Origin of the sequence: Pseudooceanicola sp. HF7, from assembly GCF_011806405.1 — a bacterium.
In the GTDB taxonomy this organism is placed as follows: domain Bacteria; phylum Pseudomonadota; class Alphaproteobacteria; order Rhodobacterales; family Rhodobacteraceae; genus Pseudooceanicola.
In genome coordinates, this window is record NZ_JAATOW010000007.1 from 1 (window position 1) to 53526 (window position 53526).

Genomic DNA, 53526 nt, shown 5'->3' on the forward strand with positions numbered 1-53526 from the left:
GACCTAGAAAAAATCCAAAACGATACAAACAAACAAAAAAGCCCCGGTCAGTAATGACCGGGGCTTTCTTGCGTTCGAACACTGACAAAAGCAGGCCCGAAGGCACGCAGAGAGCGCAACAGGATGCGCCGCGGTTGAAACCCTGCTGAGCGTAGACGGGTCTCACGCTCCAGAGTTCAGCCCTAGTGACTTCCCAGGATCGCGGTGCCGTGCGCCATGTCGCTGTTCCAGTAGCGGTGGTCCTCCGTGTCATCAGCAAACTGCCAGCCCATCAGACCGCCGAAGCCCGCCCCATAGGCCTGGGCCAGCGGCTGCAGGATCTGGCTACGCACATCCTTCGGCGTCATATGCCCGCTGGAGGCATCTGCATGGTAGATCGGCTTGCCCACCACCAGTTTCTTCACCGGAATGGCATAGCCCCCCAGGCCCTGCACCAGCCCGGCGACGGAGCTGTCGCTAACCGTATCGCCCGTGCCCAGGATATGGCTGGCCACGGGCGCATCGAAGGCGGGGTTGTTGTAATACTGGATCGCCACCCAGTCGATCTCATCGCCCACCGCGCGCAGCACATCCAGGTAGGGCGCGCCGTGCCAGTTCCGGCTCAGGTAGGCGGATTCCGGGGCATGGCTGATCAGCGCGCCCTCGGGCAGGGCCTTGCGCAGGGCGCGGGTCAGGTCGATCAGCATCTTGCGCCCGTCAAAGGGCGGGCTCTTGCCGTGGAAGCTCTCCGAGATCTCGAAATCCAGCCCGACGCCCTGCAGGCCGTTTGTCTTGACGAAATCGGCGATCAGCCTGGCGGCTTCATCCTCGCGTCCTGCGACGCGGGCCCAGGCCTTTGCCGTCATGTCGCCGCCGCCGAAGGAGACCAGCACCAGCTTGCCGGCTTGTTTCAGCACCTCGACCGATGGCCACTGACCCTCCATGACATCAGGCGCCACCAGTGTCAGCGGGCCCGCGCCCCCCGTCTCCGGCACGGTGAGGAAGGACAGGTGGACATGGGTGAAGTCGGTCTGGGCGACATCGGCGAGCGGGCTGACCTTGGCGCCGTAATAGACGATGTAGCGCGGGGTGCGGTCGCGCAGCGGCGCGCTGTCCATGCCATGGGCCGCGTCGCCTGACGGCCCGTTTACGCCGCCGGTATCATCCTGGGAGGCCACCGTGCCCTTGGGGGCTGCTGCGCTGTCGCTATTCGACCCGGCCGGAGGGGCCGGCGCGACCGAGGCAGTAGCCTCTTGCGCGGCGGACAGACCCGGCAACAGCAGCAGCGCCGTGGCAAGGGCCGCACCGATCCCGCGGTAACGGGTCCGGCACATGAGCGGGGCAGGGCGCAGGCAATCGGTCATGGCACCAAGTAGACCCGAGAACCCTGAACAAAATCAAACGGCATTCGGCTTTCGCACCAAGGCAGAAGGGGAGTGGCCCTGCGCAAAGAGTCCAAGCGCCCGGCCCAGCCTTGCAACCTTGCGGCGCGGATGCCACCAGAAAGGCAGCAATGAAGCCAGCCTTTTGCCCCCGCGCGGGCAGGGGGCAAAGGGGGGAAGACAGGATGGCACGCTTGGGACGGCCCTTGGCCATGGACCTTGAGGAGCGGCGGGAAAAGATCTTTGCCGTGGCAGAGCGGCTTTTCTGTGCGGAAGGGTCCCGCGGCGTTTCCATGGCGCAGATCGCCGCCGGGGCGGGCATGTCTAAGCGCACGATCTATGACATGTTCGACTCCAAGGAAGCCTTGCTGGGAGAGCTCATCGTCGCCTCCTATGACTGGAGCGCGATCGAGGGTCCGCAGATCGCTGACCCGGTTGCCCGGCTTAGGCGCGACGTGCGGCGGGTGACGGAGCACGCGCTCTCACAGCGCCACATCAACCTGTGCCGGTTGGCGATCGCGGAATCCATCGATCAGCAGACCATGGCGCGCGGCTTCCTGGAAAACGGCATCGCGAAAAGCCGCGCGGCGATGATCGACACGCTCTCTGCAATCCCGTCAGCGCGTCGGCGGGTCGACCTGCCGGAACCTGTGCTGGCCTCCATGCTGTTCGGCGCCTCAAGCGCGGTCTGCCTGATGACGGCGATGATGGGGGGCGCCATGCCGGACCTAGAAGCCCAGTCGCGCATCGCGGAAAGCGCGGTAGATGCGCTGTTCGTGTCGTGAGTGGGGGAGGGGTTTGCAAAGCCACTTGCCCGGATTTTCAAAGCTTTACGGGATCTTAAGCCTTTCGGCTCGAAATCCCCGCGCGCTGCGTTAACCGGGGCAGATACCGACGCGGGCACCGACGTAATACCGACGTGATACCGACGCAAAACAGACGCGGCCAAAGCCGCCCAAAGGCCTGTTAACCCGCTTAAATCCCGCGATTCGCGTATATGTGGGTCGTTGGGCAGCGCGCGCAGCGGCAAGCTTCGCTTTACCTCTGCCGCGCTGCCCGGGGGATCAATTGTCCCGGATCAGTCTTTACGGATCAGTCTTCCAGGGCGTCGGCGCGCTTCTCTTCGATCAGCGTGCCTTCCTTGGCCTTACGCTCAAGGAACTTCTCTCCGAAGGCCTCGTTCTGCTCGGCACCGATCACCTCCTGGGCGCGGGTGAAGACCTCGTCTTCTTCCTCTTCCATGTGGTGTTCGTAATCATGCTTGAGCACACGGAAGCGCTGGATCCAGCCGGGAGAGCTCATGTCCGTCTCGCGCAATTCTTCCATGATTTCATCCATTTGCTCGTGCTCATGCACGGAATGGCGGGCGGCGTCCTGCCCCCAGGTCTTGCTCATCAGCTTGGAATAGAAGGTCTCTTCCTCGGCTGCGGAATGGCTTTTGACATCGGCATAGAAGGCCTCCCAGGCCTCCTTGCGCTCGGGGCTGTCGCCCTCTGTCCCGTCGATCTTCTCAAGCAGGGCGCGGTGGCGGGCGTGGTCTTCTTTGATGGCTTCATAGATGGAAGGCATGGTCCGTCCTCTCTGGAAAAATAGCTGTCCCTGACCAACCCGCGAGCGGGCCCGCGGTTCCATGCCTCGCGGGGCCTCTGGACCCATCCCGCCCCGCGATCTGGGCTTTGCGTGCCCGGGGGGCGGGGGCTGTCTTGACCGGGCTCACCTTGCATGAAGTGCAGTATTTTCAGGGGGGTATCCCATGTCCTCCCCGCGTCCCATCGGCCCTGTCGTACCGGGCTGGCGTGCCGCCTAAGCCCCTGAAAAGACGCTTGTACTGTCCGCCCCGGTTCTTGCCGCCCGTGACCCGGCCCTGTGACAGCGCGCGGCGCATATAAAAGGGAATACCCCCGGCTGTAAGGCCGGGGGAAAGGGTGCTGAAAAGGGCTTGGGGGGATTAATGTCCTGCCACGTCCCAAGGGGGAAGGTCGGGGCGTGGCCCTGTCTTCCCAATCAGGCTAGCCCCGGTTTGAATCCGGCCCGTGAAAGCCGGGACACGGTTTCATGACATCGCTCAGGGGGCGTGCGCATCCGCCAGCAGGGCCTCAAGATCCAGCGGGGCGTTGTACATCGCCAGCCGTCCGTCGGGCAGGCGCGGCCAGTCCTGCTTTGGGCGGTCACGGTAAAGCTCGATCCCGTTGTCGTCCGGGTCCCGCAGGTAGATCGCCTCGCTCACGCCGTGATCGGCTGCGCCGTCCAGCGGGATCCCGGCCGTTTGCACGCGGCGCAGGGCATCGCCCAGGGCCGCGCGATCGGGGTAAAGGAAGGCCACGTGATACAGTCCCGTGTGACCCGGCGGCGGCGGTGTAGCGCCCAGACTTTCCCATGTATTCAAACCGATATGGTGGTGATAGCCCCCGGCGGACAGGAAGGCCGCCTGGCGCCCGAAGCGCGCCTGAAGCTCGAACCCCAGCACGCCGATGTAGAAATCGAGAGCGCGGTCCAGGTCCGCCACCCGCAGGTGGATGTGACCGACGCGGGTCTCTGGATGGATGGGGGACTTGGGAAGCGGTGGCATGGGCTCTCTCCTCCGGCTGTGTCCCTTCAGAGATAGGGGCCGGCGGCCCTTCTGCATAGGCAGGGTGGTGCAGAGCCATTGTGCGGGAATGCATTGCGGCTCCCGAAGGGGCCGCGCATGTCCTGGTCCTGGTGGGGTGGATCAGCTTCTGATCATGCCCACGATGTCATAGGTTTTCGCCAGCACGGGGGCTGCGATTTCCCGCGCCTGGGCGGCACCCTTGCCGATGATCGCATCGATCTCTTCCGGGGCCTGCATGAGGCGCGCCATCTCTGTCGAGATCGGTGCAAGCTTGGCAACGGCCAGTTCGGCGAGCATCGGCTTGAACTCGGAAAACTGTTTGCCGCCAACGTCCTGCAGCACCTGCTCCATGGTCTGGTCGGACAGCGCGGCGTAGATGTTCACCAGGTTGCGCGCCTCTGCACGCTCCTTCAGGCCCTCGACTTCAGAGGGAAGGGCATCCGGGTCCGTGCGCGCCTTGCGGATCTTGCTGGCGATGGCATCGGCGTCATCGGTCATGTTGATCCGGGCCATGTCGGAGGGATCGGACTTCGACATCTTCTTGGAGCCGTCGCGCAGGGACATCACCCGCGTTGCCGCACCTTCGATCACCGGCTCGGTCATCGGGAAGAACTCCTGACCGTAGTCATGGTTGAACTTGGCGGCGATGTCGCGCGTGAGCTCGACGTGCTGTTTCTGGTCCTCGCCCACGGGCACATGGGTGGCGTGGTAGACCAGGATATCGGCGGCCATCAGGGCAGGGTAGGCGAAGAGGCCAAGAGAGGCGTTCTGCGTGTTCTTGCCCGCCTTGTCCTTCCACTGGGTCATCCGCTGCATCCAGCCCATGCGGGCGACGCAGTTGAAGATCCAGCCCAGCTGCGCATGTTCGGGCACCTGGCTCTGGTTGAAAAGAATGGACTTTTCCGGGTCGAGGCCAGAGGCGATGTAGCCTGCGGCCAGCTCACGCGTCTGACGGCGCAGCGCATCAGGGTCCTGCCAGACGGTCATGGCGTGCATGTCGACCATGCAGAAGATCGTCTCGAAGCCTTCCTTCAGCCCGCGATCTTGCCAGTCCACGAAACGACGCATGGCCCCCAGGTAGTTGCCCAGGGTCAATCCGCCCGAAGGCTGGATCCCCGAGAAGACACGGGGTTTGAACGCGGTTTGCTTGGCTTGGGAAGTGTCGGACATCTTCACCCTCCTAGGGTCGGGTCTCTGGCAATTCGGTCTGAGCTGGATTACCCATGGGCCGTGAGGGCGTCAACCGCTCCCGAAGGCGATCAGAGCAGAGGAAAGGCCTGAAAATGCAGGATCCCAACATGTCGCGGCCAGAGGGCCCGGTGAATGCCGTGCCGCCTGCCGTGGTGGTTCTGTTCATTGCCATCGTCGCGGTCGAGGGTCTGTTCTCTCTTGGCAAGGCCGGGTTCATCGGCGGGCCGGCATCCATCGGCTGGCGGCTGGGGGCCTTGCAGGACTACGGTTTCTTCCCGGCCTACCTTGATTTCATGCTGCAGTCCGGATCCTTCCCGCTGGACGGGGTGATGCGCTTTGTCACCTATCCCTTTGTCCACGGGGCCTTCACCCAGGCGGTGATTGCCGGGATCATGCTGCTGGCGCTTGGCAAGTTCGTCGGCGAGGCGATGAAGCCCGTCGCCATCCTGGTGCTGTTCTTCGGCACCTCCATCCTCGCCGCGCTGGTCTTTGGCCTGATCGCCCCCCCGCAAGAGGCGCTTTTCGGCGCCTTCCCGGCGGTTTACGGCTTTATCGGGGCCTATAGCTACATGCTGTGGATCTTCTACCGGGTGGCCGGAGAGCGCCAAATCATGGCCTTCCGGCTGATCGGCCTCTTGATGGGGATCCAGCTTCTGTTCGCGGTCTTCTTCGATGTCGGCCTGACCTGGGTGGCAGAGCTTGCAGGCTTCGTCACCGGATTCGCCCTGGCGCCGCTACTGCTGCCCGGCGGGCTGGCACGGCTGCGGGCCAAGGTTCAGCGGCGCTAGAACATTTCCGGCGGCAGGATGGGCAGGGGACGGGCGAAGCGGCGGTTGCGCTCTTCCGGCCAGGGCAGGATATAGGCCTTCCGGTCCTCCGGCTTCTTCTCGGACTCTACCTTTGCCAGCTTCATCCATTCCACCGCGCGGGTCGGATCCATCCGCTTTTCCGCGCCGCGCAGCCAGGTGGCCATGAGCCGGTCGCGCAATCCGCGTACGTGCTTTTCGCCGTAGAACTGCAGCGAGGCCTCGGTATCCCACCGCATCGACCGGCCATTCAGGTTGGCAGAGCCCACTATGCCGATCTGGTCGTCGACCAGTGTCACCTTGGAGTGCAGGTAGACGATGCCGGCCCCGTGAAGGGGCATGGGCGTGCCGTCCGGCGCCGGGCGCGGCTGGGCGGGTGACACGACAGCCAGCCGGTCCCCGAAGGCCTTGCGCAGGATCGTCAGGCACCGCAGCTGCAGGGCCTGGGCGTGGCGCGCATCCACCCCGTCATCGCCGCCGAAGATGATGCGCTCCGGTTCGGTCGGTATGACGAGGATAAGCTCAAGTCGGGGAGAGGATTCCGCCGCCCGTGCCAGCGACTTGGCCAGCGGGATGTGACGGAAGAACTGGGTCTCGATGTAGACCAGCCGCCCGGCGCTCTCAAAGGCCGCCTCATGGGCCTGTTCGTGCTCCATGATCAGGGGCGTGGGGCCGATCCGCCAGCGCCCGGTGCCCGCGTTGGACTGCGTGCGCAGAAGGCGGGGGCCGCTGTCGAGCCGGCGGCGGGTTTCGGTGGGTTCGTTCTCGGTCAGGGCGGTGGCCTCTTCGCCGAAGCTGGCGGCCCCGGCGCGAATGGCCCGCTCCCAGCAATCAGAGAAGTGCTGACGCAGGTCCTGCACCGCCAGGCCGCGGACCTTGAGGCTGACGTCATGCCAGGTCTCTTCGGGCTTGCCCTCGTGGTCTTCGTCGTCATAGCGGCGTTCGTTGACGTCGATCCCGCCGATCACCGCATCGGTGCCGTCCGAGATGGCGAACTTCTGGTGAATGGAGGCCGGGCGCATGGTCACGTCGCCCTGCAGCGCGCGGTATTGCAGCGGGGTCAGCTGTTCGGCGGTGTACCGCTTCAGCTCTTCGACCTTCTCGTGCAGCTTGGAGGCGAAGATGCGTTTCCATAGCGGCGCGGACTTGCCCTCATGCGGGGCACAAAGCACCTCTGTCCCCGGGGCCTGGCGCTGACCGAACTGGCGCGCACAGCGCCAAGCGTCCTGGTGCAGGTCGGCGGTGAAGATCGGATCGAAATCGGCGATCAGCAGGCGGATCTTCACGCCCTGGTCGGCCATGTGGGCGATCAGATCGGCCCAGGTGTTCAGCCCCAGCTCCGCGGCTTCCTCGCTGCGCAGGCGGGTCATCGGGTCCAGCACGCGGAAGGACATCAGCAATTCGTCGCGGGTCTTCAGACATAGACGTTCCAGGGCGGGAAACATCTCTGCCGCCGTGATCAGCGGTTCGAGTTGCGACTGGTAGTCCCGGCCCATAGCCATGATTATTGTTTACCCCGTGTTGAGTTTCAGTGCGGGGCAATCGTCTGACCCTGTACATCAAACGCCCCCCGATGCGGATGGGTTTCACCGGGATCCTGATTCATCTGCGTTTCACGGCCTGCCGGAAGTCCGATAGCGAGAAGGCGCCGAGCAATGAGCCGGAAGCGAAATAGACCAGCCCCCCCCAGGAAATCAGCAGCGCCAGGGTGGGATAGCGGATGTAATCCGCGCTGAGCCAGGGCCACAGGAAGGTCCAGGCGGGCCAGAGCGCCGCGCCCATGATCAGCGCCGCCAGGGTGATGCGCCAGGCGCGCCTGCGGAAGCGGTCATCGAAGCGCGCGACCTCTCCCATTTGGCGGGTGCCGCGCAGCAGCAGCACGACCATGGCCCAGCCCGCGCCTGTTGTGGCCAGGGCACAGGCGATCCAGCCGATGACAGGCGACAGGCCGATGGCAAGCAGGGCATTGGCGATCATGGCGACGACGGCGTAGTAGAACGGCCGCCGGGTGTCTTCGCGCGCAAAGTAGAGCGGTTGCAGCACCTTCTGAAGCACGAAGGCGGGCAGGCCCAGCCCGTAGACGGCCACGGCCATGGCGATGGCGCGGCTGTCCTCTGGCCGGGCAGCTCCGCGTTCGAACAGGACGGAAACCAGGGGCAGGGGGATGACCATCAGCGCCACCGCGCAGGGGACCGTCAGCGCCAGCGCCAGCTCCCCGGCGCGGGACAGCGCATTGCGCGACCCGTCGGTATCCCCGGCCTTCAGGCGGCGGGAGAGGTCAGGCAGCAGCACGATGCCGATGGCAATGCCCACCACGCCCAGGGGCAGCTGGTAAAGGCGGTCTGCGGTGAACAGCCAGCCCACGGCGCGGTCGAAGTAACTGGCAACCTGCTGGCCGACCAGCAGGTTGATCTGCACCACGCCGCCCGCCATGGCAGCGGGAATGGCGATGCGCACCAGCCGGCGCATGTCCGGGCTCCAGCGGGGCATGACGAAGCGGGCGGTGAAGCCCGCGCGCTTTGCGGCCACGTAAAGCAGCGCGAATTGCGCCAGGCCCGCGATCGGGATGGCCCAGATCAGCGTCTTGCCCACGTCCAGCCCCAGGGGCCCGGCCAGCGCCATCGCAGAGACCAACAGCACGTTCAGCAGCACCGGAGCGGCGGCGGCGGCTGCAAAGCGCCCGGCCGCGTTCAGCACGCCCGAAAGCAGCGCCGCGAGAGAGATGAACAGGATATAGGGAAAGGCGATCCGGCCGAATTCGACCGTCAGGGGGAATTGCTCCTGCCCCTTGAAGCCGGAGGCGATGCCCAGGATCAGCCACGGCATCGCCACCTGGGCCAGCACCGTCAGCGCGATCAGGATGGAGGCCAGCCCGGAGAAGGCCTCGTTCATGAAGTGGCCCGGGTCGTCCTTGGCTTCCAGCTTCTTGGAGAAGAGCGGCACGAAGGCCATGTTGAAGGCCCCTTCCGCGAAGAAGCGGCGGAACATGTTGGGCAGACGGAAGGCGACCACGAAGGCTTCGTAGACCGGGCCGGTGCCCAGGGTAGCAAGGATCATGATATCCCGTGCCAACCCCAGCACCCGGCTCAGCAGGGTCCAGAAACCAACGGTGAAGACGCCCGAGACGAGTCGGATTGGCGTCAAGATCTGGCCCTTTCCTGGCCTGCTTCGATGGCATCGCGCAGCCGGGCTTCCAGCGCCCTCTGCTTGCCCTCGGAGTATAGTTTCAGCCCGAACATGTCCTTCACGTAGAAGGTATCCACGACCTGTTCGCCGTAGGTGGCGATCACCGCGCTGGACAGCTGCACATGGGCGGCCGCCAGGGTGCGGGTCAGGTCATGCAGAAGGCCGGGCCGGTCGCGGGTGTCGACCTCGATGATGGTGAAGATCTCTGAGCCCTCGTTGTCGAAGGCGACAGAGGTGTTGACCTTGAAGGCGCGCTCGCGCTTCTTCATCTTGTCGCGGTCCTGCATGGCTTCGCGCGCGATCAGCTCGCCCTTCAGGGTCTTGTGGATCATCTGCGTCAGGCGCGGCAGGCGGGAGGGCTCATAGGGGTGGCCATCCGCATCCTGGATCCAGAAGGCCGCCGTGGCATAGCCGTCCTTGGTGGTATAGGTGCGCGCATCCACCACGTTGGCCCCCACCAGCGCCAGCGCGCCGGAGAGCCGGGCGAAGATGCCGGGGTGATCGGACATGGCAAAGAGCGCGCGGGTGGCATCGCGGTCCTCGTCCTCGTGCAGGTCGATGCGGATCTCGTCCACGGGCAGGTCGCGCAGCATCTCCGCAAAGACCACATGGGTGGTGACATGCAGCCCCTGCCAGTAGGTCGGATAGTGGCGGCGCATCTCGCGGTCGATCTCTGCCCGGGGCCAGCCTTCCAGTTCCTTGCGCAGGTTGGAGCGCGCCTCGCGGCCGCGGTGGGTCCGGTTGAGGTCTTCCAGCCCGTTTTCCATCGCGCGCCGGGTCTGGCGGTACAGCGCGCGCAGCAGCGCGGCCTTCCAGTTGTTCCAGGTGCCCGGGCCGACGCCGCGGATATCGCAGACCGTCAGCACCGTGAGCAGGTCCAGCCGTTCGCGCGTGCGCACCGCCTTGGCAAAGTCGCGCACGGTGCGGGGATCGGCGATATCGCGTTTCTGCGCCATGTCCGACATCAGCAGGTGATAGCGCACCAGCCATTCAACGGTATCACATTCCTCGGGCGTGAGCCCCAGGCGCGGGGCCACCTTGCGGGCGATCTTGGCGCCCAGGACCGAGTGGTCCTCTTCCCGGCCCTTGCCAATGTCGTGCAGCAGAAGTGCGACGTAAAGCACCCGGCGGTTCACCCCCTCCTTGAGGATAGTGGAGGCGACGGGCAGCTCTTCCTCAAGGTCGCCATGTTCGATCATGGCCAGGTTGCGCAGGCATTGGATGGTGTGCTCGTCCACCGTGTAGGCGTGATACATGTTGAATTGCATCATCGCCACGATGGGCTCGAACTCGGGGATGAAGGCCGCCAGCACGCCCAGCTCGTTCATCCGCCGCAGGGAGCGTTCCGGGTTGCCGTGCTTGAGCAGCGTGCCAAGGAAGATCTTGGCGGCCTGCGGGTTCTCGCGTGTCTTGTCGTTGATCAGCTTCAGGTTGGCGTGGATCTCCCGCATGGCGTCGGGGTGGATCAACATGCCGGTCCGCAGCGCCTCGTCGAAGATGCGCAGGATGTTGACCGGATCCGCGAAAAAGGCCCGCGCATCGGAGATATCCAGCCGGTTGTTGGCAATGCGGTAGAGGTTGCCGGCTTTCGGACGCCGCCGGATGCCGTTCACGATCTCAGGGGCGTTCTTGATATGGGCGGTTTCCATCTCCGTCAGGAAGATGCGGGTCAGGTCGCCCACCGCCGTGGCATGGCGGAAGTAGGTCTGCATGAAGACCTCTACCGCGCGCATGCCGCCGCGATCCTTGTAGCCCATGCGTTCGGCCACCTGGACCTGCATGTCGAAGGTCAACTGGTCCATCGGCCGCCCGGCCAGCAGGTGCAGGTGGCAGCGCACGGCCCAGAGGAATTCCTCGGCCTTTTCGAACAGCGCGTACTCCTCGGGGCGGAAGACCCCCAAGCGCACCAGTTCAGAGACCGATTGCACGCCGTGGACATACTTGCCGATCCAGTAAAGCGATTGCAGATCGCGCAGCCCGCCCTTGCCCTCTTTCACGTTGGGTTCCACCACGTAGCGCTGGCCGCCCTGCTTGCGGTGGCGTTCAAAGCGCTCCTCGAGCTTGGCTTCGATAAAGTCGTTCTCCGTCCCCTTGAAGAGGTCGGACCAGAGGCGGGAGTTCAGCTCTTTCGCAAGGGTCTCGTTCCCGGCAAGGAAGCGGTTTTCCATCAAGGCGGTGCGGATGGTGTAATCCTCTGCACCCAGCTTGAGGCATTCCTTGATCGTGCGGCTGGCATGGCCGACCTTCAGGTGCAGGTCCCAGAGCAGGTAGAGCATCGTCTCGATCAGCGCTTCCAGAGAGGCGGTGATCTTGCCCTTGCTCAGGAACAGCAGGTCGACATCGGAGTGGGGGGCCATCTCTCCGCGCCCGTAACCGCCCACGGCACAGACGGCGAAGTCGCCAAGCGACTTGCGCTTGTCCTCGGGAAGCTGCGCAAGCGCGATGTCCAGCACGGCGCGCAGCAGTTCATCTGTCAGGTAGGTATAGGCGCGGGTGGTGCGCCTGGCGTCGAAGGGGCTGTCCAGGAAGGCCTGGCCGATCCGCGCCGCCCCGGCTTCACGGGCCTCGCCCAGTCTTGAGACGATGGCGGCGCGCACCTCTGTCTCTGTTCCGGCCTTGCGGGCCTCTGCGATGTCCCGTTCCAGCTGGATCGGGTCGAGAATGTCTGCTGCCGGGCAGATAAGTGCACCCGGCAGCGTGAAGTTCTGGGTCATGTCATGCCCCGTGGGTCTTTGCGGGTCTCGGTCAGAATCCGAAGCCACCAAAGCTGGCCGGCGCCGGGTCGATCATCTGAACCTGATGGTTCTGGATCGTGGCAATGGCAAGGCCTCTCTCGTTGGAACCGTCCGGGAGCAGGCGGAAGACGCCGGTTGCGCCCTGGAACCCGGCGCCCTGGGTCAGCGAGCTGGCGCTCAGCGCATTGCTGCGCCCGGAAGAGACCAGCGCGCCGATGGCCGCGATCCCGTCAAAGCCAAGGCCGCCGATCGGATGCGGATCCTGGCCGTAGGCGGCGCTGTAGCGCGCCTTGAACTGGGACGAGGCATTGGGATCGGGCAGCGCGAACCAGCCGCCCTGGACACCCGGAAGATCAAGGGTCTGGGGCGGGATGTCCCAGCGGGTCAGGCCGATGTACTGGGTGACAGAGGGGTCAAGCCCGTTTTCCGGCAGCAGTTGCGCCAGCAGGGGCAGGGCGCCCGCCGCGTTGGCCGTCAGGAAGATCGCGTCGGCCTGGCCGCCGCTCGCCGCCGCGGTGACGGAGGGCATGGCATCCAGCACGCCCTGCTGGGAGAACTCATAAGGCACGCTGGCAGAGACCGTGGCGCCGGCCTGCGATGCCGCCGTGGCGATGGCCGCCGCGCCGGCCTGGCCTTCGGGCGTGTTGCCGTAGACCGTGACGATGCGCTGCTTGCCCTGGCGGGTGGCATAGGCGGTCAGCCGCTTGGCGGTGTTCAGGAACGTCGGGCCGAGGATGAAAACGTTGCCCCCCGCAATGTCGGCATTGTTGGAGAAGGCCAGGACGTTGACGCCATGGCGCTTGGCCACGTTGCCCGCCGCATTGGCGTTGCCCGCGTAGACCGGGCCCAGGATGATCTTGGCCCCTTCGCTGATCGCCTGTTCGGTCACCGCCGCGGTGGTGGCGGCATTGCCCGCCGTGTCATAGACACGCAGGTCGATCTTTGCGCCGTTGAGCTGGGTCATGGCCAGGCGGGCGGAGTTCTCAAGGCTGGCGGCAAGGATCGCATCCCCCGAGTTGCCCGTGCCCTTGGGCACCAGCAGCGCCACGGGCACGGCTTCGCCACGGCTGACGGAGGGGCCGGTGCCTAAGCCACCCATGCCCGGTTCACAGGCTGCCAGCAGGGTCAGTGCGGGCAGGGCAAGGACCAGCCGGCGGCGCGGCTGGCTGACCCGGCTTCCGGCGCCTGCCAGAGCCTTGCGGGCGGCCGTCAAAAGAGCGAACATGGGGATCTCCTCGTCACGATCTGCCGGACGTGTCCCTTCGGGTGCGCCTGCGACAGGTTGTTGTTAGGCGGGATAATAAACCGATCATTCAAAGGGTCCAGCGATGAATGCCGAAAGCGTCAAACTGGCGGCGGGTCTCTACCTCGTCGCCGTTCCCATCGGAACGGCCCGTGACATCACGTTGCGCGCGCTCGACGTGCTGGCCAGCGCCGATGTACTGGCGGCAGAGGACACGCGGTCCCTGCGCCGGCTGATGGATATCCATGCCATTCCCCTGGGAGACCGGCCGCTGCTGGCCTACCACGATCACAACGGCGACCGGATGCGCCCGCGCCTGCTGCAGGAGCTGGAGGCAGGCAAGACCGTCGCCTATGCTTCTGAGGCGGGGACGCCGCTGATCGCCGATCCCGGCTATGACCTGGCCCGCCACGCGCGGGACGCGGGCTACGCTGTGACCTCTGCCCCCGGTGCCTCTGCGGTGATTACCGCGCTGACCCTGGGTGGCCTGCCGACGGACAAGTTCCTGTTTGCCGGGTTCCTGCCCAATGCCGCCGGGGCCCGCCGCTCTGCCCTGCTTGAGGTGAAGGAGATCCCGGCAACCCTGGTCTTTTACGAATCCCCCAAGCGGATCGCGGCCACGCTGGAAGCCGCCGCCGATATCCTGGGCAGCGATCGCCCGGCCGCCCTGTGCCGCGAACTGACCAAGAAATTCGAGGAAGTGCGCCGCGGAACCCTTACAGAGCTTGCCGCCAGCTGCCGCGACACCCCCCCGAAAGGAGAGATCGTGCTGCTGATCGGGCGGGGCAGTTCAGAAAATGTAAACGATAATGATCTAGAAACCCGCCTCAGGGCCGCGCTTGCGGAACAGACCGTTCGGGATGCGGCGGACCAGCTGGCGGCGGAATTCGGACTGCCCCGGCGCAAGGTCTACCAGATGGCCCTGAAACTGGAGAAGGAGGGGGGATGACCGCTGCGCCGACCGATGCGGATCTTTTGGCCCGGGCCAACCGCCAGCGCGGCGGGGCGCGTGCCTATCGCAACGGCGTTCAGGCAGAGGCCAACGTGGAAACCCATTACCACCTTCAGGGCTGCCTGACGCTGGCCAAACGCTGGCGCGGGCCGGGCGCAGAGATCGACCTGATCTTCCGCGACGGGGATCGCCTGATCTTTGTCGAGGTGAAGGCAGGGCGGGATCACGACGCGGCGGTTCAGCGGGTGCGCTGGGATCAACTCCATCGGATCTTCCGCGCGGCAGAGGCCTATGCCGGCCAGCTGCGGCCCGGCAAGCTGACGGAGTTGCGCATCGACGTGGCCCTTGTCGACCGCATTGGCGCGGTCCAGGTGCTTGAGAACGTGAGCATGGCGGCCTGAGCCGCTAAAGTCCCACGCGATATTGCACCTTGCGCCCGGATGGGCCATCACCTGTGGGTGACGCCTATCCAGGAGCTTCCGGCCATGAAAATCGCCTTCCAGATGGACCCGATCGGTCCTGTCGACATCAATGCAGACAGCACCTTCCGCCTGGCTGAAGAGGCCCAGGCGCGGGGCCATGAGCTTTTCTACTACACGCCGGACAAGCTGAGCTTCCAGGAAGGGCGGGTCACCGCGCTGGGGCAAAGCCTGCGCGTGCAGCGCGTCGCTGGCGATCACGCGATTCTGGGCGAGATGGAAGAGGTCGACCTGGCCGATTTCGACGTCGTCTGGCTGCGCCAGGACCCGCCTTTCGACATGTTCTACATCACCACGACCCATCTGCTGGACCGCATCCATCCCAAGACGCTGGTGGTCAACGATCCCTTCTGGGTCCGCAACTTCCCCGAAAAGCTGCTGGTCCTGAACTTCCCCGAGCTGACGCCGCCCACGACCATCGCCCGTGACCTCGGCACGATCCGGGCCTTCAAGGAAAAGCATGGCGATGTGATCCTGAAGCCGCTCTACGGCAATGGCGGCGCGGGCGTGTTCCGACTGGATGCCAACGATCGCAACCTGTCCTCTCTTTACGAGCTCTTCTCCGGCTTCTCGCGCGAGCCGCTGATCGTGCAGAAGTTCCTGCCGGCCGTGTCCAAGGGCGACAAGCGGGTGATCCTGGTCGATGGTGAGCCGGTCGGCGCGATCAACCGCGTGCCCGCCGCCGGTGAGACGCGCTCCAACATGCACGTGGGGGGACGGCCCGAAAAGGTCGCCCTGACCGACCGCGACCTTGAGATCTGCGCGGCCATCGGCCCGGTCCTGAAGGAAAAGGGCCAGGTCTTCGTCGGGATCGACGTGATCGGGGACTGGCTGACAGAGATCAACGTGACCTCGCCCACCGGGATCCAGGAACTGGAGCGTTTCGACGGTGTGAACATCGCCGAGAAGATCTGGCAGGCGATCGAAGCCCGGCGCGCCTAACCTTTCAGGGTGGTGATGCGGTAGCTAAGTGCCTCTGCCACATGGGGTTTCTTGAGCTCGGCAGAGCCTTCCAGATCCGCGATGGTGCGCGCCACCCGCAGGATCCGGTGGTAGCCGCGGGCAGATAGCCCGAAACGCTCCGCCGCTCTCAGCAGCATCTCGCGGCCTTCCTTGTCGGGGGCCGCGACCTCGTCCAGGAGCTGCCCCTGGATATCCGCGTTGGTGTGCACCCCTTCCATGCCTTCGTAGCGTTTTGCCTGCAGATCCCGTGCCGCGATGACCCGCTCGCGGACCTGGGCGGAACTGTCGCCGGAGGGCGGCATGTCCAGATCCTTGTAGGCGACCGAGGGGATTTCGATCCGCAAATCGAAACGATCCATCATCGGGCCCGAGATCTTGCCCAGGTATTTCTCACTGCAGGCAGGGGCCTGGGCGCAGCCCCGGCTGGCATCGGACAGGTAGCCGCAGCGGCAGGGGTTGGCGGCGGCCACCATCAGGAAGCGGCAGGGATAGCGCAGATGGGCATTGGCCCGGCTGACCATGACCTCTCCGGTCTCCATTGGCTGGCGCAGCGTATCCAGGACCGAGGGCGGGAATTCCGGCAATTCATCCATGAAGAGCACCCCGTTGTGGGCCATGCTGATCTCACCGGGTTGCGCGGCACGTCCGCCACCGACGATGGCCGCCGGGGAAGAGGTGTGATGGGGTTCGCGAAAGGGGCGATCCCGGCTGATCCCGCGCCCGTCCAGCAGGCCGGCGACGGAATGGACCATGGCCGTTTCCAGCGCTTCGCGTGGTGACAGATCCGGCAGAAGGTCCGGCATCCGCTTGGCCAGCATGGATTTTCCGGCACCGGGCGCGCCGGTCATCAGCAGGTGGTGCCGCCCGGCCGCCGCGATCTCAAGCACACGCTTGGCGCGTTCCTGGCCCCGTACGTCGCGCAGGTCCGGGCCCGCGCGGCGGGGCGGCAGATGCCCGGCCTCGGCCGCCGCCAGCAGGCTGCCGCCCTTCAGGTGCCGGATGAGCTGGGTCAGGTTGCCCGCCCCATAGACCTGCGTGCTGCCGATCCAGGCGGCTTCCTTCGCTGAGGCCTCAGGGCAGAGCAGCCCGCGCTCCGCCCCGGCTGCGCAAAGGGCAGCCGGAAGGGCCCCGGCGACCGGCACCAGCGTCCCGTCCAGGGAAAGTTCCCCCATGGAGAAATAGTCTTCGACAGCTTCTGCCGGCACCGCCTTCATCGCGGCCAGCACGGCCAGGGCGATCGGCAGGTCATAATGGCTGCCGGCCTTGGGCATGTCGGCGGGCGAGAGGTTGATGGTGATGCGTTGAGAAGGCAGGGCGATCCGCAAGGAGGTGATCGCGGCGCGGACCCTTTCGCGTGCCTCTGACACGGCCTTGTCCGGCAGACCGACGATGGAGAATCCCGGCACACCCGGTGACATGGCGCATTGCACTTCCACCTGGGCGGCTTCTGCCCCCTGAAAGGCAATCGTGTAGGTGCGCAACATGGCTCGGCCTTCCCCCGCTCTTGCAAACAGGGTTAACGGCAGGAGGGTTACGGCATGGTTAATGCAACTGGCAGCAGGGCTGTTCTGCGCCCCGGAACCGCAGCGGGGCCGTCGAATGCGCCCTGGATCGGTCCCCGTTCACACGGGATCAGGCCAGGGCACGGTGGGCAGATCCAGGGCATAGGGCACCGGATCATAGCTGACCGTCAGCCCAAGGTCCCGCCAGCGGCGGAAGGCCGGATCGGCCAGGGTCTGGGCCACGTAGTCCGACAAGCCGGCAGAAACGGGCAACCCGTAGCCTGCGATCCTTGCGGCCAGCGGGGCATAAAAGGCATCGGCAATGGAATAGCGACCACAGAGCCAGGGGCCTGATCCGCCGTATAAATCCCGCGCACTGGCAAAGATCTCTTCCAGCCGGGCAAGATCGGCCAGCACCGCATCAGAGGGTGTGAAGCCTACGTATTGGTGAAGCAGCTGCATCGGGCAGGCCGCCCGCAAGGCCTGGAACCCGGCATGCATTTCGGCGCTCAGCCAGCGGGCCCGGGCGCGCGCTGCGGGATCCTCGGGCCAGAGTCCCGCGTCGGGATGCCGCTCTGCCAGGGTTTCCGCAATGGCCAGGCTTTCGCCGATCACCTCTCCTTCCGGCGTCACGAGCGTGGGTACCTGCCGGGCCGGGGCCAGCGCGGCCAGATCCTGCGCCATGGTCCCGGAATACAGCCCGACCATCCGCACCGTGACCGGCAGGTCGAAGACCTCGAACAGAAGCCAGCCGCGCAGGGACCAGCTGGAGAAACTGCGATCCCCAAGGTAAAGTTCGTAAGTCATTGCGGTGCTCCCGTGATCCGTTTCGGGTAGCCTAGGCCGGTTTTCTGCGCCGCGGAAATGCCGATTTCAGAGCCGCCTCATCACGGTTGGTGATTGATGTGCCGGATCGTGGCGCCGTCGCCGCCTAGGTCGATGCGGGTGACGGACAGCGGCTCGATCGGGTGGGCTAACACCTCTGTCGGGCTCATCCTGCCGAAACGCGCGACCTGGCCAAGGATAACGGCGAAATGCACCACCAGGATCAGGTCCTCTGTGCCCTCCGCCAGCCGGTCCAGCGCCGGAGAGACGCGGGCGGTCATCTGGTTCCAGCTCTCGCCGCCCGGCGCGCTGGTCTCTCCCGGCTCCGTCCAGAAGCGGCGCGACAGCTCTGGGTGGCTGGCCTCAATCTCGGGAAAGCGCTTCAGCTCCCAGTCGCCGAAATGGATCTCCCTCAGCGCGGTCTCATGGGGCAGGCGGGTCCTGCCGGGGCCGGCCAGCGCATCCGCGGTGGCCCGGCAGCGCAACAGGTCCGAGGACACGAGATGCGCCTTTTCTGGCAGATAGTCAGACAGGGCCGCCAGCCGCGCCGCATCCGATAGGTCGGCGGGTAGATCGGACCAGCCGACCATGGATTTGGCATGGGTCGGCCCGTGGCGGACAAGGAAGAGGCGCGTCATGGGCGGGCTTTCATGGCAGGGTGCCTTTCAGGATATTGGGCAGACCCGCGACCACCTGCACCACGCAATCGCACTGCCGGGCAAGCCTGATGTTGAGCCGCCCCTGCGCCTCTCTGAAGGCGCGCGCCAGGGCATTTTCGGGAACCACGCCCTGGCCGGTTTCATTGGTCACGATGACAACCGGAGCAGGGCAGGCGGCCAGCGCGGCAAGCAGGTTTTCCTGAGCCATTTCAAGGTCTGAGCCCGCCATCATGTGGTTGCTCAGCCACATGGTCGCGCAGTCGAAAAGCACGGGTTTGCGCCCCTTCAGGGCAGGGGCCGGATCCAGCGGCGCCTCTGCCAAATCCCATCCCGCGCCACGCCGCGCGACGTGGATCTCGATCTTCCTGCGCATCTCTTCGTCATGGTCCTCGCTCGTCGCCAGGTAGAGCCTTTCCGGCCCCAGTCCACAGGTCAGTTCTTCGGCAAATTCGGATTTGCCCGAGGCGGCACCGCCAAGCACGAGGATCTTGGGTGAGGACATTTTTTCGCTCCAAAATGGAACCCATGGGGGGTCTGGCGCGTATAGCTCACGGAGACCCGAAATCAAATGGCCGGGCAGCCGGCTCGCCTTGGGGAACTTCGAGAAGCCATTTTTCAGGGGGATAGCCGTGGCATTTGCGGAACCGTCAAAAAGCCATCTGACCCGCACCGCCATGAAGGCGGAGCTGCTGGATGCAGATACCGAACTCAAGCTTGCCTACGCCTGGCGCGATGACCGGGACACCGCCGCGTTGCATCGCCTGGTGACGGCCTACATGCGGCTGGCGATTTCCATGGCCGGCAAATATCGGCGCTACGGTGCGCCGATGAACGACCTTGTACAGGAAGCCGGGCTGGGCCTGATGAAGGCGGCCGACAAGTTCGATCCGGACCGGGGCGTGCGGTTTTCTACCTACGCCGTGTGGTGGATCAAGGCCTCCATCCAGGATTACGTGATGCGCAACTGGTCCATGGTGCGCACCGGCTCCACCTCTTCGCAGAAGTCGTTGTTCTTCAACATGCGCCGGGTCCAGGCGCGGCTGGAACGCGAGGCGATGGGCCGTGGCGAAACGCTTGATGGTGACCAGGTCCGCCAGCTGATCGCGACCGAAGTCGGCGTGCCCCTGCGCGACGTGGAGATGATGGAAGGCCGGCTTTCGGGCACGGATTTCTCTCTCAACGCGACGCAGTCGAGCGAAGACGAGGGCCGTGAGTGGATCGAGACGCTGGAAGATGACAGCGACGGCGCGGAAGAGATCGTGACGCGCGATCATGACCGGGTCGCCCTGCGCGGCTGGCTTGTAGGCGCCATGGCGGAGCTGAACGATCGTGAACGGATGATCGTGCGCGAGCGCAAGCTGCGCGATGCCCCCCGCACGCTGGAAAGCCTGGGCTCTGAACTTGGCCTGTCCAAGGAACGGGTGCGCCAGCTGGAAAGCGCGGCCTTTACCAAGATGCGCAAATCCCTGCAGTCCCAAGGGCTGGAGCCGGAAGCCCTGCTGCACTGAGCTTGCTTGTGCCCGCCTGCCGGGCGCTCTAGTCTCGCCCGGAAACGGGTTGCGAAAGAGGGCGACGATGCTGGCGGGCAAGCGAATTTTGCTGATCATCGGCGGCGGAATCGCCGCCTTCAAGGTCCCTCAGCTGATCCGGCTGTTGCGGGCAGAGGGCGCCGCGGTCACCCCGGTGATGACAGCCGGGGCAGGTGAGTTCGTCACCCCCCTGACCATTTCCGCCCTGGCAGGGGAAAAGGTCTACACCGATCTCTTCGACCTGACCAACGAAGCCGAGATGGGGCATATCCAGTTGTCCCGCGTCGCCGACTTGGTGGTCGTGGCCCCCGCAACCGCGGACCTGATGGCTAAGATGGCCGGCGGGCTGGCCGGTGACTTGGCGTCGACCCTGCTGCTGGCGACAGACACCCCCGTCCTTCTGGCCCCCGCGATGAACGTGCGGATGTGGCTGAACCCTGCGACCCAGCGGAACCTGGCGGCGCTCAAGGGAGATGGCGTGCTGTTCACGGGCCCGGATGACGGGGACATGGCCTGCGGCGAACACGGGCCGGGGCGGATGTCTGAACCCGAAGTGATCATGCAGGCGATCCGTGACCACCTCGGGCAGGGGCCGCTGACGGGCAAGAAGGTGCTCGTCACCTCCGGTCCCACCCATGAGCCGATTGATCCCGTGCGCTACATTGCCAACCGCTCCTCCGGGGCGCAGGGCACGGAAGTGGCCCGCGCGCTCGTGCGGCTAGGCGCAGAGGTCACCTTTGTTACGGGGCCGGCCGATGTGCCGCCCCCCGATGGCGTGATCCTGCGCCGGGTCGAGACCGCGCAGCAGATGCTAGACGCGGTGGAGGCCGCCCTTCCCGTCGATGCGGCGGTCTTTGCCGCGGCGGTGGCGGATTGGCGCGTCGCCAGCGCCTCCGGCTCGAAGATCAAAAAGCAGAATGGGGCCCTTCCGGTGCTCGAGTTCGCGGAAAACCCCGATATCCTTGCCAGTATCTCTCAGCTCTCTGACGGGCGCCCGCCGCTGGTCGTCGGCTTCGCGGCAGAGACGGATGAGGTGATTGCCCATGCCACGGCCAAGCGGCAGCGCAAGGGCTGTGACTGGATACTGGCCAATGACGTAAGCCCGGAGACGGGGATCATGGGCGGGACGGAGAACGCCGTCACGCTGATCTCTGACGAGGGGGCTGAAAGCTGGCCGCGCATGGGCAAACGCGATGTTGCCCGCAGGCTGGCCGCAAAAATCGCGGAGACCCTGACCAAATGAAACACGTTGATATCCGGATCCTTTGGGAGGACGGCGCGGACCGCTCCCTTGGGCTGCCCAGCTATGAAAGCACCGGCGCCGCAGGCGCGGACCTGCGGGCCAACCTGCCCGACAAGGCCGAGGTGACCCTGGCACCGGGGATGCGCAAGCTGATCCCGACGGGCCTGCGCCTGGCCATTCCAGAAGGCTATGAGGTGCAGATCCGCCCGCGCTCCGGCCTGGCGCTGAAACACGGGATAACCCTGCCCAATACGCCGGGCACCATCGATAGCGATTACCGCGGACCTCTGGGCATCATCCTGATGAACCTGGGCGATCAGCCCTTCATCGTCTCCCACGGGGACCGCGTTGCGCAGATGCTGGTGGCGCCGGTGTGGCAGGCCCGGTGGGAGCTGGTCGAGACGCTGGATGAAACGGCGCGCGGCGAAGGCGGGTTCGGCTCCACCGGGAAGGGCTGAATGGGCTGGGTCCTGCTCTTTGCCCTCGGGCTTTGGCTGGCAGGCGGGCGCTTCGGGGTCTCGCGGCAGGCACGCACGCTTGTCGTGGCTGGGATCTACCTTGCTGCCCTCGTCGCAACTTTGGCGCTGCCCCAGGGCGATGCCATGCGCGCCTTCCTTGGCGGCGGGCCGGCACCCTGGCTGCTGCTGGGCGGAGCGCTGCTGATCGTGCTGGGTTACCGCGCGCTGCTCTCCCGCCTGAAACGGCGGGCCGAGGGGCAAGGGAGCGCCGAAACGACACCCGAAAACGCCCCGCTTTTCGCGGATGGTGAGCGCGAACGCTACATGCGCCACATCGTCCTGCGAGAGCTTGGCGGCCCCGGCCAGCAGAAGCTGAAGCGCGCGCGGGTGCTGGTGATCGGCGCGGGGGGGCTTGGCTCTTCGGCGCTGCTTTACCTGAACGCGGCGGGCGTGGGGACCATCGGGGTGATCGATGCGGATACCGTGGACGCAACCAACCTGCAGCGGCAGGTGATCCACGGCGATGCCGATATCGGCCAGGCCAAGGTGCGCTCTGCCGCAGAGACGCTGAAGGCGCAGAACCCCTTCACGACGATCCGCCCCTATACTCGCGCCCTCACGCCGGATATCGCCGCTGACCTCTTCGCGGATTATGACCTGATCCTGGATGGCACCGACAATTTCGAGACCCGCTACCTGGCCAACCGCGCCGCCGTGGCCACCGGCAAGCCACTGATCTCCGGCGCGTTGTCGCAATGGGAAGGGCAGGTCTCGGTCTTTCATCCGGCGGCAGGAGCCCCATGTTACCAGTGCATCTTCCCCGAGGCCCCGGCAGAGGGGCTGGCCCCCTCCTGTGCCGAGGCCGGGGTGCTTTCGCCGCTGCCCGGCGTGGTCGGCTCCATCATGGCGGTCGAGGGCGTCAAGCTGCTGACCGGCGCGGGGGCCGCCCTGAAAGGCGAGATGCTGATCTATGACGCGCTCTGGGGGGAAACCCGCAAGATCGCACTGAAACCGCGTCCGGACTGCCCGGTTTGTGGCGCACATGAAGAAGAGGTGACCCGATGACCAACCCGCTGCTCTCCGATTGGGACACGCCCTTCGGCCTGCCGCCCTTCGACAAGATCACGGATGCGGATTACGCCCCCGCGCTGGACGTGGCCCTGGCCGCCCACGCGGAAGAGATCGCGGCGATCGCCGACCACCCCGATGCCCCAAGCTTTGACAACACGATCCGCGCCTACGAGGCCTCCGGCGAGCTTCTGGAAAAGGTCCTGGCGCCGTTCTACGCCCTTGCCGGTGCGGACAGCACCCCGGCACGCGAGGCGCTGCAACGCGAGTTCTCCCCCAAGCTGGCGGCGCATTTCTCTGACATCCATGCCAACAAGGCGCTCTTTGCACGCATCGCCATGCTTTGGGAAACGCGCGAAACGCTGGACCTGGATGCGGACCAGGCGCGGCTGCTCTACCTGGTGCATCGCGGCTTCGTGCGGGCCGGCGCGGCGCTTGTGGGCGAGGACGCCAAGCGCATGAAGCAGATCATGGGGCGGCTGGCAGAGCTGGGCACCCGGTTCACCCAGAACCTGCTGGCCGATGAACGCGACTGGTTCATGGAGCTGGGGGACGAGGATCTACAGGGGCTTCCGGGCTTCGTGGTGAACTCTGCCCGCGCAGCGGGGGCAGAGCGTGACACCGGCCCGGTCGTCACCCTGTCCCGCTCGCTCATCACGCCCTTCCTGCAATTCTCCGACCGGCGCGAGCTGCGCGAAAAGGCCTTTGACGCTTGGGCGGCCCGTGGCGAAATGGGCGGGGAGACCGACAACCGCGAAATCGTTGCAGAGATCCTGAAGCTGCGCGAGGAACGCGCCAAGCTGCTGGGCTACGAGAACTTCGCCGCCTTCAAGCTTGAGACGGAGATGGCCGGTACGCCCGACAAGGTGCGCGAGCTGTTGATGGCCGTCTGGGAACCCGCCCGTGCCGCCGCGCTGGAAGACCAGGCCGCCATGCAGGAGATGCTGGCAGCCGATGGTCACAACGGGGCCTTCAAACCCTGGGACTGGCGTTACTACGCAGAGAAGCGGCGCAAGATCCTGCATGATTTCGACGACACCGCGCTGAAGCCCTACCTGCAGCTTGACCGGACGATCGAAGCGGCCTTTGACTGTGCGCACAGGCTTTTCGGACTTGAGTTCAAACCGGTGGAGGTGCCGGGCTACCATCCCGATTGCCGCCACTGGGAGGTGACGCGCAACGGTGAGCACCTGGCGCTGTTCATCGGGGATTACTTTGCCCGTGGCTCCAAGCGGTCCGGGGCCTGGTGTTCCGCCATCCGCAGCCAGGCGCACCAGCCCAAGGAGCAGTCGCCCATCGTGGTCAATGTCTGCAACTTCTCCAAACCTGCTGTCGGAGAACCCGCGCTGCTGTCCTATGATGACGCGCGCACGCTCTTCCACGAGTTCGGCCATGCGCTGCACCAGATGCTGTCGGATGTGACTTGGGAGCGTGTCTCCGGCACCTCCGTCAGCCGCGATTTCGTGGAGCTGCCCAGCCAGCTTTACGAACACTGGCTGGAAGTGCCGCAGGTGCTTGAAAAATACGCCACCCACGTGGAGACCGGCGCGCCGATGCCGAAGGAGATGCTGGACAAGGTGCTGGGTGCGGCGACCTTCGACATGGGCTTCTCTACGGTCGAATACGTCGCCTCCGCCCTGGTGGATCTTGAATTCCACGATGGCCCGGCCCCAGCCGATCCCATGGCGAAACAGGCAGAGGTGCTGACCGCACTCGGCATGCCCGAAGCCATCGTCATGCGCCACGCCACGCCGCATTTCGCGCATGTCTTTTCCGGCGACGGCTATTCGTCGGGCTATTACAGCTACATGTGGTCCGAGGTCATGGACGCCGATGCATTCGAGGCCTTCAAGGAAGCCGGCAGCGCCTTCGATCCGGAGACCGCGAAATCCCTTGAGGAAAACATCCTGTCCAAGGGTGGCTCCGTCGAGGCGGAAGAGCTTTACACGCGCTTCCGCGGCCGGATGCCGGGCGTGGATGCGCTGCTGAAGGGCAGAGGGCTGATCGCCGCCGAGTGATCCCGGCGGTCAATCGTTTCGGAAAGGGCGGGCGCAGAGCCCGCCCTTTTCAGTTGGACACCTGCTCTTTCAGGATCGCGCTGGTCAGGGAGATCATCAGGTAGACCCCGGACATGATGAAAAGCACCAGGATCGTGTTCTCGAAGGCGCGGGGATAGCTGGGATCTTCCGGCGCGACGGGCCGGACAGAGGTGGTCAGGTAACGGACCTGCCGGTTCGCTTCCATCTCGGCCTGTTTCTGGTTTTCCAGGGCAGCCTGCAGGAAGAGGTCCGTCGTGGCCAGGTCCGCCTGGGCCATCCTGACCTCGGCTGTCTTGGCGGCCAGGGAATTGTCGTCTGCCTGCGCCTGGGTCATCCTGGTGGTGAGATCCTCCACCACCTGTTCAAGGCGCGCGATCTCGCCTTCCACGCCATCCACCCGCGCCTGGTTCGGGCGGGCGTTGGCATTCAGAGAGGACAGCTCAAGCTTCTTGTCCTGCAGCTGCAGCTCGTAATTGCTGATCTGCGTGCGCAGCGACGCGATGACCGCATCGGGGTCCACGATCGTGCCTTCCTGCAGCTCGACCAGCCTATGCTGGGCCGCGCGGCGATCTGCCTTGGCCCGCTCAAGGGACACCCGCGCGGCCTGCATCGCATCCTCGCGCTTGCGCCGCGACAGGTCGTCGACCCGCTCTTCCGCGTATTGGATCAGTTGGGTTGAAAACAGCGCGGCCAGGGCGGGATCCGCGGCCATGGTTTCCATCCGCAACACCCCCTCGCTGGGGTCGTAGCCGATCTTCACGTAGCGCTTGTAGGTCTTGTAGACCTGTTCGATGGAGGCATCGCCCTGAAGGCGCTGGATCGGGTCGATCCAATCCTGCGTGAAGTGTTCCTCGAACCCGACATCGGCATCCAGCCGCAGCATCGCGTCCTTGGACTGCAGGTAGGATTGCACGGCGATGGAATCCTGGTTCGTGGCGAACTGCGTGCCAGAGAACAGGCTGCTCACGCTCGTGCCCGCGCCATCGGCCTGCAGGATCAGGAACTCCGACTTGGTCGAATACATCGGCGTGGCAACGAAGTAATAGTAATAGCCGGCCAGCAGAGTCGGCAGGAACACGAAGAAGGAAAGCCGGGTCAGAAGTTGCAGCGTCTTGCGCCGCCGCCGCCGCGCGATATCGCGCTGCATCGACATGATCTCTTTCTGGCGGCGCTCAGAGGAACTGGCAGGCGGCGGGCTGAACTGCGACGGGTTCCTGGTCTTCCCCCGCAAGGCCTCGGGCAGGTGGGGTTCGTCCTCCTCACCCTCTTTGCCGCTGCGGGCCTTGATGTCGGGCAGGAAGGACCGCTCGAACGGGTCCTTGTCGAAGGGATCGATCCCGCGCGCCAGCAGGATGCGCAGGGATTCCTGGTCCGTCTCTGCCTCTACCCCGTTTTTCTGCGCGACCCGGCGCAAGACGCGCAACTGGCGAGAGGACAGGTTGTCCGCGCTGTAGCTGTGCGGTGCGGCCTGGGGGGATGCGCTTGCGGGGGCTTCGGCCTCTTTCGCCGGGTCGGCGGATATAGGGGCAGGGGGCGGCGTGTCCTCCTGCGCGCGCGCATCGCGCTTGGCCCGGCGGGGCAGGGTCAGCTCATCCGGCTCATAGGCAACCACCGCCGCCTCGGGGGGCGTGCTGGCCGCCTCGGGTGCGGCGGCGGGCGCGGGCTCCGCCGGGGGCGGCACTGCAACCGTGCTGCGCGTGGCCGGGCCGATCTCCTTCTCCGGATCCCAGCCGTCCGGCATCGCCCCGACCGGTCCCGTCGTCCGGATGCGGAAACGTTTAGCCTTGGGATTCGTAGTCATACATCCGCTTCGCTTCTTCCAGGGTGTCGAACATGTAGAGTTGCCCGTCTCTCAGCACCGCGGCTTCCCGTGCGAAACGGGCCAGCACGGCGGGTTGGTGGGACACGATCACGATGGTCGTTTCCGCCAGCCGTTCGCGCAGGATCTCCCCAGCCTTCCGGTTGAACTCCACATCGGTAGAGCTCGGCATCCCTTCGTCGATCAGATAAATGTCAAAGTCCAGCGCCAGCATCAGGGCAAAGCTGAACCGCGCCCGCATGCCTGACGAATAGGTGCCGATGGGCTGGTCGAAATATTCCCCCAGCCCGCAGATCCAGCGGCAGTAGGCCTCGATGTAATCGGGGTCCAGCCCGTAGAGCCGCGCGATGTAGCGCGAGTTCTCCATGGCGGAGTGGCGCTTGATCACGCCGCCCATGTAGCCCAGCGGGAAGGAGATCCGGCATTCCCGGCGGATTTCCCCCTCATCGGGCTTTTCCAGCCCGGCCATCATGTTGATGAGCGTGGTCTTCCCCGTCCCGTTCGGGGCCAGGATGCCCAGAGAACGGCCCAGTTCAACCCGGAAGGATACCCGGTCAAGGATCACCTTGCGGTGGCTGCCAGTCCAGAAAGACTTGCTGACATTCTCGAATTCGAGCATCCGCGCTCCGAACCTGCTGACCGCTACTTAAAGGAGCCTGGTTACGGCTTCGTTGAGCCATCCGAGCGAGTATGCCGGATTTTCTATGTTGGGCCAATGGGCTGACGCGAAATTCTTGGTCGCAAGACAACCGACGCAGGGGCACCCGGGTGCTCCGCTTATCGGGTCCCTTCATGCACGCTGCGAAAGGGCGCAGGGCGGGGCCGGTTTACCCGCCCCGCCGCCGTCAGACCCAGAGAGCCCAGGCCATGCCGGCCAGCATCGCGCCCAGTATGGCCAGCCCAAGGTAGGCCACGAAGACCCTTGGCTTGACCAGCGCCCAGACCGCCACCGCCGCCGGGATGCAGCTGACGCCCCCCGCGATGATAAAGGACATGGCTGCACCCGGCGCCATCCCCTGCTGCATCAGCCCGCCCACCAGCGGAATCGCCGCATAGCCGTTCAGATAGGCTGGGGCGCCCACGATGGCCCCCAGAAGAATCGGCCCGATCCCTTCGCCCCCCAGGACAGAGGCAATCCATTCCGCCGGCAGGTATTCCAGCATCACGGCCTCAAGCAGGTAGGCTAGAAGCAGCCATTTGCCCAAAAACAGCAGGTTCTCCAGCGTGGTCTCACGGAAGGTCGCGCGCCGCTCGGCATCGGACCAGAAGCGCCAATTCGGCGCGCCCTGGAAGGGTTTCTTCACGCCGCAGCAGCCACCCACGCTGGCCCGTTCCCGCAGCGGATCGGCGAAGACGGGCGAGCGTTTCAGAACCATGACGACAGCCCCGCCGAACAACCCCAGCCCGATGGCCGCGATCGTCTTGGCCACGGCGAACTCAAGCCCCAGCGTTCCCGCGGTGATGGAGAACATCGCCGGATCCATCAGCGGAGAGCTCAGCCAGAAGGCCATGACCGCGGACAGCGGCGCGCCGACAGCCAGAAGGGCGGCGATGAAGGGGATGACCTGGCAGGAACAGAAGGGCGACAGCCCGCCCAGCAGGGCCGCCATCAGGATCATCCGCGCCTCGTTGCCTTCGAAGGCTTTCGCCAGCAGCGACTCCGCGCCGGTGGCCTTCATGAAACCGATTGCGATCACGGCAAAAAGGATGAAGGGCAGGGTGCCCCAGAAGGCTTCTCCGGCAAAGACGACAGAGGGGCGCAGCTGCGCCGGATCTGCAAGGGCGATGGCGCAAAGGACCAGGGCGATGGCAACCCAGGCACCGTCCAGATGTGCCCGCAGGCCCCGGTAGCCTGTCATCAGCATCTGGGTCATCGGGTCTCTCCTGGCGGGACATGAGCGCAGCCGGGCGCATCGGCGCAGCAGTTTTCCAGCAGGAAATAGGCCAGGCCCTTCAGGTCATCATAGGCCACGGCGGCACAGATGATGCTGCGGCCCTGCTTTTCCTGCGCCACCAGCCCGGCCTGCGACAGGATCCTGACGTGGTGAGTCAGGGTGGAGCCGCCGATCCCGGTCCGCTCCCCCAGCTCTCCGATCCGCAGGCCCTCCGGACCGGCACGCACCAGCGTGCGCAGCACCAGCAGCCGCTGCTCTGATCCAAGCGCCGCAAAGCGGGATGCAGTGACGGCCAGGGCATCCTCCAGTCTGTGTTCCAGCATCGCGGCACCCTCTGAACGTTTCGATGATTCTAGAAATATCGGATTGCCATATTGACGCAAGGTTTATTTCGATAGATGTCGAAGTATCTCGAAGCGACAGGCCGGATGGACGGCCCCGGCGATGCCTTCGCTCAGACCACGCGCTGTTTCGAGATTATCCAGGCCGCGCCCCGTAAAGACGATCACGGCGATCCCCCGCTTCGTGACCCCCGACAGGCTGGATGAAATCAAAGTGGAGACCGTCCTCCCCTGACGCTTTCCGATTTGACCCGCGCGGGCGGCGATCCCAGATAAAGGGCATGGACAGCTTGCCCGACCTTCTGCCCCGGCTTCGCGCCTGCACGCTCTGTGCCGATCGCTTCGCCGCCACCCGCACCCGGCACCGGCCCGCGCCCGTGGTCTGGCTGGACCCGCGCGCCCGCATCCTCATCGCCGGGCAGGCCCCCGGCTTGCAGGCACATGAAAAGCAGCGCCCCTTCGATGACCGCTCCGGCGACCGGCTGCGCGACTGGATGGGCGTCACCCGGGACGAGTTCTACGATCTGTCACGCATGGCCTTCCTGCCCTCGGCCTTCTGCTTTCCGGGCTATGATGCGAAAGGCTCTGACCTGCCGCCGCCCCCGATCTGTGCGCGCACCTGGGCCGCGCCGGTGCTCGACGGACTGCCCAACCTGCGCCTGCGCCTGCTGATCGGCGGCTACGCCCAGAAGATCCACCTTGGCAGCAAGACCACCCTGACAGAGACGGTTTCCCGCTGGCGCGAGGCCCCGCCGGGGACGATCCCCTTGCCTCATCCCTCCTGGCGCAATACGGCATGGTTGCGCCGCAATCTCTGGTTCGAGACCGACCTCCTGCCGGTGTTGCGCACCAAGGTACGAAAGGCACTGGAATGAACGAAGCAACCCCTCTCGACCTGGCCCATGCCGCCATGGAAGCCGCGCCTGAAGATGATGCCACGCGCCTGCGCTTCTACGAGCGCCTCGCGGATTCGGAGCTTTTCCTGCTGCTGGAGGACGAAGCCGAAGGGGGAAACGCCACGCCCCGCATCTTCCCGGTGCAAGAGGACAACTTCGTCCTGCTGTTTGACCGTGAAGAACGCCTGGCGGATTTCACCGGTGCGCCGGCGCCCTATGCCGCCCTCTCTGGCCGTGTCGTGGTCGAACAACTGACGGGGCAGGGCGTGGGCCTTGCGGTCAATCTTGAAACCCCTTCCGCCATTCTGATTCCGCCGGACGCCGTGAGCTGGCTGGCCGAAACCATCGCCCATGCCCCTGCGGAGGTGGAAGAGCGGATCGCGGCCTTCCATGCTCCCCGCGGCCTGCCAGAGGCCCTGATCGCGGCGCTCGACGCCAAGCTCGCCACGGCCCAGGGCCTGGCCGATTGCGCCTTCCTGGCCGCCACGGAAACCGAAAGCGGCACGCGCGGCCATATCCTGGCCTTCATGGATGCCCGCCCCGGTGCCGAAACCGCCCTTGCGAAAGCGGCGTCAGAGGCGCTGACATTCTCCGGGATCGAGGCCGGCGCACTCGACGTCGGCTTTTTCCGCGCCAGTGACGCGGCGGCCGGCGCCCTGGCAAAGGCCGGGCTTCGCTTCGATCTGCCGGAGGCCCCGGAAGCCCGCCCCGTGGACCGTCCCGCCCCCGGCAGCGATCCGCAGAAGCCTCCGATCCTGCGCTGATCCTTCTTCTTGCCGATAAACTCCCGCCGGAGGCATGCGCCGGTGCCGCTGACGTGACCCCTCCCGGCCTTGACGGACCTCTCCGCCCGCGCCACCTTCGCGACCAACAAGACAGGACATGACCTTGAGCAGATCCGCGCCCCCCTTCGCGCCCTTCGAATGGATGATCGCCTGGCGCTACCTGCGCGCACGCCGGGCCGAGGGCGGGGTCTCCACCATGACCTGGATCTCCCTGATCGGCATCGCCCTGGCGGTCTTCGCCCTGATTGCCACCCTGTCGGTCCGCGCCGGTTTCCGGGCGGAGTTCGTGGATACGATCCTGGGCGCCAATGCCCATGTCACCGTCTATTCCCAGCCCCACCAGGCAGAGGTCGGGGGCTACGTGCGCACCATCACGGATTACACCGAGATGGCCGAGCGGATCGCGACCGTCCCCGGCGTGACCCATGCCGCACCCCTGATCAAGGGCCAGGTCATGGCCTCGGGCAATGAACGCAATTCCGGGGTAGAGGTCTTCGGAATCACCGCCGAGGACCTGGCGGACCTGCCCCGTATCGCCAACCCCGAACAGAGCTTCGGCGATATCTCCCGCTTTGGCGAGGGCGTGGCCATCGGCTCCGGCGTGGCGCGGGAACTGGGTCTCAGCGTGGGCGACCAGCTGCGCCTGATCTCGCCGGACGGGGTCAAGACGGCCTTCGGCACTTCGCCCCGGGTCAACGCCTATGAGATCACCTATGTCTTCACGGCCGGGCGCTATGACATCGACCGCACCCGCGTCTACCTGCCCTTCCAGGAGGCCCAGTCCTACTTCAACCGCGAAGGCACCGCCGATGAGATCGAGGTGATGGTGGAAAGCCCGGAGGCCGTCGATACCATGGTCCCCGCGATCCTGGCGGCGGCGGATGGCGACGGCCCGCCGCTGGCCCTGGCCTGGACCTGGCGGGATGCCTCCGGCAGCTTCCTGCGCGCGTTGGACATGGAGGACAACGTGATGTTCGTCATCCTCTCCGTGCTGGTGCTCATCGCCTCCATGAACATCGTCTCCGGGCTGATCATGCTGGTGAAGAACAAGGGCCGCGACATCGGCATCCTGCGCACCATGGGCCTGTCGGAGGGCTCGGTGCTGCGCATCTTCTTCCTCTGCGGCGCCTCCACGGGGATCATCGGCACCATTGCCGGGGTGATCCTGGGCTGCCTCTTCACCATCTACATCGACCCGATCTTCGCCGTGGTGAACTGGGTCTCCGGGGGCGGCGTCTGGGATCCCTCGATCCGCGGGCTTTACGAGCTGCCGGCGAAACTGCAGGCGGGGGATGTGATCTCTGCCATCTCGCTGTCGCTCTTCCTGTCCTTTGTCGTCACCATTTTCCCGGCCCGGCGCGCGGCACGGATGAACCCGGTGGAGGCCCTGCGCTATGAATGACACCGTCCTGTCGCTTCAGACCCTGTCCAAGGGCTATAACCACGGCAAGCCGAACGAGATCCGCGTGCTGCGCGAGGCCTCGCTTGACCTGCAGCGCGGAGAAGTCGTGGCCCTGGTCGCGCCCTCCGGCTCCGGCAAGTCCACCCTGCTGCATATCGCGGGGCTGCTCGACCAGGCAGACAGCGGCACCGTCCGGATCGAAGGGGCGCAGATGACCGGCCTGTCGGACCGGGCCCGCACCGCGATCCGCCGCGACAAGGTCGGCTTCGTCTATCAGTTCCACCACCTGCTGCCCGAGTTCACGGCGGCAGAGAACATCGTCCTGCCGCAACTGGCCGCCGGGAAGTCGCGCAAGGCGGCAGAGGCGCGCGCGGCAGAGCTTCTGGCCCGCGTCGGACTTTCCGATCGCGTGTCCCACCGCCCGGCAGAGATGTCGGGGGGCGAACAGCAACGGGTGGCCTTCTGCCGGGCGCTGGCCAATGGTCCCGCGCTGCTGCTGGCGGATGAGCCGACGGGCAACCTAGATCCGGTCACCTCGGATACCGTCTTCGGGGCACTGATGGCCCTGGTGCGCGAAACCGGCCTCTCGGCGCTCATCGCCACGCACAACCTGGAGCTCGCAGGGCGCATGGACCGCATCCTGCGGCTGGACAACGGCGCGCTGGCCTAGGTCTTCGCAGGCTTCCGGCAAAGGAAAAGGCCCGCCGGGTGGCGGACCTTTGCAGCTGGATCAGGCTGATACCGAGCCGGTGTTTAGTTGTTCAGGCTGTCGAAATAGCCAAGGGTTGCCGCAATGGCCGCCGTCGCGATCGCCACCTTGAAGACGTCGCCGTCAAAGATGCGGTACTCGTAGCCCTTGCCGGGATCGGGCAGGTCATACTTGTCGTAATCGCGCAGCACGCGGTACCCATCCGGCAGCCTGTCGCCCGGGCCAAACATCTTCTGCTGGTGACCCGGCGGGACCCGGCCCACACCCCAGCCCGTGCCGTTGTTGCCCTTCCGGCCGTTGTCGGCGATGCGCAGCGGGCCGTCGAAGGCCCTTCGTTCGTGCCGGTCATCGTGACTGCGGTCGATTCTGTGGTCCTGTCCATTTTGCCTGCCATGCCCATGGCCGTTCTTGGCAAGGGCCGCGCCCGACATCATGGTAGAGGCAGCGAGTGTGGCTAGAATGATGCGCTTCATGGCTCTCTCCTTCAACTTCTTGAAGGTATAACGCATGAGGCGGGCAAAAGGATCGCGGGGTTTCACCCACCGGCGGAATGATGCACAGCCCGCGCCGATCCTGCGTCGGAGCGCCGAGCGTCAGGGAAGTCAAGAAAAGCCCCGCAGACCCGCGGGGAGGGCGGGCTCAGTCCAGCAGCGGCCCGCTCTCGGACAGCGGGATCCGCATCCGGTCCATGCCCTGACGCTTGAAGCCCTGCCGCCACTTGTAGCTTTCCCATTCCGCGCGGATCAGATCGCCCAGCCCCTTCTTGGCCTTCTTCGGCGTGGTATCCGGCATCCAGTGCTCGGTATGCTCAATCCCGGTTTCAAAGACCGGCAGGCCGGCGCGCGCCCAGGGCGAGCCCGGCTTGAGCTTCAGCTCATGCACCTTGTCCGATTGCACCGCCACGGCGGGGTAGAGCACCTGGCAGGGCGGGCGGGCGCCGTGGTCCATGTCGAACAGCTCAAGGTCCACCGGAACGCTCAGCAGGGTGTCCCGCGCCAGCAGCTCCCGTGCAAGATCGGCCCGCAACAGGTAGCCTGCGGCCCCGAAAGCGCCATGGTGGTAATCGTAGATCCGGAAGCCGCCGCGCTGGCGCGCCACGGTCCCGCGTCCCACGACCTGCCGCTTGTCGCGCCAGGCCTCGATCCGCACCATGCCCTTGGTTGCCCGGGCGGCGGCAAAGTCGATCCCCGCCCGCGCATCGCGGGAGAAAAGCACGTCATCCTCCAGCACCAGGCCCCATTCGTGACCCGATTCCGCGATCCATTTCCAGGCGCTCATCTGGCTCAGGAAGACGGCGATCTCCGTTTCTGACAGCATGCCCTCCGCGAACCGTGCGCCAATGGCCTGCGTCATGGCTGCGGTGGTCGGCGGGGTCACCGCTTCGATCCGCTGGATCGGCAGGCCAAGCATGTCGAGCTGGCGGGTCATCAGGGCCATGCGCTCCACCTGGGACGCAAGGTTGATGACCAGCGCGGGAATCTTGGATGGGGTCATGTCGGCTACGCTCAAACGTCCAGTTCTTCGACGAACTTGGCGTTCTCCTGGATGAACTGGAACCGCAGCTCGGGTTTCTTGCCCATCAGCCGCTCGACAAGATCACCGGTCTCGCCGGGCTCGTCCTCGTCGATGGTGACGCGGATCAGCTTGCGGCTCTCGGGATCCATGGTGGTTTCCTTCAGGTCCTTCGCGTCCATCTCGCCCAGGCCCTTGAAGCGGCTGACGTCAATCTTGCCCTTGCCGCCCAGGCCCTTCTCTAGCCAGATGTCGCGCTCTGCCTCGTCTTCCACGTAAAGCCGCTTCGCCCCCTGCGTCAGACGGAACAGCGGCGGGCAGGCCAGGTAGAGGTGGCCGTGGTCGATCATCGGCCGCATTTGGGTGAAGAAGAAGGTCATCAGCAGGGAGGCAATATGCGCCCCGTCGACGTCCGCGTCCGTCATGATGATGATCTTGTCGTAGCGCAGATCATCGACGTTGAACTTGCTGCCCAGTCCGACACCAAGCGCCTGGCAGATATCAGAGATCTCCTGGTTCGCACCGATCTTGTTGGAGGCGGCCCCCAGCACGTTCAGCACCTTGCCGCGCAGCGGCAGCAACGCCTGGGTCTTGCGGTTCCGCGCCATCTTGGCAGAGCCCCCGGCCGAGTCGCCCTCCACCAGGAATAGCTCTGTGCCCTGGCGGTTGGAATTGGAGCAATCGGTCAGCTTGCCAGGCAGGCGCAGCCGCTTGGTCGCGCTCTTTCGGGCGGTTTCCTTTTCCTGGCGGCGGCGCAGGCGTTCCTCTGCCCGCAGCACCAGGAAGTCCAGGATCGCGCCGGCGGATTTCGTGTCCGCGGCAAGCCAGTTGTCGAAGTGATCGCGCACGGCGCCTTCGACCAGGCGGGCGGCTTCGGTGGTGGCCAGCCGGTCCTTGGTCTGGCCCACGAATTCGGGTTCCCGGATGAAGCAGGACACCAGGGCAGAGCCGCCGGTCACAAGGTCGTCCTTGTTGATCTGGGCGGCCTTCTTGTTGTTCACGAGCTCGCCATAGGCGCGGATCCCCTTCAGGATCGCCGCCCAGAAGCCGGTCTCATGGGTGCCGCCCTCAGGCGTGGGAACGGTGTTACAGTAGGACTGGATGAAACCGTCGCGCGAGGGCGTCCAGTTGATCGCCCATTCGACCCGGCCCGGCACGTTGAACCGTTCCTGGAAATCGACCCGGCCCGCGAAGGGCTGATCGGCGTAGGTGGTGCTGCCGGACAGCGTTTCCTTCAGGTAGTCGCCCAGCCCGCCAGGGAAGTGGAACACGGCTTCGGTCGGGGTCTCGCCATCGTCGATCTCGGATTTCCAGCGGATCTCCACCCCGGAGAACAGGTAGGCCTTGGAGCGGATGGACTTGAACAGACGCGCCGGCTTGAACTTGTGGCTGCCAAATATCTCTGCATCCGGATGGAAGGTCGTGGTGGTGCCGCGCCGGTTGGGGGCCGCGCCGATCTCTTCCACCGGGCCCAGGGGGATGCCGCGTGAAAAGCGCTGTTCGACCAGTCGGCGATCCCGTGCGACCTGCACGACCATCGAATCCGACAGCGCGTTGACGACCGATGCCCCCACGCCGTGCAGACCGCCGGAGGTCTCATAGGCCTTGCCGGAGAACTTGCCGCCCGCGTGCAGCGTGCACAGGATCACCTCGAGCGCCGATTTGCCGGGGAACTTGGGGTGCGGATCAAAGGGCATCCCGCGACCGTTGTCGCGGATGGTCATGGAGTAATCCGAATGCAGCTCCACCTCGATGCGGTTGGCGTGGCCGGCCACGGCCTCGTCCATGGAGTTGTCGAGGATCTCCGCCACCATGTGATGCAGGGCGCGCTCGTCGGTGCCCCCGATATACATCCCCGGACGTTTGCGTACCGGCTCCAGACCTTCAAGCACCTCGATCGAGGAGGCGTCATAGGTCTCCGGGCCGGTCCCGCTCAAAAGATCGTCTGCCATTTGCTGCTCATGTTTGTTGGTTGTTGCCGGACATTATGTCAGTGCGCGGCCTCGGGGGAAAGCGCTTTGGCGTGCCTGGGCGTCACTGTGAACGGCTGACAGGCTGCAAAGCGCGTGCCGGGGCATAGCACGACAGCGGCCTTGCCGGAAAGGGGGCTCAAAGCGCCGCGCGACTGCGGGGCCGGGGCACCCGGTAGCAACCCGGCAGGGGCCTTGAGCTGGCTGCCGCCGTGCGCATACGGGACCCGCTGGTTGAAAAAGCCGCGCGCATGACGCCTCTGCGCCGGTACCCCTGCCAGCCCGGCGGCCAGACCCCAGCAAGAGCGCATAGGCAGGGGCAGGCTCCGCGCCTGTAGAAAATACGGGTTTGTCAATCTTCGGTTGACCAGCGGGCCCGCGCCCTCTTGCCAGAGTCGCGTGGGGGGCGTAATGGCCTGCGATGATCCCGGCAATGTCATATCGCAAGCACTTCGGTGCCGTCATGGTGCTTGGTCTGCCCCTTGCAGGCAGCCAGATCGCGCAGGTCTCCTTGAGCCTGGTCGATGCCGCCATGCTGGGCTGGTATGACACCACCGCCCTTGCGGGCGAGATCATCGGCTCCTCGCTTTTCTTCGTGCTCTTCATCGCGGGCACCGGCTTTGCCGCCGGCCTGGCCCCGCTTGTCGCGGCAGCGGAAGGCCGGGGGGATACCACGGCGGCGCGGCGCGTCACGCGGATGGCCCTCTGGCTGTCGATGCTGGCGGGGCTCATGGCGCTGCCGTTCCTGTTGCAGGCCGAACGGATCTTCCTGTTCCTGGGGCAGAAGCCGGAAATCGCGGCCGCCGCCGGCGATTACCTGGGCATCCTGGCCTGGGGCATCTTCCCGGCCCAAGGCGCCGCCGCCCTCAAGAGCTACCTTGCCGCGCTTGAGCGCAGCCGGACGGTGCTTGTCGCCACGCTGGTCTCTGTCGCGGTCAATGCGCTTGGCAACTACGTGCTGATCTTCGGCAGCTGGGGCGCGCCGGAGCTGGGCATCCAGGGGGCCGCGATCTCCTCCCTCATCATGCATGCGGCCACGCTGGCCTTCCTTGTCGCCTATATCCAGCGCGTCCTGCCCGGGCAGGAGCTGTTCGTGCGCCTTTGGCGCCCCGATTGGGAGGCCTTCTGGGCCGTCTTCCGCCTTGGCTGGCCGATCTCCCTGACGCTGATCTGCGAGGTCGGGCTGTTCGCCTTTTCCTCCATCATGATGGGCTGGGTCGGTGAGGTGGCTCTGGTGGCCCATGGGATCGCCATGCAGATCACCTCTGTCACCTTCATGATCCACCTCGGACTCAGCCAGGCTGCGACCGTGCGGGCGGGCCGGGCCCATGGCCGCGGCACGATGACGGACATCAACCGCGGCGCGGCTGCGGCCCTGGTGCTGTCGGGGGTGGTCAGCGTGCTGACCATCGGGCTGTTCCTCGGCATGCCCAGGACGCTGATGGCACTGTTCCTGGATCCCGCCTCTCCGGACCTGCCGGAGATCGTGAGCTTCGGGACGATCCTGCTGGCGGCGGCGGCGGTCTACCAGTTCGCGGACGCCTACCAGGTGCTGGCGCTTGGCATCCTGCGCGGCCTGCAGGACACCCGCCGGCCCATGCTGGTGGCAGCGGTCAGCTACTGGATCGTGGGTGTGCCCAGTGCCTACCTGCTGGCCTTCCCGCTGGGGCTGGGTGGCATCGGCATCTGGATCGGCCTGGCGATCGGCCTTGCCATGGCGGCGGTCTGGCTGATGATGCGGCTCTGGCGTGGGGTGCTGCCCCGCGTCCAGCGCGAGATTTCAGAGCAATACGGTATCAACGCCGGGACCGCCCCAACCGCAGTCTGACGGCCCGTTTCCGGATCGGCGCTGCCCTGACCCCGGTATGCGGATCCTGCGCAGGATCCCGGGGCCACTGGCCCTCAGGACTTTTCCTTGCGCGTCAGGATATCGGCCTGCTTGCGCACCAGCGCGCTGCGCAGGTCATGCATGGCCATCAGCAGGGGATCGGTCATGGTTGCAAGCTCGTCTTCGCTGGCGCGGGACTGAACCCATTGCGCGGTCCGGTTCAGCGCCTCGACGGTGCGGTGCACCTCGTCCATCTGGCGGTCCGCGACCACGGCCTTGCGGCTTTCCATCCAGGCGCGGATCTCTGAGATTTCCTGGTCTGTCAGGGGCTCGTTGCCCTGTGGCTTGATTTCCCCGTTGCGGATATTGGCCACCGCCACCTGGTTCAGCCCCAGGCTTCGCAAGCGTTCGTCCTTGACCACGCGAAAGACGAAGGCGCCGTTTTCACGGATGCGGAAATAGAGGTTGGGCAGAACGGTGGGCATATGCGCTCTCCGGTTGGATGCCGCCCGGATAGACCGGGCGAGAGGGCTGGATCTAGCGGAGAGTGTTGCAGAATTCCTGAATCCGGGTACAGGCTTCCGTAAGGGCCGCGTCGGAAGTTGCATAGGAAATTCTGAAGTTCGGGCTTAGTCCGAAAGCGGCACCAAAGACCAGCGCGACCCCGGCTTCCTCCAGCAAGGCATTGGCAAAGGCCTCATCCGTGTCGATCAGCGTGCCGCCGGCGCTGGTCTTGCCGATCAGCCCCGCGATGGAGGGATAGACGTAGAAGGCTCCCTCCGGCACCGGGCAGGTCACGCCCTCGATCTCGTTCAGCATCTTGCAGACCAGGTCGCGGCGGCGGATGAACATCTCGTTGTTGGGCGCGATGAATTCCTGCGGGCCGTTCAGCGCCTCGACCGCCGCCCATTGGCTGATGGAGCAGGGGTTGGTCGTGGACTGGCTCTGGATCTTGCGCATCGCCGCGATCAGCGTCTCGGGCCCGCCCGCATACCCGATCCGCCAGCCGGTCATCGCATAGGCCTTCGAGACACCGTTGACCGTCAGGGTGCGGTCGTAAAGCGCCGGTTCGACCTCTGCCGGGGTGCAGAAGGTGAAATCGTCATAGGCCAGGTGTTCGTACATGTCGTCCGTCAGCACCCAGACATGGGGGTGGCGCAGCAGCACATCGGTCAGCGCCTTCAGCTCTTCCCGGCTGTAACCGGCCCCTGTGGGGTTGGACGGAGAGTTGAAGATCAGCCACTTGGTCTTGTCGGTGATCGCTGCGTCCAGCTGCTCCGGGGTGATGCGGAAGCGGTTCTCAAGAGAGGCCTCGATCATCACCGGCGTGCCGCCCGCCAGGCGGACCATGTCCGGGTAGCTGACCCAATAGGGGGCCGGAATCACGACCTCGTCCCCGGGGATCAGGGTGGCCATCAGCGCGTTGTAGAGCACCTGTTTGCCGCCGGTGCCCACGTTGATCTGGGCCGGGGTATAGTCCAGCCCGTTGTCGCGCTTGAACTTGGCGCAGATCGCCGCCTTCAGCTCCGGGATGCCGTCAACCGGGGTGTATTTCGTTTTTCCCGCCTCGATTGCCGCAATTGCCGCCGCCTTGATGTTGTCGGGCGTGTCAAAATCGGGTTCGCCGGCACTCAGACCGATCACATCCTTGCCGGCCGCCTTGAGCTCCTGTGCCTTGGTCGTCATCGCGATCGTGGGGGACGGTTTCACGCGGGAGAGGGTTTCGGACAGGAAGGACATGTGCCGGTGCTCCGGTTTGTGTTTATGGCCCGTCCGTCTTAGGCTTGCGCCGAAGGCCGTTCAAGGCAGATCGAAACGGACATGCATGGGCCGGCAGCACGGTCCCCAGGAAGGATCCCGATGATGGACGATTGGTACAGCGCCGAGAACGCGACTTTCGGAGACAGGATCGAAGCGGCGCGGCTGGCCGCCCGGATGACCCAGGGCCAGCTGGCCAAGCGCCTTGGCGTCAAGCTGTCGACCCTCAAGCACTGGGAACAGGACCTGTCAGAGCCGCGCGCCAACAAGCTGCAGATGCTGGCCGGGCTGCTGAACGTGTCGCTGACCTGGCTGCTGAACGGCGAAGGCGAAGGGGTGGCCGGTCCCGATGCGATCGACCAGGCCCCCGATGCCGGTGCCATGGCCGCGCTTGGAGAGATCCGCGAGATCCGCACCCAGATGGCTGGCATGGCGGATCGTCTGGCGCTATTGGAGAAGCGCCTGAGAAACGTATTCAAGGAAGCCGCAGAATGACAGAGCCGGTCCCGGTCGGGGAAACCCGCGAAACCCGCGTGAAACGGATGCGGATGCGCTCCATGCGGCGCGGCATCAAGGAAATGGACATCATCCTTGTGCGCTTCGCCGATGCCTGCCTAGACGATCTGACCGATCAAGAACTGGACGCCTATGACCAGGTCCTGTCGCAGAACGACCAGGATCTCTACCAATGGGTCTCCGGCCAGAAAGAAGTCCCGGCAGAGCTGGCCCCGATGATCGCCCGGATCGCCGCCATCCCGGCCTGAACACCCCGGAGCCACGCGGGATCGTTCCACCCCTGGTTGAAATCCATCGGATGTTAACCATGGAACGGTCTATCCATTTGGAATTAACGCAATTTTCGGGAATCTGCGTCAAATCTTCGTCCAAGAAATATCGGACGGAGAATTGGATGAGCATTCAGAACGCGATTGGCCCGCGTAGCGCTCCTAAGGAGTTCATGGGCGGCTATCTCGACATGCTGGCGCTGGTGGAGCGGCTGCATCGTCTGTTGCTGGACGTCATCAAGGACGAATTCGAGCGTGTCGGCGTGCTTGAGATCAACGCGGTCCAGGCGCTTCTGCTCTACAACATCGGCGATAACGAAGTCACCGCCGGAGAGTTGAAGAGCCGTGGCTACTACCAGGGCAGCAACGTCAGCTACAACCTCAAGAAGCTCGTGGAAATGGGCTTCATGCACCACGAACGCTGTGAGATCGACCGCCGCTCCGTCCGCGTCCGCCTGACCCAGAAGGGGCGCGAAATCCGCGATGTGGTCGGCGATCTTTTCGCGCGCCATGCCGAGGGGCTGGAAAGCCGCAACATGCTGGATTTCAATGCCATGGAAGACAACAACGCCTCCCTGCGCCGCCTGGAACGGTTCTGGAGCGACCAGATCCGCTACATCTACTGATCCGCCGCCTGAAACACCCCAAGCTGACAGCCCGTGCGGCGTCACGCTGCCGGGCCAACTAAGCCGCACGCAGGACCGAAGGGCTGGCCCCTCCGGTCCTTCCCCGTAATCAGGGCAAGTGTTCAGGGCTGGCCGTCTTCGGGGAAGGGCAGGGGGGTGTCCGGCACGAGGGTCGACACGGCGATCACCTGCAATTCCCGCAGCAGCTTGCGCACCATGGCGGCGTGGTAATCCCGGAAGCCAAGCGCGGTTTCCAGGAAAGCATCCGGCCCGCGCAGCACATAGGCCCTGTAATAGGCAGAGAGCGGCGCGATCCCCATGGCCTCGCCCCCGCGCGCGCCGCCGTCGGCCGCGCCGATCGCCAGGCCGTTGACGGTGATATCACCCATCTCGACGCTTTGCGGGTGGGGGCGGGCGTTGTGGATCCCATCGCCTGAGATATCCAGCACATGCCGCCAGCACTCCGGCTGATCCGCCAACGCCGCACGTCCATAGCGCAGCGCCGCCCCGATGGAGGTGGAGGGCTCCATCGCCCCGCGCCGGGAGGCGCGCAATTCCTGCTGAAGCGCCGTGATATCCGTGTCGCTGCGGATGCTGCGCCAGGGGGCCAGCAGCCGCTGGTCCGCCGTGCCGCTCCACTCAAAGACCATCAGCCGCACCGGGGCCTGCGGGATATCCAGAAGCGCGTTGCGCACATCAGCCTCTCCCAGGGCCGCGGCCAGCCCGTCGATCTGCAGCCGGTATTCATCGCCATCGACAGAGCCAGAGACATCCAGCCCCAGGGCCAGCGCCTGGCGGCAGGTTTCGGCCTGAAGCGGCCCTGCCAGGACCAGGGCAAGAAGGGGCGCGGCTAGCCGCAGCATTCGGGGGGTGTCTCTGCCTGGCCCATCTGCAGGTCGTTGATTTCACGGAACAGCTTCAGGCCCATGGCATGGGCGAAATCCTCAAAACCGTTCGCCACCTCAAGAAAGGCGCCGGGACCCCGGATCACGTGCTGCTGGTAGAAGTCGTAAACGCCCTCGTCCGGGCCAAGGATCGCCAGCCCGTTCACCACCACCCCGGCGAATGGGAAATTGCGATAGGCCAGCTCCGGGCCGAAGCCCTCGTTGTTGATCCCGTCGCCAGACAGGTCCAGCACCTGCCGGTCACAGGCGGGCGCGTCCCGCAACAACCCCGCCCCAAAGCCAAGCGCATAGCCGGTCGCGGTGGGAAACCCGCTGTGGGACCGCCGGGCCTCTGACAGGCGCGAAGAGGCGCGCAGGATGTCTTCCGGGGTGCGGATCATCAGCCAGGGCAGGATCACCTTCTGCTGGTAGCGCCCGCTCCATTCATAGGCCGAAAGGGCGACGGCGCCATTGCCGTTTAGCAGCGCCTGCCGGATCTGCGGCAGCAGCAGCGCCCGGGCCAGCCCGTCGCGCTGCAGCTGATATTCCCGGCTGTCGACAGAGGCAGAGACATCCAGCGCCAGGACCAGGGCCAGCCGACAATGGCTGCCCCCCTGCGCCTGCGCGGCCAGGGGTGTCAGCGCCAGAAGAAGCCACAGGCCGACGCCCCGCAGCAGTTGCCACGGCGCCCGGCGTGCGTGACTTACCAGTGGCCGGTGTTTTCCATGCTTGCCCAAGGTTCCGCCGGCTCCAGATTTCCATCCTGCAGCAACTCGATGGAGACATTGTCCGGCGACCGGACAAAGGCCATGTGGCCATCGCGCGGCGGACGGTTGATCGTCACGCCGGCGTCCATCAGTTTCTGGCAGGTCTCGTAGATGTTCTCGACCTGGTAGGCGAGGTGACCGAAATGACGGCTGTCGCTTGGCAGCCCGTCGTCGCCATCCCAGTTCCAGGTCAGTTCGACCGGGCATTCCTCGTGGCCTTCGGGGGCCATGAATACCAGCGTGAAGCGGCCGCCCTCGTTCTCGATCCGCCGGGTCTCTTTCAGGCCCAGCAGCTCGTAGAACGCCATGCTTTTCTCAAGGTCCTTCACGCGGACCATCGTATGCAGGTAACGCATCCGTCTTGCTCTTTCTGTTGCGGTATTTAGCCGGGACGCGCCTGGCGTCCCTTCATGCTTGCAGCGTAGCAGCCCCGCGCCACTTGTCGATGTGAAAAGCCGCGCAGAGGAGTTATCCACAGCATGTAGAGGTTTTTTCCGCCCCTCTTACCAGATAAGGTGGGCGAAAATCTCTCCAGAAAGGATTCGTCCATGCCGCTTTCCGCTGACCAGCAGGCCGAGATCGAAGAACTGCGGGCCGCGCCCGCCTCGACCCTGCGGGCCACCGTACCGGGGATCGAGGCGCATCTCTACAAGGCCGTTCCGGTTCTGGATCATGGCTTTGTCCGCGTCGTCGACTACATGGGCGACGATTCCGCGATCTGCCAGGCGGCGCGCGTCTCCTACGGGCGCGGCACGAAATCGGTGCAGAACGACGAAGGCCTGATCCGCTACCTGATGCGTCACTGGCACTCGACCCCCTTCGAGATGTGCGAGCTGAAGCTGCATGTGAAACTGCCGGTCTTCGTGGCCCGTCAGTGGATCCGCCACCGCACCGCCAACGTGAACGAATACTCCGCCCGCTATTCGATCCTGGACCGGGAATTCTACATCCCCGCGCCGGAACACCTAGCGGCGCAATCGGTGATCAACAACCAGGGCCGGGGCGAAGCCCTGACCGGCGAGGAAGCCGCCCGCGTGCTGGAATACCTCAAGACCGACAGCGCCCGCGCCTATGATCACTACGCAGAGATGATCAACCAGGAGGACGGACAGCAGGGCCTGGCGCGTGAACTGGCGCGGATGAACCTGCCCGCCAATATCTACACCCAGTGGTACTGGAAGGTGGATCTGCACAACCTCTTCCACTTCCTGCGCCTGCGCGCCGATGCCCATGCCCAGTATGAAATCCGCGTCTACGCGGACGAGATCTGCAAGCTTGTCGCCGATTGGGTCCCCCTGGCCTACAAGGCCTTCGAGGATTACCGCCTGGGCGCGGTTTCCATGTCCGCCCAGATGGTCGACTGCCTGCGCCGCATGCTGGCCGGCGAAGAGGTGACGGAAGAGAACTGCGGCATGTCCAAGCGCGAGTGGCGCGAATTCCGCGGCATGCTCGACTGACGGAAACTCATCCGAAAACAGACTGATCCAGCGTGGCGGTCTGCACGTATTCCCCCCAGATATTCCCGGAGGAAACATGCAGATCGTCACGCTTTATCTCACCACCGCCCTGGTTTTCCTGGGGCTCGACGCGGTGATGCTGAAACACGTCATGCGGCCGCTCTTTGAAACGCGGCTTGGCGATCAGCTTCTGGCCGATCCGCGTTTCGGACCGGCCGGGGTGTTTTACCTGTTCTACGTCGCCGGCGTGGTCTGGTTCGTCTCGCTTCCCGCGCTCTGGGACGGCAAGGCATTTCATGCGCTGGCCAGCGGGGCGCTTCTGGGGGCCATGGCCTATGGCACCTATGAATTCACCAATTACGCCACGCTGCGGGCCTGGGATCTGCGCATGGTGGCCACGGACCTGATCTGGGGCACCGTTCTGACGGGCACCTCTGCCTTCATCGGCGTGATCGTGACCCAGAAGATCTTCAACTAGGGCAGGATATCTTCAAGAAATCGCATTTGGTCTGCGAAAACCGTCATGAATCTGTTACAGTGGGGCAAACGCCACACGGAGCTGCTTCATGATCCGTTTCGCCTGCCTTTGCGCGCTTGCTCTTTCCGCGGGTCCCACCGCAGCCAGTTCGCCCATTGCCGAGGTCATCTGCGATGGGCGCGCCGCCATGGAACAGCGGCTGAGCACGCGGATGCGCAGCACGCGACAGGCCACCGGCTTGCGCGGACCGGAGCAGGTGATGGAGGTCTGGACAGATCCCACCGGCGACTGGACGCTCGTGGTCACCTATGCGACCGGGACGTCCTGCATTGTTTCAATGGGCGAAGCCTGGCAGGACATGCGCCCGCCACGGGATCCTGCCTGACCCGGTCATCATGGCCGCAGGGCGGGGACGTGTCAGAAAAAACCCGGAAACTGGCGTTTCCGGGGCATGGAATTGCCGACTTGCGAACTCTTGACTGCACTCTGTGAGGGTGGCGCCGGGCCTTGGCGGATCATGGCGATGGCTTGATCCTGTCGGTGGGGCGTCTGTCAGAGCAGCTTCAGATCTCCGGCCATCTGCCGGCCGTCGCGCCCCTCGGTCAGTTCGTAGCCAACCTTCTGGTTGTCCGCGAGCCCGGTCAGCCCCGAGCGCTCCACGGCGGAGATATGCACAAAGACATCCTTGCCGCCTTCTTCGGGTTCGATGAAACCGTACCCTTTCGTCGTATTGAACCATTTTACGGTGCCTACAGGCATTCCGTCTCTCCTCTTGCCGTTTTGCCCTGCAATTCAGGGGACTTGCTGCAAGACGGACAAGGTCATAAAAGTCGGTGACTTGCCGATCCTGCACGGTTCAAGGATTGCATTGGTTTTGTAAAAAGCAAGCAAAACAAAGGTATTGCCGCCGCATAGCACAGGATTTGGGCGAAGTGCGGCAAAGGGGGCGTTTATGAATGTATACGGTATCAAGAATTGCGACACCTGTCGCAAGGCCTTGAAAGAGCTGGAAAATCCAGAGCTTGTTGATATCCGGCACGACGGGCTGCCCGAAGCACTGCTGCAGCGGGCTGCCGAAACATTCGGCAACGATCTGCTCAACCGCAGGTCGACGACCTGGCGCGGCCTGGACGAGGCAGAGCGCGAGAAGGGCATCCAAGAGCTGCTGCGCGCCCATCCGCTGCTGATGAAACGCCCGCTCATCGAAGCGGGCGATCAGCTTTATCTTGGCTGGGGGCCAGAGGTGCGCGCGGCCCTGGTTGGCTAGGGCGCGACGGGGCTAGGGCGTGACGGGCGCAGGCGATGTCGCGCGAAAGACCAGCCGGTCCAGCGCCAGTGCCCCGCCCCCCATCAGCCCCGGCACCAGCAACAGGAACACCCAGAGCGCCCGCTGATCCAGCACCACGCCGGCGGGCATCCTGTCGAACCAGGCGCCCAGCGTCGCGGCATGGGCGATGCCGCCATGTCCGTATAGATCGGTCAGGCTCTGCACCGCGATGAAGCCGATCATCCCGAAGCTTGCCAACCGCGTCAGCAGGCCCAGCACCACCATCAGCGGCAGCAGGAACTCTGCCCAGGTGCCGGCCACCACGATCAGCCATTGCAGCCAGCTCATCTGCGCGGCGTCATAGCCCGCCGCCTCGAAGGCGCGCGGAAAGATCTGCCCGTAGGCCCCGGCAGAGGGGTGCAGAAAGCCGAAGATCCCATCGCCCAGCTTTGTCAGGGCCGAGCTCCAGAAATAGGTCAGCAGCACGGCGGCAAAAAGGAACCGCGCCAGGACCGGCAGGGCAGGGCTGAGCCGGGACAGCGGCTGGGTCGGATCTGTCATCTGGGAACCTCCAGGTCGGTGATAGCCCCCCGGGCCAGCAAAAGGCCCAGCAGGTCGGTCAGTGGCGCCTCATCGCCATCGCTGGCCGCATGGGCTTCGGAGACATTGGCGCCGTCCAGCAGGGCGCGCATCATCAGGCCCTGGGGTTTGCTCAGCGGATCGGGGCGTGGGTCGTAGCCCGGGCGGCTGATCAGCACGTCCTGGGCCTGCGGGCGCGGCGCGGGGGCCTCTGCCTCATGGGCCTTGCGCCAGATGTCATGCAGGGGCCAGGCCGAGGGCAGCAGGCGCAGGGCGGGCGCAAAGCGCAGCCGGGCAAGAGGCAGGGCCTCTTGCGGCAGGGCGGCCAGTCGGTCGGGCGCGACCGGCGTGGCGTCGGCGGCGTGGTAGGAACTGCGCAGCGCCAGGTCCAGCCGGGCGGCATCGGGCAGGTAGCCCATCTGGGCCACCGGCGCGAAACCGGCAAGGAAGTCGGGAAAGGCATCGCCATAGCGAAACATGCGCGGATCCCGCGGCGGATGGGCCCGCACGAAGGGCAGGGCGATGCGGCGCAGGTTGGTCTCTCCGATCAGCCGGGCCACGGTGGGGAACCCCTCCAGCACGGCCTCTGTCAGGCTGGCGGCCACGTTGTTGCGATAGACATCGAACCGCCGCCCCACAGGCCCGCCCCGCCCGTCGCCAAGCGCCTCCGGCGGTGGCAGGGCAGGATCCAGAAGGGCGGCGCGGAAACCGGCTTGCAGGACGCGGGTCATGACGGTTGCACCGGCGCCAGCGCCGCCTCTGCCCGGCGCGCCTGCGTGGCCAGCACGGGCCAGTCGGGCACGTCGTTGTCCCATTCGATCAAGAGCGGCCTGGGCCCCGACAGCGCCAGCACCGCCTCCAGCAGCGCCCAGACCGGATCGGCCACCTCGCGCCCGTGGCTGTCGATCAGCAGGGGCCGGCCGGCCTCGTCTTCTTCCTCGTCATGGCCGCCCAGGTGGATTTCGCCGACGGCGGCCATGGGGAAATCGCCGACATAGGCCAGAGGATCCAGGCCAAGGTTCACGGCAGAGACGAAGACATTGTTCACGTCCAGCAGCAGCCCGCAGCCAGTGCGCCGGGCGACCTCGCGCAGGAACTCGGTCTCGGGCATCTCGCTTTCCTCGAAGGCCAGGTAGCTCGAGGGGTTCTCAAGCAGCATCGGCCGTCCGACCGCCTCTTGCAGCTGGTCGATATGGCGGCAGACCCGCGCCAGCGTCTCGCCCGTGTAGGGCAGGGGCAGCAGGTCGTTCAGAAAGGCGCTGTCATGTGTGGACCAGGCAAGGTGCTCTGAAAAGCTGGCCGGTTGCAGCCAGTCGCAGAGCTGGCGCAGGCGGTCCAGGTGGGCCGGGTCCAGCGGCCCTTCGCCGCCGATCGACAGGCCCACGCCATGGACCGAGACGGGGAAGCGCTCCGCCAGGTGGCGCAGCTGGGCCAGGGGCCGTCCGCCCGCGCCCATGTAATTCTCTGCATGGATCTCCAGCCAGCGGACGGGGGCGGGATCTGCCATGATCTGCGCGTAATGCCGGGCCTTGTAGCCCACGCCGGGGGCGGCGGGCAGGCGGGGGTGGCTGTGATCGAACATGCGGGGCTCCATCGGATCAGGTGCTGAAGAACGGGTCCGGCGCAGGCAGGTGCGGTGCCTGCGCCGGACCATTCGCAATCAGCCGTCCATCGGCAGGTCGCGATCCAGCGGCTCAAGCGAGCCCATGCGCGCGTGGTCATCCATCTTCGGCAGCTCGATCTCCATGCAGGTGCCGGCGTCCACGAAGGTCCAGGCATTGCCCTGGTAATCCACGGTCGACGTGCCGGCGCAGGTGGTGCCGGGGCCGGCGGCGCAATCGTTCTCTCCGGCCATGGAAACGCCGTAGCATTTCTCCTGCGCGGCCTGCGCATGGGCGACGGAGCTGGCGGCAAGAGCGGCTGCGAAGGCCCCGGCGACGGCGACGATGTTCCTGGTGTTGGACATTTGGATCTCTCCCTTGGGGTATCTCTGGATCTGGCGGCGCCCTCATGGCGTCCGTGTCTCTCCATTCGCGGCGGGAGCCTGGGATGTTACACCGCTCACGAACAGGTGAACCCGTTGCAGAAAATCCGTGAGGGGCTGTAACGTTTCCCCTGCCTCCTGCGAAAGGAGAGGGGAATGACCGAGAGAAACGCGCAATGGGGCGACCTGCTCAGACGTGCCAACCGGGGCGAAGCCGCGGCCTATGCGCGATTCCTGACAGAGGTGGTGCCGGTGATCCGCAACATCGCCCGGGCCCGCAGCCCGCATGGCGCGGATGAGGTAGAGGATATCGTGCAAGAGGTCCTCTTGGCGCTGCACGCCAAGCGTCATACATGGCGCGAAAGCGATCCCGTGACCCCGTGGCTTTACGCCATCGTGCGCTACAAGACCGCCGATGCGGCCCGCAAGCGGCGCGCCGGCGGGGGCCGCCAGGTCCCGATCGACGATCTGGCCGATGTCCTGCCCGACGACACGGCAGGAGAGGTCACGGCCGCAGGCGATCTCACCCGCCTTCTGGGAGAGATCGATGACCGCTCCGCCGGGATCGTCCGCGCGGTCGGGGTCGAAGGGCAAAGCGCCGGGGAAGTCGGCGCAAGGCTCGGCATGAGCGAAGGCGCGGTGCGCGTGGCCTACCACAGGGCCCTGCAACGCCTGCGCGACAAGGCCGGCGCAGTCGGCACCGGGCAGGCGAAGCAGCCGCGCCCGGCCAAAGTAGACGAGAGACTGGAATGAACACCGATGATCTCATAGCCGGCCTGGCCCGCGACCCCGCGCCAGCCACGGGTACCGGCCCTGAAAAGCGCCTCTTGCCGGTCCTGCTGGCGGGGCTGGCGGTGACGCTGGCGCTTTTCTTCCTGGTGCTGGGGCCGCGCCCGGACCTGATGGCGGCGCTGTCCGATCCGCTGATCGCGGCCAAGACACTGATGCCCCTGCTGCTGGGGGTGCTGGCGCTGATCCTGTCGCTGCGCGCCGCACGTCCGGCCGCGCCCTTCGGCCTGCCGGGCACGCTGATCTGGGCGGTGCCGGCGGCGGCGGCGGCGCTTTTCGTGCTGGCCTTCATGACCACGGTGCCGCCCGCACGGCTGCCGGCCTTCATCGGCCATTCCATCCCGATTTGCCTGCCCGCCATCCCGCTCTTGTCGCTGCCCATGCTGGCCGGTCTGATCACGGCCCTGCGGCGGGGGGCGCCCGTGCACCCGGCGCGCTGCGGCGCCCTTGCGGGGCTGGCGGCGGCGGGCCTGGCCACGGCGATCTATTCCACCTTCTGCATCGAGGATTCGCCGCTCTTCTATGCGGTCTGGTACACGGCCGGGATCGGCATCGCCTCTGCCCTGGGCGCAATTCTGGGGGCCCGCTGGCTGAACTGGTAGGGGCGCAGGCACCCCCGCCGAAGCGGACCACCTGAGATGAAAAAGGGCGCCCAGAAGACGCCCTTTTCGTTTTTGGAAACCGGTTCCCCGGCTTATTCTGTGGCTTATTCCGCGGCCAGTTTTGCCGCCTTGGCCTTGGCCTTGGCCAGGTCCGGCGGCGTGGCCTCTGCCGCGATCTGGGCGACGATCTCGTCCAGGGTCTGCGTCTTCGTCTGCTTCTCGCCAAGGCGGCGGGTAGAGACGGTGCGCTCTTCGACCTCGCGGTTCCCGCAGGCCAGGATATAGGGCACCTTGCCGACCGAGTGTTCGCGGACCTTGTAGTTGATCTTCTCGTTGCGCAGGTCGGCCTCGGCGCGCACGCCGGCGGCTTTCAGCGCCTCGACCACCTCAAGGCAATAGTCATCCGCATCAGAGACGATGGCCGCCACGACCACCTGGCGCGGAGCCAGCCAGATCGGCAGCTTGCCGGCGTGTTCCTCGATCAGGATGCCGATGAAGCGCTCGAAAGAGCCCACCACGGCGCGGTGCAACATGATCGGGTGATGCTTCTCGCCGTCCTGGCCGATGTAATGCGCCTCAAGCCGCTCGGGCAGGTTCGGGTCCACCTGCAGCGTGCCGCACTGCCAGTCGCGCCCGATGGCATCGGTCAGCACGAATTCCAGCTTCGGCCCGTAAAACGCCCCTTCGCCGGGGTTGAGGGTGTAGTCGTACCCGGCCGCCTTGCAGGCATTGCCAAGCGCGGCTTCCACCTGGTCCCAGCTTTCCTCTGTCCCCACGCGCTTTTCAGGGCGGGTGGACAGCTTCACGCTCCAGCTGTCAAAGCCGAGGTCGGCATAGACCTTGGCAAGGAACTCGATGAACTTCTTCGATTCCGCCTCGATCTGGTCGACGGTGCAGAAGATATGCGCATCGTCCTGCGTGAAGCCGCGCACCCGCATGATGCCATGCAGCGCGCCCGAGGGCTCATAGCGCGCGCAGGAACCGAACTCGGCCATGCGCAGCGGCAGGTCGCGGTAGGATTTCAGGCCGTGGTTGAAGATCTGCACGTGGCAGGGGCAGTTCATCGGCTTCAGCGCGTTGATGGTCTTTTCGCGCGCGTGATCCTCGTCCACTTCGACGATGAACATGTTTTCCTGGTAGTTACCCCAGTGGCCGGAGGCCTCCCAGAGCTTGCGGTTCACGACCTGGGGGGTGTTGACCTCCACATAGCCGTCAGCGCGCTGCTGGCGGCGCATGTAATCCTGAAGCTCGGTGTATACCGTCCAGCCGTTGGGGTGCCAGAAGACCTGGCCCGGGGCCTCTTCCTGCATATGGAACAGGTCCATCTCGCGGCCCAGCTTGCGGTGGTCGCGCTTGGCGGCCTCTTCCAGCATCAGCAGGTGGGCTTTCAGCTTTTCCTTGCCGGTGAAGGCCACGCCGTAGATCCGTTGCAGCATCGGGCGGTCGCTGTCGCCGCGCCAGTAGGCGCCGGCCACCGACATCAGCTTGAAGGCATCGCCGGGCACCTGGCCGGTGTGCTGCAGGTGCGGGCCACGGCACAGGTCCTGCCAGTCGCCGTGCCAGTACATGCGCAGCGGCTCATCGCCGGGAATGCTCTCGATCAGCTCGACCTTGTAGGGCTCGCCCCGGTCCTCGTAGTACTTGATCGCCACGTCGCGGTCCCAGACCTCCGTGCGGACGGGATCGCGAAGATTGATGATTTCCTTCATCTTCTTCTCGATCTCGCCCAGGTCCTCGGGGGTAAAGGGCTCTTCGCGGTCGAAATCGTAATACCAGCCGTCCTTGATGACGGGGCCGATGGTGACCTTCACGTCCGGCCACAGCTCCTGCACGGCGCGGGCCATGATATGGGCCAGGTCGTGGCGCACCAGCTCATTGGCCTGCGCTTCGTCCTTCATCGTGTGGATGGCGATGCTGGCGTCGCCCTCGATCGGCCACTGAAGATCCCAGTGCTGGCCGTTGACGGTGGCGGAAATGGCTTTCTTCGCAAGGGAGTTGGAGATCCCGGCAGCCACGTCGGCAGGCGTGATGCCCGCGTCGTAGTCGCGCGAATTGCCATCGGGGAAAGTGAGAGAGATCTGGGACATATCCTGTCCTCCTCGTCAGTTTGGCGCCCACGGAACGCCCGGTTGCGGGTTATGTGTGACCGCGACATCGCAAAGCCATGGACCCAAGTCAAGGTCCCGCGCGTTACCCCCCTGCCGGGGCAACCCGGGCAGACCTCGGACAGGGGGCAGGGCGCCCCCGCATGTCACGACCCCTCAGCCACCGACCAGCTACAAGCCCTAGCCAGACCGGAGCCAGCAGCCTGACCGATTCCCACATACCCCCCGCCCGCCCCGCGACCTCTCGTCCGCTCTTCGAGCGCCTGACCGGAGAGGACAGCCTGGACCCGAAGGAAAGCCGCAACGGCCTGCGCATCGCCGCGTCCCTGTCGATGACGAAGATCAGTGATGGGCTGATCGATCCCAAGCTGGTGCTGGGCTGGCTGCTGACGGCTCTCGGGGCGCCGGCGGCCTTCACCGGGGCGCTCGTGCCGATCCGCGAGGCCGGGGCGCTCCTGCCACAGCTGTTGCTGGCAGGGGGGCTGCGCCGCCTGACGCGGAAGAAATGGATGTGGGTGGCCGGCGCGGCCCTGCAGGGGGTGGCGGCACTGCTGATCGCGCTTTGCGCGCTGTTCCTGCAGGGGGCGGCGGCGGGGCTTGCGATCTGCGCGGCCCTTGCGCTGCTGGCACTGGCGCGGGCGGCCTGCTCTGTCTCCTTCAAGACGGTGCTGGGCAAGATGGTGGGCAAGACCCGGCGCGGCGCCGTCACCGGCATCGCCGGCTCGCTCGCCTCTGGCGCGGTGGTGGTCTTTGCGCTTCTGCTGATCTCCGGCCTGTTCGAAAGCCGCGGTCCGGTGCTGATCGCCATCACCCTGGCGGGTGCGCTCTGGTTGGCGGCGGCCATGCTGTTCTCCACCCTCTCCGAAGACCCGGCAGAGGCTCAGGAGCAGGCCACGCCCCCGGCGTTCCTGAAGATCCTGAAGGGCGACGCCATGCTGCGCCGCTTCATCCTCGCGCGCGGGCTGCTGGTCGCCACCGCGCTGGCCCCGCCATATATCGTTATGATCGCGGGGGCAGAGGGCGGCGCCGTGCTGGGCAAGCTGGGCGCGCTCATGCTGGCCTCTGCCGCGGCAAGCTTCGCCTCTTCCTACGTCTGGGGGCGGTTCTCTGACCGGTCCTCGCGGCGGGTGCTGGTGGCGGCAGGCCTGATCGGCGCGCTGGCCATGGCCTCCATGGTGGCGCTGGGCCTTGTCGGACTGGCCGCCAGCGCCTGGGCCGGGCCGGCGGTGCTTTTCGTGCTGATGGTGGCCTATCACGGCGTCCGCCAGGGGCGCTCGACATACCTAGTCGACCTGGCCCCCGAAGACCTGCGCGCCGATTACGCGGCGGTGGCCAACACGCTGATCGGGGGGATCCTGCTGCTGGCGGGGGCACTGGGCTCTGGCCTGGCAATGATCGGGCCCCAGGCGGCCCTGGCCGGTTTCGCCGCGCTCTCCGCCCTTGGCGGGCTTCTCTGCCT

Annotated in this window: 56 protein-coding genes (1 of these 56 only partly in view); 26 read left to right on the forward strand and 30 right to left on the reverse strand. The window is 65.6% G+C overall.

What is annotated here, in order from left to right; genetic code table 11:
• Positions 1–182: 182 nt before the first annotated feature.
• Entirely contained in the window at positions 183–1313 is a 1131-nt protein-coding gene (locus HCZ97_RS05485) for a glycosyl hydrolase family 18 protein (protein ID WP_217701729.1), read from the reverse strand.
• Positions 1314–1546: 233 nt separating this feature from the next.
• Here HCZ97_RS05485 and HCZ97_RS05490 point away from each other — a divergent pair, with 233 nt between their 5' ends.
• Entirely contained in the window at positions 1547–2146 is a 600-nt protein-coding gene (locus HCZ97_RS05490) for a TetR/AcrR family transcriptional regulator (protein WP_167687680.1), read from the forward strand.
• A gap of 307 nt (positions 2147–2453) precedes the next feature.
• Here HCZ97_RS05490 and HCZ97_RS05495 read toward each other — a convergent pair whose 3' ends face one another.
• From HCZ97_RS05495 to trpS, 3 genes are all read right to left on the reverse strand, one after another.
• Positions 2454–2930, reverse strand: a complete 477-nt coding sequence (locus tag HCZ97_RS05495; protein ID WP_167687681.1) for a hemerythrin domain-containing protein — start codon at positions 2928–2930, stop codon at positions 2454–2456.
• 496 nt (positions 2931–3426) lie between these two features.
• Positions 3427–3930 (reverse strand): VOC family protein, encoded by a 504-nt coding sequence (locus tag HCZ97_RS05500; RefSeq protein WP_167687682.1) that lies wholly within the window; start codon positions 3928–3930, stop codon positions 3427–3429.
• Between the two features lie 141 nt (positions 3931–4071).
• A complete protein-coding gene (trpS, locus tag HCZ97_RS05505; protein WP_167687683.1) occupies positions 4072–5121 on the reverse strand; it encodes a tryptophan--tRNA ligase in 1050 nt (349 codons plus the stop codon).
• A 113-nt stretch (positions 5122–5234) separates the two neighbouring features.
• Between trpS and HCZ97_RS05510 the strand changes: the two genes are divergently transcribed.
• Positions 5235–5930 (forward strand): rhomboid family intramembrane serine protease, encoded by a 696-nt coding sequence (locus HCZ97_RS05510; protein ID WP_167687684.1) that lies wholly within the window; start codon positions 5235–5237, stop codon positions 5928–5930.
• On the opposite strand, the gene HCZ97_RS05515 is transcribed toward HCZ97_RS05510, so the two are convergent.
• From HCZ97_RS05515 to HCZ97_RS05530, 4 genes are all read right to left on the reverse strand, one after another.
• On the reverse strand, positions 5927–7450 hold the full coding sequence (locus HCZ97_RS05515; RefSeq protein WP_167687685.1) for a phospholipase D family protein: 1524 nt from the start codon (positions 7448–7450) through the stop codon (positions 5927–5929). The two genes, HCZ97_RS05510 and HCZ97_RS05515, sit on opposite strands and share 4 nt — an antisense overlap.
• A 100-nt stretch (positions 7451–7550) precedes the next feature.
• Positions 7551–9092 carry a murein biosynthesis integral membrane protein MurJ gene (gene murJ, locus HCZ97_RS05520; protein ID WP_167687686.1) on the reverse strand — a complete coding sequence of 514 codons (1542 nt, stop codon included), beginning with the start codon at positions 9090–9092 and terminating at the stop codon, positions 7551–7553.
• A complete protein-coding gene (locus HCZ97_RS05525; protein ID WP_167687687.1) occupies positions 9089–11848 on the reverse strand; it encodes a [protein-PII] uridylyltransferase in 2760 nt (919 codons plus the stop codon). Before HCZ97_RS05525 ends, murJ begins: the two co-directional genes overlap by 4 nt.
• 31 nt (positions 11849–11879) lie before the next feature.
• A complete protein-coding gene (locus HCZ97_RS05530) occupies positions 11880–13094 on the reverse strand; it encodes a penicillin-binding protein activator (RefSeq protein WP_167687688.1) in 1215 nt (404 codons plus the stop codon).
• Between the two features lie 103 nt (positions 13095–13197).
• Here HCZ97_RS05530 and rsmI point away from each other — a divergent pair, with 103 nt between their 5' ends.
• The 3 genes from rsmI (at position 13198) to gshB (ending at position 15485) form a co-directional block, all read left to right on the forward strand.
• Positions 13198–14061, forward strand: a complete 864-nt coding sequence (gene rsmI / locus HCZ97_RS05535) for a 16S rRNA (cytidine(1402)-2'-O)-methyltransferase (protein ID WP_167687689.1) — start codon at positions 13198–13200, stop codon at positions 14059–14061.
• The gene (locus HCZ97_RS05540) at positions 14058–14465 is read left to right on the forward strand and encodes a YraN family protein (RefSeq protein WP_167687690.1); all 408 of its coding nucleotides are present in this window, start codon (positions 14058–14060) and stop codon (positions 14463–14465) included. Before rsmI ends, HCZ97_RS05540 begins: the two co-directional genes overlap by 4 nt.
• An 84-nt stretch (positions 14466–14549) precedes the next feature.
• Positions 14550–15485 carry a glutathione synthase gene (gene gshB / locus HCZ97_RS05545; protein ID WP_167687691.1) on the forward strand — a complete coding sequence of 312 codons (936 nt, stop codon included), beginning with the start codon at positions 14550–14552 and terminating at the stop codon, positions 15483–15485.
• On the opposite strand, the gene HCZ97_RS05550 is transcribed toward gshB, so the two are convergent.
• From HCZ97_RS05550 to HCZ97_RS05565, 4 genes are all read right to left on the reverse strand, one after another.
• The gene (locus HCZ97_RS05550; protein WP_167687692.1) at positions 15482–16990 is read right to left on the reverse strand and encodes a YifB family Mg chelatase-like AAA ATPase; all 1509 of its coding nucleotides are present in this window, start codon (positions 16988–16990) and stop codon (positions 15482–15484) included. The two genes, gshB and HCZ97_RS05550, sit on opposite strands and share 4 nt — an antisense overlap.
• Before the next feature lie 138 nt (positions 16991–17128).
• Positions 17129–17815 (reverse strand): glutathione S-transferase, encoded by a 687-nt coding sequence (locus tag HCZ97_RS05555; RefSeq protein WP_167687693.1) that lies wholly within the window; start codon positions 17813–17815, stop codon positions 17129–17131.
• 80 nt (positions 17816–17895) lie between these two features.
• Complete coding sequence (locus HCZ97_RS05560; RefSeq protein WP_167687694.1) at positions 17896–18471, reverse strand: histidine phosphatase family protein; 576 nt, start codon at positions 18469–18471, stop codon at positions 17896–17898.
• A 10-nt stretch (positions 18472–18481) separates the two neighbouring features.
• Entirely contained in the window at positions 18482–18994 is a 513-nt protein-coding gene (locus HCZ97_RS05565) for a bifunctional adenosylcobinamide kinase/adenosylcobinamide-phosphate guanylyltransferase (RefSeq protein ID WP_167687695.1), read from the reverse strand.
• A gap of 127 nt (positions 18995–19121) precedes the next feature.
• Between HCZ97_RS05565 and HCZ97_RS05570 the strand changes: the two genes are divergently transcribed.
• From HCZ97_RS05570 to HCZ97_RS05590, 5 genes are all read left to right on the forward strand, one after another.
• A complete protein-coding gene (locus HCZ97_RS05570; protein ID WP_167687696.1) occupies positions 19122–20000 on the forward strand; it encodes an RNA polymerase factor sigma-32 in 879 nt (292 codons plus the stop codon).
• 67 nt (positions 20001–20067) lie between these two features.
• Positions 20068–21264 (forward strand): bifunctional phosphopantothenoylcysteine decarboxylase/phosphopantothenate--cysteine ligase CoaBC, encoded by a 1197-nt coding sequence (coaBC, locus tag HCZ97_RS05575; RefSeq protein WP_167687697.1) that lies wholly within the window; start codon positions 20068–20070, stop codon positions 21262–21264.
• The gene (gene dut, locus HCZ97_RS05580) at positions 21261–21722 is read left to right on the forward strand and encodes a dUTP diphosphatase (protein ID WP_167687698.1); all 462 of its coding nucleotides are present in this window, start codon (positions 21261–21263) and stop codon (positions 21720–21722) included. The genes coaBC and dut overlap by 4 nt, the downstream gene beginning before the upstream one ends.
• The gene (locus tag HCZ97_RS05585; protein ID WP_167687699.1) at positions 21723–22787 is read left to right on the forward strand and encodes a HesA/MoeB/ThiF family protein; all 1065 of its coding nucleotides are present in this window, start codon (positions 21723–21725) and stop codon (positions 22785–22787) included.
• Positions 22784–24808 (forward strand): M3 family metallopeptidase, encoded by a 2025-nt coding sequence (locus tag HCZ97_RS05590; protein WP_167687700.1) that lies wholly within the window; start codon positions 22784–22786, stop codon positions 24806–24808. Before HCZ97_RS05585 ends, HCZ97_RS05590 begins: the two co-directional genes overlap by 4 nt.
• Positions 24809–24857: 49 nt before the next feature.
• On the opposite strand, the gene HCZ97_RS05595 is transcribed toward HCZ97_RS05590, so the two are convergent.
• The 4 genes from HCZ97_RS05595 to HCZ97_RS05610 form a co-directional block, all read right to left on the reverse strand.
• Positions 24858–26630, reverse strand: a complete 1773-nt coding sequence (locus HCZ97_RS05595) for a capsule biosynthesis protein (RefSeq protein ID WP_167687701.1) — start codon at positions 26628–26630, stop codon at positions 24858–24860.
• On the reverse strand, positions 26608–27267 hold the full coding sequence (locus HCZ97_RS05600) for an ABC transporter ATP-binding protein (protein WP_167687702.1): 660 nt from the start codon (positions 27265–27267) through the stop codon (positions 26608–26610). Before HCZ97_RS05600 ends, HCZ97_RS05595 begins: the two co-directional genes overlap by 23 nt.
• 226 nt (positions 27268–27493) lie before the next feature.
• Positions 27494–28522, reverse strand: coding sequence for a permease (locus tag HCZ97_RS05605; RefSeq protein WP_167687703.1), 1029 nt, complete (start codon positions 28520–28522; stop codon positions 27494–27496).
• Complete coding sequence (locus HCZ97_RS05610) at positions 28519–28866, reverse strand: helix-turn-helix transcriptional regulator (protein WP_167687704.1); 348 nt, start codon at positions 28864–28866, stop codon at positions 28519–28521. The genes HCZ97_RS05605 and HCZ97_RS05610 overlap by 4 nt, the downstream gene beginning before the upstream one ends.
• 75 nt (positions 28867–28941) lie before the next feature.
• On the opposite strand from HCZ97_RS05610, the gene HCZ97_RS20435 reads away from it, so the two are divergent.
• The 5 genes from HCZ97_RS20435 to HCZ97_RS05630 all read left to right on the forward strand — a co-directional run bounded on the left by HCZ97_RS20435 (position 28942) and on the right by HCZ97_RS05630 (position 32637).
• Entirely contained in the window at positions 28942–29091 is a 150-nt protein-coding gene (locus tag HCZ97_RS20435; protein WP_217701730.1) for a hypothetical protein, read from the forward strand.
• Between the two features lie 74 nt (positions 29092–29165).
• On the forward strand, positions 29166–29759 hold the full coding sequence (locus HCZ97_RS05615) for a uracil-DNA glycosylase family protein (RefSeq protein WP_167687705.1): 594 nt from the start codon (positions 29166–29168) through the stop codon (positions 29757–29759).
• A complete protein-coding gene (locus HCZ97_RS05620) occupies positions 29756–30544 on the forward strand; it encodes an SseB family protein (RefSeq protein ID WP_167687706.1) in 789 nt (262 codons plus the stop codon). The genes HCZ97_RS05615 and HCZ97_RS05620 overlap by 4 nt, the downstream gene beginning before the upstream one ends.
• A gap of 118 nt (positions 30545–30662) precedes the next feature.
• Positions 30663–31967 (forward strand): lipoprotein-releasing ABC transporter permease subunit, encoded by a 1305-nt coding sequence (locus HCZ97_RS05625; RefSeq protein ID WP_175581644.1) that lies wholly within the window; start codon positions 30663–30665, stop codon positions 31965–31967.
• Complete coding sequence (locus HCZ97_RS05630; RefSeq protein WP_167687707.1) at positions 31960–32637, forward strand: ABC transporter ATP-binding protein; 678 nt, start codon at positions 31960–31962, stop codon at positions 32635–32637. The genes HCZ97_RS05625 and HCZ97_RS05630 overlap by 8 nt, the downstream gene beginning before the upstream one ends.
• Before the next feature lie 83 nt (positions 32638–32720).
• Here HCZ97_RS05630 and HCZ97_RS05635 read toward each other — a convergent pair whose 3' ends face one another.
• The 3 genes from HCZ97_RS05635 to parE form a co-directional block, all read right to left on the reverse strand.
• On the reverse strand, positions 32721–33185 hold the full coding sequence (locus HCZ97_RS05635) for an RcnB family protein (protein WP_254871370.1): 465 nt from the start codon (positions 33183–33185) through the stop codon (positions 32721–32723).
• A 130-nt stretch (positions 33186–33315) separates the two neighbouring features.
• Positions 33316–34170, reverse strand: coding sequence for a glycosyltransferase family 25 protein (locus HCZ97_RS05640; protein WP_167687708.1), 855 nt, complete (start codon positions 34168–34170; stop codon positions 33316–33318).
• An 11-nt stretch (positions 34171–34181) separates the two neighbouring features.
• Positions 34182–36140, reverse strand: a complete 1959-nt coding sequence (gene parE / locus HCZ97_RS05645) for a DNA topoisomerase IV subunit B (protein WP_167687709.1) — start codon at positions 36138–36140, stop codon at positions 34182–34184.
• A 439-nt stretch (positions 36141–36579) separates the two neighbouring features.
• Between parE and HCZ97_RS05650 the strand changes: the two genes are divergently transcribed.
• Positions 36580–37986, forward strand: a complete 1407-nt coding sequence (locus tag HCZ97_RS05650) for an MATE family efflux transporter (RefSeq protein WP_167687710.1) — start codon at positions 36580–36582, stop codon at positions 37984–37986.
• Positions 37987–38060: 74 nt separating this feature from the next.
• On the opposite strand, the gene HCZ97_RS05655 is transcribed toward HCZ97_RS05650, so the two are convergent.
• Together HCZ97_RS05655 and HCZ97_RS05660 are read right to left on the reverse strand one after the other, a co-directional pair.
• The gene (locus tag HCZ97_RS05655) at positions 38061–38471 is read right to left on the reverse strand and encodes a hypothetical protein (RefSeq protein ID WP_167687711.1); all 411 of its coding nucleotides are present in this window, start codon (positions 38469–38471) and stop codon (positions 38061–38063) included.
• A gap of 52 nt (positions 38472–38523) precedes the next feature.
• The gene (locus HCZ97_RS05660) at positions 38524–39726 is read right to left on the reverse strand and encodes a pyridoxal phosphate-dependent aminotransferase (protein ID WP_167687712.1); all 1203 of its coding nucleotides are present in this window, start codon (positions 39724–39726) and stop codon (positions 38524–38526) included.
• A gap of 120 nt (positions 39727–39846) precedes the next feature.
• Here HCZ97_RS05660 and HCZ97_RS05665 point away from each other — a divergent pair, with 120 nt between their 5' ends.
• From HCZ97_RS05665 to HCZ97_RS05675, 3 genes are all read left to right on the forward strand, one after another.
• A complete protein-coding gene (locus HCZ97_RS05665; protein ID WP_167687713.1) occupies positions 39847–40239 on the forward strand; it encodes a helix-turn-helix transcriptional regulator in 393 nt (130 codons plus the stop codon).
• On the forward strand, positions 40236–40508 hold the full coding sequence (locus HCZ97_RS05670) for a succinate dehydrogenase assembly factor 2 (RefSeq protein WP_167687714.1): 273 nt from the start codon (positions 40236–40238) through the stop codon (positions 40506–40508). The genes HCZ97_RS05665 and HCZ97_RS05670 overlap by 4 nt, the downstream gene beginning before the upstream one ends.
• Before the next feature lie 146 nt (positions 40509–40654).
• Positions 40655–41155, forward strand: a complete 501-nt coding sequence (locus HCZ97_RS05675) for a MarR family winged helix-turn-helix transcriptional regulator (RefSeq protein ID WP_167687715.1) — start codon at positions 40655–40657, stop codon at positions 41153–41155.
• Between the two features lie 122 nt (positions 41156–41277).
• Here HCZ97_RS05675 and HCZ97_RS05680 read toward each other — a convergent pair whose 3' ends face one another.
• The 3 genes from HCZ97_RS05680 to HCZ97_RS05690 are packed head-to-tail and all read right to left on the reverse strand — an operon-like array spanning position 41278 to position 43162.
• Positions 41278–42018 (reverse strand): DUF1194 domain-containing protein, encoded by a 741-nt coding sequence (locus HCZ97_RS05680; RefSeq protein ID WP_167687716.1) that lies wholly within the window; start codon positions 42016–42018, stop codon positions 41278–41280.
• Positions 42006–42776, reverse strand: a complete 771-nt coding sequence (locus HCZ97_RS05685) for a DUF1194 domain-containing protein (protein ID WP_254871371.1) — start codon at positions 42774–42776, stop codon at positions 42006–42008. Before HCZ97_RS05685 ends, HCZ97_RS05680 begins: the two co-directional genes overlap by 13 nt.
• On the reverse strand, positions 42743–43162 hold the full coding sequence (locus HCZ97_RS05690; RefSeq protein ID WP_167687717.1) for a VOC family protein: 420 nt from the start codon (positions 43160–43162) through the stop codon (positions 42743–42745). The genes HCZ97_RS05685 and HCZ97_RS05690 overlap by 34 nt, the downstream gene beginning before the upstream one ends.
• Before the next feature lie 192 nt (positions 43163–43354).
• On the opposite strand from HCZ97_RS05690, the gene thyX reads away from it, so the two are divergent.
• The 3 genes from thyX to HCZ97_RS05705 all read left to right on the forward strand — a co-directional run bounded on the left by thyX (position 43355) and on the right by HCZ97_RS05705 (position 45126).
• On the forward strand, positions 43355–44263 hold the full coding sequence (gene thyX / locus HCZ97_RS05695; RefSeq protein WP_167687718.1) for an FAD-dependent thymidylate synthase: 909 nt from the start codon (positions 43355–43357) through the stop codon (positions 44261–44263).
• A gap of 76 nt (positions 44264–44339) precedes the next feature.
• A complete protein-coding gene (locus HCZ97_RS05700) occupies positions 44340–44741 on the forward strand; it encodes a DUF2177 family protein (RefSeq protein ID WP_167687719.1) in 402 nt (133 codons plus the stop codon).
• A gap of 88 nt (positions 44742–44829) precedes the next feature.
• The gene (locus HCZ97_RS05705) at positions 44830–45126 is read left to right on the forward strand and encodes a hypothetical protein (RefSeq protein ID WP_167687720.1); all 297 of its coding nucleotides are present in this window, start codon (positions 44830–44832) and stop codon (positions 45124–45126) included.
• Positions 45127–45293: 167 nt separating this feature from the next.
• Here the strand turns inward: HCZ97_RS05705 and HCZ97_RS05710 are convergent, their stop codons facing one another.
• Positions 45294–45500: a cold-shock protein gene (locus HCZ97_RS05710; protein WP_085887538.1), complete on the reverse strand. Its 207-nt coding sequence runs from the start codon at positions 45498–45500 to the stop codon at positions 45294–45296.
• 193 nt (positions 45501–45693) lie between these two features.
• Here HCZ97_RS05710 and HCZ97_RS05715 point away from each other — a divergent pair, with 193 nt between their 5' ends.
• On the forward strand, positions 45694–46008 hold the full coding sequence (locus tag HCZ97_RS05715) for an ArsC/Spx/MgsR family protein (protein WP_167687721.1): 315 nt from the start codon (positions 45694–45696) through the stop codon (positions 46006–46008).
• 12 nt (positions 46009–46020) lie between these two features.
• On the opposite strand, the gene HCZ97_RS05720 is transcribed toward HCZ97_RS05715, so the two are convergent.
• The 4 genes from HCZ97_RS05720 to HCZ97_RS05735 form a co-directional block, all read right to left on the reverse strand.
• Positions 46021–46569: a DoxX family protein gene (locus HCZ97_RS05720; RefSeq protein ID WP_167687722.1), complete on the reverse strand. Its 549-nt coding sequence runs from the start codon at positions 46567–46569 to the stop codon at positions 46021–46023.
• Positions 46566–47318 (reverse strand): DNA-binding domain-containing protein, encoded by a 753-nt coding sequence (locus tag HCZ97_RS05725; protein ID WP_167687723.1) that lies wholly within the window; start codon positions 47316–47318, stop codon positions 46566–46568. Before HCZ97_RS05725 ends, HCZ97_RS05720 begins: the two co-directional genes overlap by 4 nt.
• Complete coding sequence (locus tag HCZ97_RS05730; RefSeq protein ID WP_167687724.1) at positions 47315–48169, reverse strand: DUF692 family multinuclear iron-containing protein; 855 nt, start codon at positions 48167–48169, stop codon at positions 47315–47317. Before HCZ97_RS05730 ends, HCZ97_RS05725 begins: the two co-directional genes overlap by 4 nt.
• A 78-nt stretch (positions 48170–48247) precedes the next feature.
• Positions 48248–48553 carry a DUF2282 domain-containing protein gene (locus tag HCZ97_RS05735; RefSeq protein ID WP_167687725.1) on the reverse strand — a complete coding sequence of 102 codons (306 nt, stop codon included), beginning with the start codon at positions 48551–48553 and terminating at the stop codon, positions 48248–48250.
• Positions 48554–48727: 174 nt separating this feature from the next.
• Between HCZ97_RS05735 and HCZ97_RS05740 the strand changes: the two genes are divergently transcribed.
• On the forward strand, positions 48728–49324 hold the full coding sequence (locus tag HCZ97_RS05740; protein ID WP_167687726.1) for a sigma-70 family RNA polymerase sigma factor: 597 nt from the start codon (positions 48728–48730) through the stop codon (positions 49322–49324).
• Positions 49321–49962, forward strand: coding sequence for an NrsF family protein (locus tag HCZ97_RS05745; protein WP_167687727.1), 642 nt, complete (start codon positions 49321–49323; stop codon positions 49960–49962). Before HCZ97_RS05740 ends, HCZ97_RS05745 begins: the two co-directional genes overlap by 4 nt.
• 104 nt (positions 49963–50066) lie before the next feature.
• Here the strand turns inward: HCZ97_RS05745 and thrS are convergent, their stop codons facing one another.
• Positions 50067–52049 (reverse strand): threonine--tRNA ligase, encoded by a 1983-nt coding sequence (thrS, locus tag HCZ97_RS05750; RefSeq protein ID WP_167687728.1) that lies wholly within the window; start codon positions 52047–52049, stop codon positions 50067–50069.
• A 161-nt stretch (positions 52050–52210) separates the two neighbouring features.
• On the opposite strand from thrS, the gene HCZ97_RS05755 reads away from it, so the two are divergent.
• Positions 52211–53526 carry the 5' portion of an MFS transporter gene (locus HCZ97_RS05755; RefSeq protein ID WP_254871372.1) on the forward strand. Its footprint extends 28 nt past the window's final position, so only the first 1316 of its 1344 coding nucleotides appear in the window; it begins with the start codon at positions 52211–52213; its stop codon lies beyond the right edge, outside the window.

Bases quoted from the DNA above. Each gene is read 5' to 3' on its own strand.
- HCZ97_RS05485 (WP_217701729.1), bottom strand. From the start codon at position 1,313: ATGTGCCGGACCCGTTACCGCGGGATCGGTGCGGCCCTTGCCACGGCG.
- HCZ97_RS05490 (WP_167687680.1), top strand. From the start codon at position 1,547: ATGGCACGCTTGGGACGGCCCTTGGCCATGGACCTTGAGGAGCGGCGG.
- HCZ97_RS05495 (WP_167687681.1), bottom strand. From the start codon at position 2,930: ATGCCTTCCATCTATGAAGCCATCAAAGAAGACCACGCCCGCCACCGC.
- HCZ97_RS05500 (WP_167687682.1), bottom strand. From the start codon at position 3,930: ATGCCACCGCTTCCCAAGTCCCCCATCCATCCAGAGACCCGCGTCGGT.
- trpS (WP_167687683.1), bottom strand. From the start codon at position 5,121: ATGTCCGACACTTCCCAAGCCAAGCAAACCGCGTTCAAACCCCGTGTC.
- HCZ97_RS05510 (WP_167687684.1), top strand. From the start codon at position 5,235: ATGCAGGATCCCAACATGTCGCGGCCAGAGGGCCCGGTGAATGCCGTG.
- HCZ97_RS05515 (WP_167687685.1), bottom strand. From the start codon at position 7,450: ATGGCTATGGGCCGGGACTACCAGTCGCAACTCGAACCGCTGATCACG.
- HCZ97_RS05525 (WP_167687687.1), bottom strand. From the start codon at position 11,848: ATGACCCAGAACTTCACGCTGCCGGGTGCACTTATCTGCCCGGCAGCA.
- HCZ97_RS05530 (WP_167687688.1), bottom strand. From the start codon at position 13,094: ATGTTCGCTCTTTTGACGGCCGCCCGCAAGGCTCTGGCAGGCGCCGGA.
- rsmI (WP_167687689.1), top strand. From the start codon at position 13,198: ATGAATGCCGAAAGCGTCAAACTGGCGGCGGGTCTCTACCTCGTCGCC.
- HCZ97_RS05540 (WP_167687690.1), top strand. From the start codon at position 14,058: ATGACCGCTGCGCCGACCGATGCGGATCTTTTGGCCCGGGCCAACCGC.
- gshB (WP_167687691.1), top strand. From the start codon at position 14,550: ATGAAAATCGCCTTCCAGATGGACCCGATCGGTCCTGTCGACATCAAT.
- HCZ97_RS05550 (WP_167687692.1), bottom strand. From the start codon at position 16,990: ATGTTGCGCACCTACACGATTGCCTTTCAGGGGGCAGAAGCCGCCCAG.
- HCZ97_RS05555 (WP_167687693.1), bottom strand. From the start codon at position 17,815: ATGACTTACGAACTTTACCTTGGGGATCGCAGTTTCTCCAGCTGGTCC.
- HCZ97_RS05560 (WP_167687694.1), bottom strand. From the start codon at position 18,471: ATGACGCGCCTCTTCCTTGTCCGCCACGGGCCGACCCATGCCAAATCC.
- HCZ97_RS05565 (WP_167687695.1), bottom strand. From the start codon at position 18,994: ATGTCCTCACCCAAGATCCTCGTGCTTGGCGGTGCCGCCTCGGGCAAA.
- coaBC (WP_167687697.1), top strand. From the start codon at position 20,068: ATGCTGGCGGGCAAGCGAATTTTGCTGATCATCGGCGGCGGAATCGCC.
- dut (WP_167687698.1), top strand. From the start codon at position 21,261: ATGAAACACGTTGATATCCGGATCCTTTGGGAGGACGGCGCGGACCGC.
- HCZ97_RS05585 (WP_167687699.1), top strand. From the start codon at position 21,723: ATGGGCTGGGTCCTGCTCTTTGCCCTCGGGCTTTGGCTGGCAGGCGGG.
- HCZ97_RS05590 (WP_167687700.1), top strand. From the start codon at position 22,784: ATGACCAACCCGCTGCTCTCCGATTGGGACACGCCCTTCGGCCTGCCG.
- HCZ97_RS05595 (WP_167687701.1), bottom strand. From the start codon at position 26,630: ATGACTACGAATCCCAAGGCTAAACGTTTCCGCATCCGGACGACGGGA.
- HCZ97_RS05600 (WP_167687702.1), bottom strand. From the start codon at position 27,267: ATGCTCGAATTCGAGAATGTCAGCAAGTCTTTCTGGACTGGCAGCCAC.
- HCZ97_RS05605 (WP_167687703.1), bottom strand. From the start codon at position 28,522: ATGACCCAGATGCTGATGACAGGCTACCGGGGCCTGCGGGCACATCTG.
- HCZ97_RS05610 (WP_167687704.1), bottom strand. From the start codon at position 28,866: ATGCTGGAACACAGACTGGAGGATGCCCTGGCCGTCACTGCATCCCGC.
- HCZ97_RS20435 (WP_217701730.1), top strand. From the start codon at position 28,942: ATGTCGAAGTATCTCGAAGCGACAGGCCGGATGGACGGCCCCGGCGAT.
- HCZ97_RS05615 (WP_167687705.1), top strand. From the start codon at position 29,166: ATGGACAGCTTGCCCGACCTTCTGCCCCGGCTTCGCGCCTGCACGCTC.
- HCZ97_RS05620 (WP_167687706.1), top strand. From the start codon at position 29,756: ATGAACGAAGCAACCCCTCTCGACCTGGCCCATGCCGCCATGGAAGCC.
- HCZ97_RS05625 (WP_175581644.1), top strand. From the start codon at position 30,663: ATGACCTTGAGCAGATCCGCGCCCCCCTTCGCGCCCTTCGAATGGATG.
- HCZ97_RS05630 (WP_167687707.1), top strand. From the start codon at position 31,960: ATGAATGACACCGTCCTGTCGCTTCAGACCCTGTCCAAGGGCTATAAC.
- HCZ97_RS05635 (WP_254871370.1), bottom strand. From the start codon at position 33,185: ATGCGTTATACCTTCAAGAAGTTGAAGGAGAGAGCCATGAAGCGCATC.
- HCZ97_RS05640 (WP_167687708.1), bottom strand. From the start codon at position 34,170: ATGACCCCATCCAAGATTCCCGCGCTGGTCATCAACCTTGCGTCCCAG.
- parE (WP_167687709.1), bottom strand. From the start codon at position 36,140: ATGGCAGACGATCTTTTGAGCGGGACCGGCCCGGAGACCTATGACGCC.
- HCZ97_RS05650 (WP_167687710.1), top strand. From the start codon at position 36,580: ATGATCCCGGCAATGTCATATCGCAAGCACTTCGGTGCCGTCATGGTG.
- HCZ97_RS05655 (WP_167687711.1), bottom strand. From the start codon at position 38,471: ATGCCCACCGTTCTGCCCAACCTCTATTTCCGCATCCGTGAAAACGGC.
- HCZ97_RS05660 (WP_167687712.1), bottom strand. From the start codon at position 39,726: ATGTCCTTCCTGTCCGAAACCCTCTCCCGCGTGAAACCGTCCCCCACG.
- HCZ97_RS05665 (WP_167687713.1), top strand. From the start codon at position 39,847: ATGATGGACGATTGGTACAGCGCCGAGAACGCGACTTTCGGAGACAGG.
- HCZ97_RS05670 (WP_167687714.1), top strand. From the start codon at position 40,236: ATGACAGAGCCGGTCCCGGTCGGGGAAACCCGCGAAACCCGCGTGAAA.
- HCZ97_RS05675 (WP_167687715.1), top strand. From the start codon at position 40,655: ATGAGCATTCAGAACGCGATTGGCCCGCGTAGCGCTCCTAAGGAGTTC.
- HCZ97_RS05680 (WP_167687716.1), bottom strand. From the start codon at position 42,018: ATGCTGCGGCTAGCCGCGCCCCTTCTTGCCCTGGTCCTGGCAGGGCCG.
- HCZ97_RS05690 (WP_167687717.1), bottom strand. From the start codon at position 43,162: ATGCGTTACCTGCATACGATGGTCCGCGTGAAGGACCTTGAGAAAAGC.
- thyX (WP_167687718.1), top strand. From the start codon at position 43,355: ATGCCGCTTTCCGCTGACCAGCAGGCCGAGATCGAAGAACTGCGGGCC.
- HCZ97_RS05700 (WP_167687719.1), top strand. From the start codon at position 44,340: ATGCAGATCGTCACGCTTTATCTCACCACCGCCCTGGTTTTCCTGGGG.
- HCZ97_RS05705 (WP_167687720.1), top strand. From the start codon at position 44,830: ATGATCCGTTTCGCCTGCCTTTGCGCGCTTGCTCTTTCCGCGGGTCCC.
- HCZ97_RS05710 (WP_085887538.1), bottom strand. From the start codon at position 45,500: ATGCCTGTAGGCACCGTAAAATGGTTCAATACGACGAAAGGGTACGGT.
- HCZ97_RS05715 (WP_167687721.1), top strand. From the start codon at position 45,694: ATGAATGTATACGGTATCAAGAATTGCGACACCTGTCGCAAGGCCTTG.
- HCZ97_RS05720 (WP_167687722.1), bottom strand. From the start codon at position 46,569: ATGACAGATCCGACCCAGCCGCTGTCCCGGCTCAGCCCTGCCCTGCCG.
- HCZ97_RS05725 (WP_167687723.1), bottom strand. From the start codon at position 47,318: ATGACCCGCGTCCTGCAAGCCGGTTTCCGCGCCGCCCTTCTGGATCCT.
- HCZ97_RS05730 (WP_167687724.1), bottom strand. From the start codon at position 48,169: ATGTTCGATCACAGCCACCCCCGCCTGCCCGCCGCCCCCGGCGTGGGC.
- HCZ97_RS05735 (WP_167687725.1), bottom strand. From the start codon at position 48,553: ATGTCCAACACCAGGAACATCGTCGCCGTCGCCGGGGCCTTCGCAGCC.
- HCZ97_RS05740 (WP_167687726.1), top strand. From the start codon at position 48,728: ATGACCGAGAGAAACGCGCAATGGGGCGACCTGCTCAGACGTGCCAAC.
- HCZ97_RS05745 (WP_167687727.1), top strand. From the start codon at position 49,321: ATGAACACCGATGATCTCATAGCCGGCCTGGCCCGCGACCCCGCGCCA.
- thrS (WP_167687728.1), bottom strand. From the start codon at position 52,049: ATGTCCCAGATCTCTCTCACTTTCCCCGATGGCAATTCGCGCGACTAC.